The 56,750-nt window shown below is 38.2% G+C and carries 68 protein-coding genes and 3 pseudogenes (1 of these 71 running past the window's edge); 9 read left to right on the top strand and 62 right to left on the bottom strand.

Annotated elements, in window-relative coordinates; all coding sequences use genetic code 11:
* The 41 genes and pseudogenes from AC1Q59_RS20405 to AC1Q59_RS20205 form a co-directional block, all read right to left on the bottom strand.
* A protein-coding gene (locus AC1Q59_RS20405; protein ID WP_492367701.1) for a hypothetical protein crosses the window boundary here: on the bottom strand, positions 1-145 show its 5' portion. Its footprint begins 2 nt before the window's first position; only the first 145 of its 147 coding nucleotides appear in the window; the start codon lies at positions 143-145; only part of the stop codon is in view: it crosses the left edge, with 1 base visible at position 1.
* Positions 146-158: 13 nt separating this feature from the next.
* Positions 159-1,184 carry a major capsid protein gene (locus tag AC1Q59_RS20400; RefSeq protein ID WP_492367700.1) on the bottom strand — a complete coding sequence of 342 codons (1,026 nt, stop codon included), beginning with the start codon at positions 1,182-1,184 and terminating at the stop codon, positions 159-161.
* A 34-nt stretch (positions 1,185-1,218) separates the two neighbouring features.
* A complete protein-coding gene (locus tag AC1Q59_RS20395; RefSeq protein ID WP_492367699.1) occupies positions 1,219-1,527 on the bottom strand; it encodes a hypothetical protein in 309 nt (102 codons plus the stop codon).
* A 17-nt stretch (positions 1,528-1,544) separates the two neighbouring features.
* Positions 1,545-2,138: a phage scaffolding protein gene (locus AC1Q59_RS20390; RefSeq protein ID WP_492367698.1), complete on the bottom strand. Its 594-nt coding sequence runs from the start codon at positions 2,136-2,138 to the stop codon at positions 1,545-1,547.
* 103 nt (positions 2,139-2,241) lie between these two features.
* Positions 2,242-2,715 (bottom strand): hypothetical protein, encoded by a 474-nt coding sequence (locus AC1Q59_RS20385; protein ID WP_492367741.1) that lies wholly within the window; start codon positions 2,713-2,715, stop codon positions 2,242-2,244.
* A 9-nt stretch (positions 2,716-2,724) separates the two neighbouring features.
* Positions 2,725-2,946, bottom strand: a complete 222-nt coding sequence (locus tag AC1Q59_RS20380; RefSeq protein WP_492367697.1) for a hypothetical protein — start codon at positions 2,944-2,946, stop codon at positions 2,725-2,727.
* A gap of 12 nt (positions 2,947-2,958) precedes the next feature.
* Positions 2,959-3,966: a minor capsid protein gene (locus AC1Q59_RS20375; RefSeq protein ID WP_492367696.1), complete on the bottom strand. Its 1,008-nt coding sequence runs from the start codon at positions 3,964-3,966 to the stop codon at positions 2,959-2,961.
* Positions 3,966-5,414, bottom strand: a complete 1,449-nt coding sequence (locus tag AC1Q59_RS20370) for a phage portal protein (RefSeq protein ID WP_492367695.1) — start codon at positions 5,412-5,414, stop codon at positions 3,966-3,968. The genes AC1Q59_RS20375 and AC1Q59_RS20370 overlap by 1 nt, the downstream gene beginning before the upstream one ends.
* 4 nt (positions 5,415-5,418) lie before the next feature.
* Complete coding sequence (locus AC1Q59_RS20365; protein ID WP_492367694.1) at positions 5,419-6,747, bottom strand: PBSX family phage terminase large subunit; 1,329 nt, start codon at positions 6,745-6,747, stop codon at positions 5,419-5,421.
* Positions 6,716-7,570 carry a terminase small subunit gene (locus AC1Q59_RS20360; RefSeq protein ID WP_492367693.1) on the bottom strand — a complete coding sequence of 285 codons (855 nt, stop codon included), beginning with the start codon at positions 7,568-7,570 and terminating at the stop codon, positions 6,716-6,718. The genes AC1Q59_RS20365 and AC1Q59_RS20360 overlap by 32 nt, the downstream gene beginning before the upstream one ends.
* 72 nt (positions 7,571-7,642) lie before the next feature.
* Entirely contained in the window at positions 7,643-8,239 is a 597-nt protein-coding gene (locus AC1Q59_RS20355; RefSeq protein WP_492367692.1) for a BA5345 family protein, read from the bottom strand.
* A gap of 68 nt (positions 8,240-8,307) precedes the next feature.
* The gene (locus AC1Q59_RS20350) at positions 8,308-8,487 is read right to left on the bottom strand and encodes a hypothetical protein (protein WP_492367691.1); all 180 of its coding nucleotides are present in this window, start codon (positions 8,485-8,487) and stop codon (positions 8,308-8,310) included.
* A gap of 112 nt (positions 8,488-8,599) precedes the next feature.
* Positions 8,600-9,067, bottom strand: a complete 468-nt coding sequence (locus tag AC1Q59_RS20345) for a sigma-70 family RNA polymerase sigma factor (protein WP_492367690.1) — start codon at positions 9,065-9,067, stop codon at positions 8,600-8,602.
* A 96-nt stretch (positions 9,068-9,163) separates the two neighbouring features.
* Positions 9,164-9,673, bottom strand: coding sequence for a sporulation initiation factor Spo0A C-terminal domain-containing protein (locus AC1Q59_RS20340; protein ID WP_492367689.1), 510 nt, complete (start codon positions 9,671-9,673; stop codon positions 9,164-9,166).
* A 3-nt stretch (positions 9,674-9,676) separates the two neighbouring features.
* Positions 9,677-9,844 (bottom strand): XtrA/YqaO family protein, encoded by a 168-nt coding sequence (locus tag AC1Q59_RS20335; protein WP_492367688.1) that lies wholly within the window; start codon positions 9,842-9,844, stop codon positions 9,677-9,679.
* A 58-nt stretch (positions 9,845-9,902) separates the two neighbouring features.
* Entirely contained in the window at positions 9,903-10,079 is a 177-nt protein-coding gene (locus AC1Q59_RS20330) for a hypothetical protein (RefSeq protein WP_492367687.1), read from the bottom strand.
* 46 nt (positions 10,080-10,125) lie between these two features.
* Positions 10,126-10,275 carry a hypothetical protein gene (locus tag AC1Q59_RS20325; RefSeq protein ID WP_492367686.1) on the bottom strand — a complete coding sequence of 50 codons (150 nt, stop codon included), beginning with the start codon at positions 10,273-10,275 and terminating at the stop codon, positions 10,126-10,128.
* A gap of 242 nt (positions 10,276-10,517) precedes the next feature.
* Positions 10,518-10,715 (bottom strand): hypothetical protein, encoded by a 198-nt coding sequence (locus AC1Q59_RS20320; protein ID WP_492367685.1) that lies wholly within the window; start codon positions 10,713-10,715, stop codon positions 10,518-10,520.
* A 98-nt stretch (positions 10,716-10,813) separates the two neighbouring features.
* A complete protein-coding gene (locus AC1Q59_RS20315; protein WP_492367684.1) occupies positions 10,814-10,963 on the bottom strand; it encodes a hypothetical protein in 150 nt (49 codons plus the stop codon).
* A gap of 121 nt (positions 10,964-11,084) precedes the next feature.
* Positions 11,085-11,207, bottom strand: a complete 123-nt coding sequence (locus AC1Q59_RS20310; protein ID WP_492367683.1) for a hypothetical protein — start codon at positions 11,205-11,207, stop codon at positions 11,085-11,087.
* Positions 11,208-11,234: 27 nt separating this feature from the next.
* Positions 11,235-11,384: a hypothetical protein gene (locus AC1Q59_RS20305; protein ID WP_492367682.1), complete on the bottom strand. Its 150-nt coding sequence runs from the start codon at positions 11,382-11,384 to the stop codon at positions 11,235-11,237.
* Between the two features lie 170 nt (positions 11,385-11,554).
* A complete protein-coding gene (locus tag AC1Q59_RS20300) occupies positions 11,555-11,926 on the bottom strand; it encodes a DUF7448 domain-containing protein (RefSeq protein ID WP_492367681.1) in 372 nt (123 codons plus the stop codon).
* A gap of 50 nt (positions 11,927-11,976) precedes the next feature.
* Positions 11,977-12,150, bottom strand: a complete 174-nt coding sequence (locus tag AC1Q59_RS20295; protein WP_492367680.1) for a hypothetical protein — start codon at positions 12,148-12,150, stop codon at positions 11,977-11,979.
* Positions 12,151-12,156: 6 nt separating this feature from the next.
* Positions 12,157-12,525: pseudogene (locus AC1Q59_RS20290) on the bottom strand (DUF1064 domain-containing protein); the annotation flags it as partial.
* Positions 12,526-12,538: 13 nt separating this feature from the next.
* Positions 12,539-12,697, bottom strand: coding sequence for a DUF6011 domain-containing protein (locus AC1Q59_RS20285; RefSeq protein ID WP_492367679.1), 159 nt, complete (start codon positions 12,695-12,697; stop codon positions 12,539-12,541).
* Positions 12,697-13,146: a YopX family protein gene (locus AC1Q59_RS20280; RefSeq protein ID WP_492367678.1), complete on the bottom strand. Its 450-nt coding sequence runs from the start codon at positions 13,144-13,146 to the stop codon at positions 12,697-12,699. Before AC1Q59_RS20280 ends, AC1Q59_RS20285 begins: the two co-directional genes overlap by 1 nt.
* Positions 13,146-13,811 carry a dUTP diphosphatase gene (locus AC1Q59_RS20275; protein WP_492367677.1) on the bottom strand — a complete coding sequence of 222 codons (666 nt, stop codon included), beginning with the start codon at positions 13,809-13,811 and terminating at the stop codon, positions 13,146-13,148. The genes AC1Q59_RS20280 and AC1Q59_RS20275 overlap by 1 nt, the downstream gene beginning before the upstream one ends.
* 89 nt (positions 13,812-13,900) lie before the next feature.
* Positions 13,901-14,149, bottom strand: a complete 249-nt coding sequence (locus AC1Q59_RS20270) for a hypothetical protein (protein ID WP_492367676.1) — start codon at positions 14,147-14,149, stop codon at positions 13,901-13,903.
* Positions 14,149-14,367: a hypothetical protein gene (locus tag AC1Q59_RS20265; RefSeq protein WP_492367675.1), complete on the bottom strand. Its 219-nt coding sequence runs from the start codon at positions 14,365-14,367 to the stop codon at positions 14,149-14,151. The genes AC1Q59_RS20270 and AC1Q59_RS20265 overlap by 1 nt, the downstream gene beginning before the upstream one ends.
* Entirely contained in the window at positions 14,367-14,588 is a 222-nt protein-coding gene (locus AC1Q59_RS20260; RefSeq protein ID WP_492367674.1) for a hypothetical protein, read from the bottom strand. Before AC1Q59_RS20260 ends, AC1Q59_RS20265 begins: the two co-directional genes overlap by 1 nt.
* 187 nt (positions 14,589-14,775) lie before the next feature.
* The gene (locus AC1Q59_RS20255; RefSeq protein ID WP_492367673.1) at positions 14,776-15,585 is read right to left on the bottom strand and encodes an ATP-binding protein; all 810 of its coding nucleotides are present in this window, start codon (positions 15,583-15,585) and stop codon (positions 14,776-14,778) included.
* Positions 15,476-16,330 (bottom strand): annotated as a pseudogene (locus AC1Q59_RS20250) (hypothetical protein); the annotation flags it as partial. The pseudogene AC1Q59_RS20250 and the gene AC1Q59_RS20255, both read right to left, overlap by 110 nt.
* 190 nt (positions 16,331-16,520) lie before the next feature.
* Positions 16,521-17,405 (bottom strand): recombinase RecT, encoded by an 885-nt coding sequence (locus AC1Q59_RS20245; RefSeq protein WP_492367672.1) that lies wholly within the window; start codon positions 17,403-17,405, stop codon positions 16,521-16,523.
* Entirely contained in the window at positions 17,405-18,352 is a 948-nt protein-coding gene (locus tag AC1Q59_RS20240; RefSeq protein WP_492367671.1) for a YqaJ viral recombinase family nuclease, read from the bottom strand. The genes AC1Q59_RS20245 and AC1Q59_RS20240 overlap by 1 nt, the downstream gene beginning before the upstream one ends.
* 95 nt (positions 18,353-18,447) lie before the next feature.
* Positions 18,448-18,648 carry a hypothetical protein gene (locus AC1Q59_RS20235; RefSeq protein WP_492367670.1) on the bottom strand — a complete coding sequence of 67 codons (201 nt, stop codon included), beginning with the start codon at positions 18,646-18,648 and terminating at the stop codon, positions 18,448-18,450.
* A 289-nt stretch (positions 18,649-18,937) separates the two neighbouring features.
* Complete coding sequence (locus AC1Q59_RS20230; RefSeq protein WP_492367669.1) at positions 18,938-19,201, bottom strand: helix-turn-helix domain-containing protein; 264 nt, start codon at positions 19,199-19,201, stop codon at positions 18,938-18,940.
* Between the two features lie 100 nt (positions 19,202-19,301).
* Entirely contained in the window at positions 19,302-20,000 is a 699-nt protein-coding gene (locus tag AC1Q59_RS20225) for an ORF6N domain-containing protein (protein ID WP_492367668.1), read from the bottom strand.
* Entirely contained in the window at positions 20,000-20,188 is a 189-nt protein-coding gene (locus AC1Q59_RS20220; protein ID WP_492367667.1) for a helix-turn-helix domain-containing protein, read from the bottom strand. Before AC1Q59_RS20220 ends, AC1Q59_RS20225 begins: the two co-directional genes overlap by 1 nt.
* A 61-nt stretch (positions 20,189-20,249) precedes the next feature.
* Positions 20,250-20,417, bottom strand: coding sequence for a hypothetical protein (locus AC1Q59_RS20215; protein ID WP_492367666.1), 168 nt, complete (start codon positions 20,415-20,417; stop codon positions 20,250-20,252).
* A 12-nt stretch (positions 20,418-20,429) separates the two neighbouring features.
* Entirely contained in the window at positions 20,430-20,582 is a 153-nt protein-coding gene (locus tag AC1Q59_RS20210; RefSeq protein ID WP_492367665.1) for a hypothetical protein, read from the bottom strand.
* A 14-nt stretch (positions 20,583-20,596) separates the two neighbouring features.
* Positions 20,597-20,833 (bottom strand): helix-turn-helix transcriptional regulator, encoded by a 237-nt coding sequence (locus AC1Q59_RS20205; RefSeq protein ID WP_492367739.1) that lies wholly within the window; start codon positions 20,831-20,833, stop codon positions 20,597-20,599.
* A gap of 160 nt (positions 20,834-20,993) precedes the next feature.
* Between AC1Q59_RS20205 and AC1Q59_RS20200 the strand changes: the two genes are divergently transcribed.
* From AC1Q59_RS20200 to AC1Q59_RS20180, 5 genes are all read left to right on the top strand, one after another.
* A complete protein-coding gene (locus tag AC1Q59_RS20200; protein WP_492367664.1) occupies positions 20,994-21,401 on the top strand; it encodes a helix-turn-helix domain-containing protein in 408 nt (135 codons plus the stop codon).
* 98 nt (positions 21,402-21,499) lie between these two features.
* Positions 21,500-22,087 carry an ImmA/IrrE family metallo-endopeptidase gene (locus tag AC1Q59_RS20195; protein ID WP_492367663.1) on the top strand — a complete coding sequence of 196 codons (588 nt, stop codon included), beginning with the start codon at positions 21,500-21,502 and terminating at the stop codon, positions 22,085-22,087.
* A 34-nt stretch (positions 22,088-22,121) separates the two neighbouring features.
* Positions 22,122-22,640: a hypothetical protein gene (locus AC1Q59_RS20190; protein WP_492367662.1), complete on the top strand. Its 519-nt coding sequence runs from the start codon at positions 22,122-22,124 to the stop codon at positions 22,638-22,640.
* A gap of 14 nt (positions 22,641-22,654) precedes the next feature.
* On the top strand, positions 22,655-23,107 hold the full coding sequence (locus AC1Q59_RS20185) for a hypothetical protein (protein WP_492367661.1): 453 nt from the start codon (positions 22,655-22,657) through the stop codon (positions 23,105-23,107).
* Between the two features lie 73 nt (positions 23,108-23,180).
* Positions 23,181-24,371 carry a tyrosine-type recombinase/integrase gene (locus AC1Q59_RS20180; RefSeq protein ID WP_492367660.1) on the top strand — a complete coding sequence of 397 codons (1,191 nt, stop codon included), beginning with the start codon at positions 23,181-23,183 and terminating at the stop codon, positions 24,369-24,371.
* Positions 24,372-24,718: 347 nt separating this feature from the next.
* Here the strand turns inward: AC1Q59_RS20180 and AC1Q59_RS20175 are convergent, their stop codons facing one another.
* The 5 genes from AC1Q59_RS20175 to AC1Q59_RS20155 form a co-directional block, all read right to left on the bottom strand.
* Positions 24,719-25,501 (bottom strand): hypothetical protein, encoded by a 783-nt coding sequence (locus tag AC1Q59_RS20175; protein WP_492367659.1) that lies wholly within the window; start codon positions 25,499-25,501, stop codon positions 24,719-24,721.
* Positions 25,502-25,681: 180 nt separating this feature from the next.
* Positions 25,682-26,467, bottom strand: a complete 786-nt coding sequence (locus AC1Q59_RS20170; RefSeq protein ID WP_492367658.1) for a hypothetical protein — start codon at positions 26,465-26,467, stop codon at positions 25,682-25,684.
* Positions 26,468-26,562: 95 nt separating this feature from the next.
* Positions 26,563-26,799, bottom strand: coding sequence for a DUF3006 domain-containing protein (locus AC1Q59_RS20165; RefSeq protein ID WP_492367657.1), 237 nt, complete (start codon positions 26,797-26,799; stop codon positions 26,563-26,565).
* Positions 26,800-26,817: 18 nt separating this feature from the next.
* Positions 26,818-28,455 carry an MBL fold metallo-hydrolase gene (locus tag AC1Q59_RS20160; protein ID WP_492367656.1) on the bottom strand — a complete coding sequence of 546 codons (1,638 nt, stop codon included), beginning with the start codon at positions 28,453-28,455 and terminating at the stop codon, positions 26,818-26,820.
* A gap of 288 nt (positions 28,456-28,743) precedes the next feature.
* Positions 28,744-32,040, bottom strand: coding sequence for a trifunctional glycoside hydrolase family 18/polysaccharide deacetylase/glycosyltransferase family 2 protein (locus AC1Q59_RS20155; protein ID WP_492367655.1), 3,297 nt, complete (start codon positions 32,038-32,040; stop codon positions 28,744-28,746).
* Positions 32,041-32,576: 536 nt separating this feature from the next.
* On the opposite strand from AC1Q59_RS20155, the gene AC1Q59_RS20150 reads away from it, so the two are divergent.
* Positions 32,577-33,512, top strand: a complete 936-nt coding sequence (locus AC1Q59_RS20150; RefSeq protein ID WP_492367654.1) for an LCP family glycopolymer transferase — start codon at positions 32,577-32,579, stop codon at positions 33,510-33,512.
* 37 nt (positions 33,513-33,549) lie between these two features.
* Complete coding sequence (locus AC1Q59_RS20145) at positions 33,550-34,776, top strand: hypothetical protein (RefSeq protein ID WP_492367653.1); 1,227 nt, start codon at positions 33,550-33,552, stop codon at positions 34,774-34,776.
* 119 nt (positions 34,777-34,895) lie between these two features.
* Here the strand turns inward: AC1Q59_RS20145 and AC1Q59_RS20140 are convergent, their stop codons facing one another.
* The 16 genes and pseudogenes from AC1Q59_RS20140 to AC1Q59_RS20065 form a co-directional block, all read right to left on the bottom strand.
* Entirely contained in the window at positions 34,896-36,053 is a 1,158-nt protein-coding gene (locus tag AC1Q59_RS20140; protein ID WP_492367652.1) for a DegT/DnrJ/EryC1/StrS family aminotransferase, read from the bottom strand.
* Positions 36,054-36,059: 6 nt separating this feature from the next.
* Positions 36,060-36,698 carry an acetyltransferase gene (locus AC1Q59_RS20135; RefSeq protein ID WP_492367651.1) on the bottom strand — a complete coding sequence of 213 codons (639 nt, stop codon included), beginning with the start codon at positions 36,696-36,698 and terminating at the stop codon, positions 36,060-36,062.
* Entirely contained in the window at positions 36,695-37,303 is a 609-nt protein-coding gene (locus tag AC1Q59_RS20130) for a sugar transferase (RefSeq protein WP_492367650.1), read from the bottom strand. The genes AC1Q59_RS20135 and AC1Q59_RS20130 overlap by 4 nt, the downstream gene beginning before the upstream one ends.
* Positions 37,300-38,541: a glycosyltransferase family 4 protein gene (locus tag AC1Q59_RS20125; RefSeq protein WP_492367649.1), complete on the bottom strand. Its 1,242-nt coding sequence runs from the start codon at positions 38,539-38,541 to the stop codon at positions 37,300-37,302. Before AC1Q59_RS20125 ends, AC1Q59_RS20130 begins: the two co-directional genes overlap by 4 nt.
* Position 38,542: 1 nt before the next feature.
* The gene (locus AC1Q59_RS20120; RefSeq protein ID WP_492367648.1) at positions 38,543-39,676 is read right to left on the bottom strand and encodes a glycosyltransferase family 4 protein; all 1,134 of its coding nucleotides are present in this window, start codon (positions 39,674-39,676) and stop codon (positions 38,543-38,545) included.
* A gap of 44 nt (positions 39,677-39,720) precedes the next feature.
* Positions 39,721-40,938 carry an O-antigen ligase family protein gene (locus tag AC1Q59_RS20115; protein ID WP_492367647.1) on the bottom strand — a complete coding sequence of 406 codons (1,218 nt, stop codon included), beginning with the start codon at positions 40,936-40,938 and terminating at the stop codon, positions 39,721-39,723.
* Between the two features lie 22 nt (positions 40,939-40,960).
* Entirely contained in the window at positions 40,961-42,268 is a 1,308-nt protein-coding gene (locus AC1Q59_RS20110) for a lipopolysaccharide biosynthesis protein (protein ID WP_492367646.1), read from the bottom strand.
* 41 nt (positions 42,269-42,309) lie between these two features.
* Positions 42,310-43,641 carry a nucleotide sugar dehydrogenase gene (locus AC1Q59_RS20105; RefSeq protein WP_492367645.1) on the bottom strand — a complete coding sequence of 444 codons (1,332 nt, stop codon included), beginning with the start codon at positions 43,639-43,641 and terminating at the stop codon, positions 42,310-42,312.
* Positions 43,638-44,668, bottom strand: a pseudogene (locus AC1Q59_RS20100) (Gfo/Idh/MocA family protein). Before AC1Q59_RS20100 ends, AC1Q59_RS20105 begins: the two are co-directional and overlap by 4 nt.
* A 46-nt stretch (positions 44,669-44,714) precedes the next feature.
* Positions 44,715-46,535, bottom strand: a complete 1,821-nt coding sequence (locus AC1Q59_RS20095) for a polysaccharide biosynthesis protein (RefSeq protein WP_492367644.1) — start codon at positions 46,533-46,535, stop codon at positions 44,715-44,717.
* A gap of 277 nt (positions 46,536-46,812) precedes the next feature.
* Positions 46,813-47,577, bottom strand: a complete 765-nt coding sequence (locus AC1Q59_RS20090; RefSeq protein ID WP_492367643.1) for a tyrosine-protein phosphatase — start codon at positions 47,575-47,577, stop codon at positions 46,813-46,815.
* A gap of 39 nt (positions 47,578-47,616) precedes the next feature.
* Positions 47,617-48,306, bottom strand: a complete 690-nt coding sequence (locus tag AC1Q59_RS20085) for a CpsD/CapB family tyrosine-protein kinase (RefSeq protein ID WP_492367642.1) — start codon at positions 48,304-48,306, stop codon at positions 47,617-47,619.
* The gene (locus tag AC1Q59_RS20080) at positions 48,296-49,042 is read right to left on the bottom strand and encodes a YveK family protein (protein ID WP_492367641.1); all 747 of its coding nucleotides are present in this window, start codon (positions 49,040-49,042) and stop codon (positions 48,296-48,298) included. Before AC1Q59_RS20080 ends, AC1Q59_RS20085 begins: the two co-directional genes overlap by 11 nt.
* Positions 49,043-49,559: 517 nt before the next feature.
* Positions 49,560-51,392: a PAS domain S-box protein gene (locus AC1Q59_RS20075; RefSeq protein WP_492367640.1), complete on the bottom strand. Its 1,833-nt coding sequence runs from the start codon at positions 51,390-51,392 to the stop codon at positions 49,560-49,562.
* 333 nt (positions 51,393-51,725) lie between these two features.
* Positions 51,726-52,406, bottom strand: coding sequence for a response regulator (locus AC1Q59_RS20070; protein ID WP_492367639.1), 681 nt, complete (start codon positions 52,404-52,406; stop codon positions 51,726-51,728).
* Between the two features lie 3 nt (positions 52,407-52,409).
* Positions 52,410-53,999 (bottom strand): ATP-binding protein, encoded by a 1,590-nt coding sequence (locus tag AC1Q59_RS20065; protein ID WP_492367638.1) that lies wholly within the window; start codon positions 53,997-53,999, stop codon positions 52,410-52,412.
* A gap of 75 nt (positions 54,000-54,074) precedes the next feature.
* On the opposite strand from AC1Q59_RS20065, the gene AC1Q59_RS20060 reads away from it, so the two are divergent.
* Both AC1Q59_RS20060 and AC1Q59_RS20055 read left to right on the top strand, forming a co-directional pair.
* Positions 54,075-55,130: a DctP family TRAP transporter solute-binding subunit gene (locus AC1Q59_RS20060; protein WP_492367637.1), complete on the top strand. Its 1,056-nt coding sequence runs from the start codon at positions 54,075-54,077 to the stop codon at positions 55,128-55,130.
* A gap of 150 nt (positions 55,131-55,280) precedes the next feature.
* On the top strand, positions 55,281-56,591 hold the full coding sequence (locus AC1Q59_RS20055) for a dicarboxylate/amino acid:cation symporter (RefSeq protein ID WP_492367636.1): 1,311 nt from the start codon (positions 55,281-55,283) through the stop codon (positions 56,589-56,591).
* Positions 56,592-56,750 lie beyond the last annotated feature (159 nt).

Here is a 56,750-nt window from a genome sequence, read left to right as displayed (position 1 = left end):
ACTCTTCTTTATCTTGTTTTTTTGATTCTTTCACCTTGGAAACAAGCGACTCATCAAAATATTTCTCAGCCATATCGAAGGTTTCACCTTTTCGATATGTTTTCCCGTTATAACGTACTGGAATTTTATTAACTTTTACCTTCACTTATAAAACCTCCTTACGCAATTGGTTGAGCTTGGAATACCTCATCAGCTGCAGGGAATGAAGGAAGCGCAGTAGCAACTGCTTTAGTCCAAGTGCTAACAGGATCCACGTTTTCTTCATAAACCATGGCAAGAACATTGCCTACTTTTGTAATGTCGATGGAAGGGTCACGAGTTAGACGCACTTCTTCTGGAGTTGGTCCGAATAGAGTTTCACCAAGTGCTCCATCGCCGAACATAACGAAAGAATTTTCAGGGAAGTAACGATGGGTTGTATAAGCACCGTTTGCTTCTTGCTTTCGATACTTTTGATCGTATGTTGCGATAGGAGGAAGACCATTAGTTTGTAAGAAAGCATTTAGCTCTCCACGAGTTACCATTCTTCCTGAATTTGTACCAAACATAGCTGCTTTTACAGCAGGGTGTGCAAGCAATGCAGCCAACACTGTATTTGATGTTAGTGCACGGGTTGGTGCGATAGGTAGTGAATTTGCCCAACGCTGAATGTCTCCGATTGGATCTGAATTTGTTGTATCAGTCCATACATCTGTTCCAGCAAGCGCTTCTTTATTATCATCAGGCACCCCATAATCCACCGATGCAGAAAGACCGTTTTCAGCTAATGTAACAGTCCCCTTAGCAAGAACCTCCATGCGCATTGCCTCAATACGGGCGTTAACACCGGCTACAAGCACATCAATGTCATTATAAACATTTTGCATTAGGTAATTTTGCTCTACTTGATTACGTGGGTTTTCAAGAGCAACAATCTCTTTTTCAGTTAGCTGCATTTTACGCTTAATTAAAGCTAGTTCTAAAGCCATTTTGCTTGCTTCACGAGAACCAATTTCAGATTCAGTATCAAAAGCATGAACTGAAGCAATAACCGGTGTACGGCCGGCGCCTTTGATAAGGTCAAATTCAAGAGACTGCTTTTTAACCTCCGGGAACAATGAAGCCCCAAGTAATGCAGGATATTGACGATTTTGAAGATAGTTTAATACTTCTTTTTGATTAAATAGTTCTAATACACTTGGCATATTATGATTCTCCTTTACTCTTAAATTTTATTTTTTATCGGAATTTGATTTCTTTTAATGCTGTTTTTGCTTCTGCAGCTACTGCAACAGGCAAACGTGACTCAATAATATAACCCTCAACAATAACAGAGCCAGGCTGAGGACCATGAGTGACATCAACATCATTTAATAAGATTCCAGTAGCAGTAGCATCATTGGCAGGATAAACAGTTCCTGCTGGAACAATCTTACGCCCTTCCTCATTAGCTGCTACACCCGCGTCACTAACCTGATAAGTGAAAGCTTGAAATTTAGCACTGGCTAAAAAGTTAATTTGTGAAACATCTTTCCTAGATACATACATGAATCATTTCTCCTTTCTTAATCCCATAATGAAATTTTTGCCGGTTGGCTTTTTTCGTTAGCACTTTTCGCAAAGTTCGCCCCAACGCTCACTTCTCCACCAGCGCCCTTATCCCCATCAGGAGGTGTTGCTCCTTTAATTCCAGAGCCCTTTGATTCTGGAACAAATAAAAAGGACTTTGATTCCTGCAGCGTTTTAATCTGCTCATCAAGTCCTTTGGTGACGTTTCCGTCTTCACCTAATTCAATTTTTGTTTTGTCGATAAGACCTGATACTAGATCAGCGTCATGGACTTTACCAGCTAAAGCTAGTTTAAGAGCACTGGACATTTGAGTTTCCTTGATTTTTGTTTCAAGAGCCTCTTTCTCGTCCTTGTATTGCTTTTCAAGCGTTTCAAACTTTGTTTGCAAGTCAGCGTTTCCTTCGGCTTGCTTTTTCAATTCTTTCAGGTCCTTATCACGTTGTTCCATCTGTTTCTTTAAATCATCTAAGCTTGATGTAAGGTCGTTAACCTTATTTTTTTGACTTTCAACAGTTTTTCCGTGCTCTGCCATGATGGAATCAATTTTTTCCTTTTCAAGACCAAGACCTTCTAAAAACTCTCTTTTCATCTATTTTTACCTCCATTGGTTACGATTGTTTTACGTGGTTACGTCCACGGCCAGCTTTATAGTTAACGTCCATAAATGCTAAGATGACGAAAAGATTAATACCTTAATATAAACTTTTCTGAATTTGTTTCTCTATACTTTTTACAATGTTTCCGACATCACACTCTTCATTTTTAATGGTGACATTTATAACTGAAGTTCCACCAAAGTTATTTTCTATATTTGCCAATAATATTTCTTTAGTCTCATCATTAGAGAGTAATTTCTGAGCTTCATCCACTGTAAATCCATATTTCCTAGATACGGCGTAAACCAGACCACTCTCAACTACAGGCTCATATGTTGCTTCAAAAATATCCGGCTTACATGGATAAAACTCACCTTGGACTCCCTTGATAATATAATCCCCTGCCTCCACCTTCATGTCGCCTTCGAGTGTTTTAATAAAACAATTACTACCATCACAGTAAAAAGAATCACCTACAAAATTCTTTGCCTTTGAAATCGGTTGTGAATCAAATGTTTTTAAAGCCTCTATCACAACTCGCCTCTTTCTATACCTTTTAGGCATATCCATTCACCCTCTCTACTCTTCATTTGCCGAAAGCTGAATATCATTTATAATCGCCTGGGATAGACCTAGTTTTTCAAGGAAGCTGATTCCATCGGTAAAACCGCAAGCAAATTCACCATCTTTTAGCTTTACACCTATTACGAAACCTTCAATTTGCCCATTTCCGTATAAATCCATAATTCTAAGCAGCATATCAGACACTGAATTACTGTTTAAGAATAAAAGGTTACTCATGAAATCATCCTTTTATTGATATTGTTTTATCCACTCTTCATAAGTCATGGAATCCACAAGACCGTCCATTGACTGACGCTGTTCCCCATCCATATACTCTGATTCATCGAACCAGGGTATTGTAGTAGTCCGGCACCGCACATGGAAAGGTGGAGCTGTTTTACCTGGGTTATAATCTTTGGTTAAATATATTTTCCCATCCTTTTCGTGGCAAATATCAGATGTCCTCATATCTAACGTAGCCAGTACCTCATATTTCTCAAGATCAGCATCAACATAACTGTTTTGCGCTGCAAGGTTGTGAAAGAAATTCGATTCAGTTCTTACAAGGGCCACCGCACGAGAATAAGCAACATTGGTTTTCTCCATAATTGCCTTACTAGTGCGGTCAAGGGAATGGCCAGCGGCAAAGCTTCTTTCCAGCGCTTCTTTAATATCCGCAATGGTTTGCTTTTGGTGCCCCCATATTCGAGTAGAAAACTCTTTCCCACTCCAATTGTAAGAAAGGACCTCCTTCATCGTATTGTTGCCAAGATACTGGACAGTGCCAGCAGCACCAAATGCAGCCAAATCAAACATGGTGTGATAATAAGTATTTTTATAGATTTCCGAAAGACCTGTATAGGTGTACTCCTGTAAACCATATGCCCCGCCATACAGTTGCAACATGATCATTTCAATATGAGCGTTAAGGGCTTCTAATCGAGAAATCCGAACACGGTAGCTAATGGCATTCAGCAGAGGCTCATATTCTGGATTACCTGACAACGCCATTTCCCTAAACCTTTTTAAATCAACCTCTTTAAATTCCTTCAATTCCTTCGAGGTTAAGGTCTTTTTCGCTTCAGATAATGTAATTTTATTATCTTTGGCATAACGGCCATAAAAAGCATTTATTTGCTGAAACACATCCTGCTGGGCTTCCTTTAACCTGACTTCCATTCTAGCAAGATACTTTTCAGCAATAAGCGTAGCTTCAAGCTCTCTTTGAGTTGAGCGTTGCTCCCAGTACTTAGACATTATTCATCACCTGTACCGGTCTGCTGTTGTTTCTTGAATGTCTCTAAGTATTCATCTTGCTCATACTTTTCCGCTACCTTTTGCTCCTCGAGGCGATTCTCAACTTCTTCGTTGTACCAAGGGTGGTTTTCGCGAATAGTTTTGTCATCAAGAATGCCAACGGAGCTACTGCAATCCGCAATAACCTCTGATTCATTGATGATAATATCGCGGTTAAAGATGATGTTGACTGTTTCATTTCTGAAATCACCTTTTCCAGTCACGAGAAAATATTCATTTACAAACCAAAGAAGGTGCTCTAGGGAAGATTGGAACTCTGATTCGAGAATATTACAGTCCATATCTAAATCGGAATATCGATAGCGTAAGGCCACACCGGATGCATTTCCTAAGTTTTCATCTGTAGTATCAACGCCGCGGCCAAACTCATATATGGATTTACGATCCCGGCTGAGCTCCTTTTCGGTAGCATCCGTTTCAGGCGTTGCCTGAAGCTTATCTAAATCGCCTTCTTCATCCAACTTAACAGCTCTATAAAGATTCAAGTCATCTAAGAATTCCTTTAGATCAACGCCACCATAGTTTATTAACTTGTAAATAAACTGTGGTAAATCTGCAAGCAAATCAGCATTTGTTGAAGCCTGAGTATTGTAGTTATCAATTAAAGACTTAATTGTATCAATTAGCGGCTGCTCTTCTTCGTTGTACTTAAATGGAATCAATGGTATCCGAGTCCATAAGAAAGGCTCGTCATCAATCTTAAAATGATGTGTTGATTCAATGCCAGCTGGTACATCTGCTATAAGCTTCGCACCATCAAAAACAAAATAATTAATTCCGTTTGGATGGTGGTACTCAACTTTGGTTTGAACCTCTTTTTTGCGATTCATGTAAATGGTCTCATAGTAAACACGAATAAATGCTGCTAACTCTGTATGTTCACTATCTTTCCAAAACGGGAGTATTTGCTCCGATGGAAACTTTTTGAACGAAAGTTGCCCTTTCTCATCGAAATACACATACAAATACGCAATGCCTTTGTTAATGGACTCTTTCCCAGTATTCTTAAGCTTTTTTAAGAAGTTACGAGTAAAAACTTCTTCACCTAACAATTTACTGTATTGTTCTTTTTCTGTGGCTATAGTTGGCTCCTTAGTTAGTAAATAACCAATCTTTTGGTCTACTAACTTCTTAGCAAAGCCATGCTCCAATTTAATATTGGATTTCCAATCGGCATCCCGTTTTTTCTTTTCTCTAATATCGGTCTTGTTTAGGTAATAAGCTTCACCAGCAAGCATGCTTTTCCTAGTATCACTGGAAAGCCATTCTTTAATCTCCTGAACAAGAACCTCATTTTCAGAAATAACGCCATCAACCATATTTTTTATAATGTCATTTAATTGTTCATGATATGGTCGGCGGTACAGGTCCTCAATTAACAAATTCATCACCTCATTTCAGTACAGCTACACTTTGATTATTAAACAAAATAGTATTAACAAAATAACGGTCACCGTCCATTTGGTGGTCATTTTGCTTCACTGGCTTATCTTCGCCTCGATCAGCTGCCTTTTCATCCCAGATGTAAGAAGAAAACTCCCTGAATGTTTCTTTGCAACAATCGTTGTATTTAATTAATGTATTATTGAGAGCGTTGCTGACATTTCTTATCCCGTCTATTACTTCATTTTTCGCCTTAATAACTTTGAAGCGATTCTTTTTTAGCAAGGCAATAAACGATGCAGCTGACGGATCCACGATGACACCCTTAAAATCATTAACACCCTCAAGGAATTTCTGTAAATCTTCCAGGTATTCTTGATCTGTCTTTTGCTTACTTTTCTGGCGGCCGTCATAGTGATATTCCTTCACTTTGTACCAAATTCCATCACAAAAACCCCACAAGCCAAAGGTAGTAGGGTTTTGAGTACCATAGTCAATGCTGACATAGTGTTTTGTGTACCGTCTTTGTTCAGTAGTAACAACATGCTTGTCCTTATCGAACATGTCATAGATAATGCCCTCAGCAAGCACCCACAGACCTAAAATGAAGCGCTGATAGAAAATCCCCTTATACATTCGCTTATAGCGTTCTTTGGTCTTCTCAGTAAGCGAGAGGTTATCATCCATTGTGAAATGGATATGCAGCATGTTCTTTTCTTTCAACTGATCAAGGTATTCCACTTTGAACCAGTGATAAGGTCCAGCGGGGTTACAGTTAAACCAAAACTTTGCACCATCAATAGAACAACGGGCTGTTGCTTGGTTTACGAATGACTGAGGCATTAAGGCCACTTCATCAAAGAACATTCCAGCAAGTGTGATACCTTGAATTAAGTCCTGGGAGCCCTCATCTTTTCCACCGAAAATATAAAAGTAATTAGTTTTCCCTTTATAGGTGACGGTTAAAAAGTTATCTGCCCGATGGTCTTTTACCTTGTATCCTCTTGCCTTTAGCATTCTTTTTAAAGGTGTAATAACGTTCCTTCTAAAAGAGCCAATTGTTTTGCCGGCCATTCCAAGGTTAACCTCATTAAAGGTATCCATTCCCCACATTACATAGGAAAGAGACATGACAACAGTTTTCCCAGCTCGGACGGATCCATCACATATGATTCCATCTTTATCTTTCACTGGTGAACCTTTTCGCCACCAGGTCAATACTTGTTTTTGTTTAAAGGAAAATGGTCTGAATTTAAAAGGTGCTGGCTTCTTTTTCTTTGGTCCATTAGTTAAAAAGGAGAATCCCTTAACTATCTTCTTCGGTTGAGTCGCTAACATCAGCCCACACCTCCGAAGTAGTTGCATTTAAAGCATCTTCAAAACCATCATCTTCGAACTCCTCAGGATCCTCAGAGCCAAATACTTTGTGATGTTCAATTTTAAGTTTCTCTTCCTCCACTTGACGTTTGAATTTGTCAGGGAATAAGTCAAAGTATAAAGATAGCTTTTCAAGGGCCTTCATCTTGTCAGCAAGCTTGATTGACACACCGTCTTTACCTTTTTTGACCTCTGTTATTAGGCTGCCGTCAACCTCTTCATGGTTTTTGAGATTAACAAAGCTATAAACATATGTTACAGCATCGCCATTTTCATCGACTAACGGTTCACCATTATGATCTAGTTCTGACATCTCTTTTTGACCAAATTCAACATAGTCTGTTATGTCCGCAAAAGCGATATCAATGTACTTTTGAAGTACGTCTTTTCCTTCTAGAAAAAGCGTCTGTTGTTGTTCCGCTTTCAAGCGTTCAACTTCTTTTTTCACGGCAACATTTTGCAACAGTTTATGTCCATGTGCTTTGGCAGAAAGATAACTACATCCATATGCTTTCTGATAAGCCTTAGTAGCATTAAAATACTTGATATAATAAAGGCAGAAGTCCTTCTGTTTATCATTTAAATCATCGTTCTCAATCACCGGTTCAATGGTTGCAACCTTTTTTATTTTGGTTGCATCCTTTTTAGGTGAACCCCTTGACCATCCTTCACGGCTTTTACGGCTCTTTAAGGTCCCCAACTTTACTCCGTGTATTTCAGCTAATGCAGCTAAAGTAATTTTCGAGGATTCAAACTCTTTTCTAATTTCATCCCAATTAGGCATGTCACATCACCTGCCCACCTCCGGTAATTTTAGCTGTTTTGGACAAAAGAAAAAGCACTCCCGAAGGAACGCTTACAGTCTATCAGCTTCTTTTAGATATTCTTCGAAATATTTATCAATATTTTTACTAGAATACCATCTACTAATAGATATCAAAATAAATAGAAAAAATGTAACAAAAAAATAAACACAGGCCCACCATTCCCTGTATAGATGTTCGATAGTCATTACTCCCAAAATTACAATTGAAGCAATTAAAAGACTAATCATAACACCACCAAGTTCATGTTTCCTAGAAAGTAAATATCGATACCTTTCCTTTTTCATTTTAGCAACTTCTAAAGATTCCGGAGTTTCACTATTATAAAAAATTTTTTCTACTTTTAATTCTTGCCTAAAATAGTCGTACCATCCATCTTGCCTCTTTATTTTCATTGAAAACCTGAGCTTCCTTATAACCCAAAACAATGAATGGTGAATCTGGTTAAGCATATATCCTAAAGGAACGCCTATAACAGTTAAGTATGCTCCTATTGCTAAAAAGCTTATTGTATCTGCAATTTTTGCTATATTTGCTTGATAAATAACAAACAAAAACGGACCAAGAACCATCATCAAAATCCATCCAGGGATTCCCCATCTAATTAGATATTTCGTTTCAAAGTTCACCTCTAACTTCTACCCCCTCCTTCCTAACCCAATTCGACAAAAGGAGATATTTTCCTGCAACTTTTATCCTATTTTCTCCTAATCGCTCCTCGAACTCGCCTGTAAGTTGGCTGATTAGTGCCCATCAATTCAGCTAGATCACGTTCAGATAATTTTTCAATTGATTTATTTTTTGAGGATTTATCTTTATTCTTGAGGTTATTCTTTTGATGTATTTCTACAGAAGAAAGATGATCAATATTTTTCATATCATCACCTAATTTTCGGAAAATAAAAAAGACGCCACCGAAAGGTGACGCCAATGCACTACATAGCAGAACGGCCGAGAAGGGAATCTGCCGCGCCGTCCTGCCTCCCATTTTACCCTGCGATTTTTTCTCCTTGCAAAAGTTTGGAAAAAGTCGTATTTGAGCCGATTTGCGCCTTTATGTCAGAACGTAATTTATCAACTGAATCACGTGATATTTCTAAGTGGATTGCTATTTCCTGTCTTGTCATTCCACTAAGCATGCAATCATATACAATCTTAAGGATTTCTTTATCTAAATAATCACCGGCACTTTCGATAGCAAACACTCGCCTTTGATACTCTTCCAATCTAGCAATTTGCTTCTGTTCACGAATATCTAAATCTCTTAATTCTGCTATGCTTTTGCCGCTGGATCCTTTAGGTAATGTTGATTCAATTCCATATTGAGCCACTCCCCAGGAACGCATAGGTAAAGACTGACCATATATTATTTTCTGGAGGCGTTCAATTTCACGTTTCATCATGCGGTAATCTCGAATTAATTCTGATACATTTATTAGCTTGGCGGCTTCTTTCACATAAAACACTCCTTATAAATAAAATAAAAAGGACACCAAACAAGCTTTATCAGCTCATTCGGTGTCCCTGCAGTTCTTGCTCAGGACAATATTTAGTTAGGCGCTCATTTCTTCATTTTCTAATCGCAGTTTATCGGCTAACATGGCAATAAACTCTGAGTTTGTTGGTTTACTAAGTATTTTCTGCATCATATCCGACTGATTAGGTTTATACCATGCTACTTCCACGGCATGCCTAATTGCCCGTTCCACCCGATTAGGGGTATCGTTGAACCTTCTTGCAATCTCTGGATATACAACCTTAGTGATACCGGCATTTAAAACATTATCTGTATACTCCAATTTAATTGCCTCTCTCAAATATCTGTATCCTTTGTGATGAACAGCAACCCGATGTTCTATTAGCATTTTAGATATCTGTCGGTCCAAAACATTTGAAACATTAACCTGTTCATTATTAATTTCAGTGATATCCTGAGTCTGCAAATTATTATCAATAGACTCTTTCTCCTGCCCATTAACGATTTCTTTTAACTCAGCAACTTCTTTTGTTAAAGCTCTAATTTCTTCGCACAAAATGTTCAAAACAGCACTTGTTTTATTCATTATTTATACCTTCCTTTTCACAGTCGTTTCTAATCTATCGACCTTTCCAGCAAGGGTAATAATCACAGTTTCACCGTATTCCGGGAGGTCATGTTCAATTAGCTTTCCGTTTTTTACAATGTATAATTTTTGATTATCTGTTAAATTTATCTCAGCAACATTTTTGTTCACACTGACCACTCCCATGGTATTATTGAGTTAGGTTGGCCGGGAGTGATCCTGGCTTTTTTTATTCTGCTTTATTCGCCCAACGTGATTCTGCAGCTTTTTTACCTCGCCATTCATAATCAATAAAATCAGTTCTTTTTGTTCTAGCCTTTTTTGTCGGCTTTATAGGATGCTTTTTTATATACTCTTGTCTTTCTTCCTCAGTCATGTACCAGACTTTTACTTCCCCAATAGCCATAACGTTTTCGGTCCTCCTTTCTCAACTGGCATAGCCGAACTGTGAATCAATCTTTAATTTTGATTTTTGCTTCGGCGTTGTCGATATACATTAATACTGTCCGTAAATCGGTTTCTCCGTTTTCTCTCATTCCTTGTACATCTTCATATAACTGTGTCAATACGTGTAACACATAATCTTTGTCAATTTTGTTCATTCTGTTTTTCCCCTTTCGTTTTTACTTCGCAATATCGTTCTGCTGAAGAGCATGACCGAACTGTGAACTACTTTTGATTGTGCATTTTAAATAAATGAGCAAATGCCCTTACATCCTTTTCGGTTATTCCTAAAGTGTGTTCAACCCCATCTATCTTGAAAAGTAACACGATTTCGCCTTTTTTATTTACGTCTAATTCGTACATAAAATTATTGGTATGCAATATTTCTCAGCTCCCTTTTTTACTTCGCAATTTGGGTCTTTTTCACTGTAAAATGCTTTGAAAAAATAACAGGTTTGAACATCCTATCCTCATGTTTACTCTTTATTTGTCGAGCGTTTACAGCACCGTCATATCTATTTTCTAATTTGTAAAACAAAGACTCTGGTTCATTTTCGATTGTAAATTCTTCATAGATATTTAAGTTTTTAAACTCCATAAAACACCCTCCTTTTAGTTCGCATTTTCGTTCAAATGTATATTAACCCTTCAATTGGGAATTGTATTGATAACGAGCAAGGCCGATCCTCCCCATAATTAACTACACACAAGATTCAGGACCTTGCTCGGTTCAATAAGCCATTTAAGATTATCTACACCAATCAGCACAACCTCTGCATCACTTCTGTTTTCTACGAATTCTTTATATATATCAAGGTCTTTAATGGTTGTTTGAAGCTTTTCCATTCCCTCGCTCCTTTAATTCACACGGGTTAAATGTTCTTTGCCATACGTTATAAAACCAAAAACCAAACGAAATTTGAAAGGTTATCATGATAAGGAAAATCACCATTTTTTCACAATCTCCTCACTTCACATTTTTGGTCTTTAACTCGTTCATTCTTTGTTCTAAAGGCTTAATGCAAACATGTTCATGTTCCTTGCCGCTTTCAATTGCGTAACCGCACTTTGTACACTGATAAATTGCCATTTGTAAACCTCCTCGCCGTAATGTGAACTACTCGTAATCTTTACATGACTCATCCACAGCCATGTTTTCATCTTTTAATTTGCACCTTATAAAGTGAGGATTTCCCCATTTATCAATCATGTTAAATTCAGAGAATTTACAAGTTAAACAAACATTGTCGTTTTCGATTTCTTCCAAAACACTCACTCCTTACTTCACAATTTCTTTCAAGATTTATATTTACTTGTTTTTAATAAATAATTATTTTATAATCTCTTATGAAGAGGTAAGCGCTTGTGGATCAAACGGGAGTACCCCGACCACAATTTGGCAAACCTCTTTTTTGTTTTTTCTCAGAACTGTTCATTTTAATCTTCTTCATTTTCTGCTTTTACTAAATCAACAGATTCTGAATAATAACCGTTAGATTCTCCTAGCCATCGAATTGTTACATAGCCCTTGATTGTTGCGAATTTATAAAATGTCCAAGTTTGTGTTCCCCATTCTGATTCACCTTCTTGGGAGATTTCTTCTGCCATAGTAATTGGCGAATTAATCAAATCATCTAAATCACCGATAATTTCTTCAATCTCAACAGACTCGCAACAATTTTGTTCATGATACATTTTATAAACATCGCCATCAGCCGTATGGAAAAGCAATTCTTCCTTGTCTTTGTTTTCGATTTTGCTTAATATCATACCCATTAACACATCTACATTTAGGTGTTTTCCGAACATTTTATTTTTCCCACCCTACTTAGTAATTAGGAAACACTATACAAATTGTGTTACTTAAACTCATAACCACCAGCCAGTCTTTGAATTAATACTCCATGCCTTTTAGTTAGTCTGCTCTCCTGGCGAATATCAGACTTTTTTACACCTTCCTCATAAACAACAATCACTTGAAGTAGCTCTCGATCGATGCTAGCCGCTTTCGTTTCGACAACTCTTCTTGCCATTCACCCAACCTCCACGAATTGACCATTTTCATATTTTAAAAGGGTAATAGACCCCACGTATTTGAATTCAAACAGCTTACGCTTGATAGCAAATTCCTTAGTTATAGCTCCTTTGATATCAATAACCTCTGTACTGCCGTTAAGTTTGATAACTTCAAAGTCTGCCACATATTCAATCGCTCTGAAGGATTTATCATTCTTTTTAAACCCTTCCTGGAGCAGAAACCTTGGCTGCAGTTTGAAATCCTTAATCTGTTTATTGTGCTTAAGCCATTTCAATTGGTTGTAATAAATGGCTTCCGCTTTTGAATCAAATGTAATTCCATCCACAACAGTTTTTTCATTTCGATACTTTGAGTTTTTCTTATTTTTCATCCTTCGATATTCCTTAGCAGACATTCTTTGCATTTGTTTCTAACTCCATCTTTAATTGATCTTCATCAGCACTATCTTTAAGCTTTTCAAGCTTTCTTTCGCAAACAGGCCCAATTCCTTTAGCAATACTTTTTTGACTCTTTAATGGGCGATTACATACTGGACAGTTCATCAGTTTACCTCCAGTAAATCAGGATTTTCATAAACGTTTCCGATGACTTCTGCAAATTGCGAGTATATTTTCACACCGCTACGCTGACTGACAAACTCACCATCTTCATAAAACTTCTTACACTTATTTAAGACAAATCCCTCAGAAGGACGATAGTGTACCACCCCAATAAAGTAACCGGCTTCATCAATTTCCCTTTCTACAAAACCTAGAGAAGCTGGATCGAAAATGTCTCTTCCAATCTCGTAATCTCGCCGGATAATATCTCCTTCAAAAATCTCCTTGCGGTTTTTGTCTCTTAGGCCTGTATACTGCAGCAATATACAATCATCTAATTCCGATTGATTGTGTTTAGAATGACATACCTTTCCGTGTTCCCAATCAATTAACCAAGCTGAATCCATGAAATTTTCTTCTTTATTCCAAACCCGAAACTTTATCTCCCTCATCAGTAGCCACTCTCTTGCCTTTGGTGGTTCACCTTGTTTTTTTCGAAGTATGCTTGTTCAATCTGTTCCGGAGTGAAGCCGAACCCGTTGACACCAAGATTTAAAAATAAAATCCAAGCCATTCGGAAGAAATAAGCATTTGCTTGAAACTCAAGAATTTTTTTGTCCTCTGGGTATTTTTCAAAATAACATTTGTTCAAGAAGTAAAGCATCTCCAAATACCATCCTGTTAAATCATCATCGAAATACTCTTTATCTAATTGATCTTCGTGAATATATAGTTCTCCGTCCCATCCCTTTTGATTAGCGATTGAAAGGAAGAAATGAACACCATCTGCAAATTCTTCAAGTAGTGGATTGTGGAATTGAACACCGCACCCATCACACTCATCGCAAAAAATTCTCCCTCTCAACGGTGCTTGCATGTTCAACATGCCCTGCCCTCCACACTTTTCACATACATCATCTGGATTAGGAACAAAAGTCCTCGGTTCTTGATCATCACTCCAATGTTTGAACCATCTACCTTCCTGGGCAAACTCTGCTAGCTCCACCTGCAAGGCTAAAACGGTATTCGGGAATAGATCCCGTCTTTCTAACCCCTTTTCTTTGATTATCCGATCATCTAAGACCTTTTGAGCTTCTAACATTTTTTCAAGATTCATAACGCATCCTCCTATCCAATTCACCAAGAGCAGCTGCTCTGAATTTGGTATATCTGCTTATGTACAGTAGCTGCCCTAGGCTTGCTTTACTAAAGTCCAAGTAGCATTCCTCCTGCCCTTTGTACGATTCTTTCCTCTCTTGCAAGGTGGATCAAAGATAGGATAATTTCGTCCGGATCCCGATCGAAGTAATCAGCGATATACATAACGCTCAATCCTTCATTCCACATGCAAGCAATATCGAATAATTCCTCTTCATCCCAAATGAAATCTAAATCCTCACAAACAACAATTCTATTTTTCCGCGGGTTCCTTAAGATTTCCTGATTCCTACCCATTACTCAGGCTCCTGAAAGTACTCAATACCAAATACCTCTTTGATCTTTTGTGCTGTTTTCGGACCAATACCAGGAGATTCTGAAAGGAGCTTAAACTTCTCGGCAACAAAATCAACCGTTTTCTGTATCCCAATGTTTTCGCCATGTATTAAACCCATTTGGTATCCCTCTTGCTTTCCTTTTTCAAAGGATTTTTGGATAACCGGATTCTTTGCCATTAAAACCACCCATTATTTTCATTGTCAGTATTGATTTGGCGAAAAGAAGCTAAGGATAACTCCATCTTTAATTCGCTGTAATCAAGCTCGTAAACAGAAATACCCTGCTTCGATTCTGTGATGCCAAGTTCAAGCAATCTATCCAGAAAAGCTTTTTTCATAAGCTCTTCTTTAACTTTTATCTTTTTCAATTCCTTCACAGAATCTTTTAGGATTCCCAATCAACTCACCTCTTTTTGGAGCTTCAAACGATCAAGTTCTGCCTTCCTTGCTGTCACCATTTGATAAAAAGCTTTAACCTTATTTTCATGGTTTGGATTAGGCCCGCAATTAGGGCAGCTATGGAAACTTGTGTAAAAGCTACCCTCGATACGGACAATACGGATTCCGTTGCAAATATTACACATTCTAAGCACCTACCAATCTATGATTTAGTATTTTGCGGTCACCTTTGATGACCACTGTATAGTCCTTGCACATTTGATAAATTCTAGTTCCCAATGCCTCGTCAATATCACAAAGCTCGTCCACTGTAAGTTCCGACGAAATGAGAATAGGCTTATGGTTTAAGTAACGATAATTTATCACCGCATAAGTTTGCTCTACTTGCCATTCCGTTGCCCTCGGTGTTCCCTTTACAGGCTTGAATAAGTCATCAATGAAAAGCACATCAATGGTTTTCATTCGTTCAAGCTTTTCTTCCAGTTTGTCAAAGTCGTCTTTTAGATCATTGAATCCCTCGACATAAGGGAAATATAGAACTGGAATGTGAAACCGATTAATTAAATTGTTTGATACAGCCGTTAGCAAATGCGTTTTACCTGCTCCTGGCTGGCCAAGTAGGGCAATGCTGTTGGCTCTTTCGTGCCTTATGGATTCAAATTCCTTTAGGTATGTCATGGCACAATCCCTAATATCCTGAATGATTTGGGGTTTCCCATCGGTGATAAAGTTTTTAAATCCGAGGCTACGAAACTCTTCGGTTATCTCACTTGCCTTCATGAGCTTCTGAGCCTTTCGCCATTCAACACACTCACATCTAACCCAAACCTCAGCACCATTTCGCACCTCAATATACCCCGTCCGGTCCTGGCACTTCGGGCACTGGAACTTTTTTTCGTCCAATCCATCCAACTTGTCCACCTGTGATTGAGTCTGCCTTTGCTGGCTCCTTTTTTGTAGCTCGGCCAGTACCTCGGCGATTGATCTTGTCGCCATTTTCCGGCAACCTCCTCTTTGCTAGTTTCTTAGCTTCATCCCTTGCTTTGACAGCTTCGTAGTGATCAAGAATATATTTTTCACAGTAGCTAAAAGCCTTTATGCTGCCGTTAGGATTTCGCTTGTTATAATCCTCAAAGCACTGTTCCAGCAATTTGATTATTTGTACGGGCGGCACCGCACGGGCGATAATCTGGGCGATTGCTTCATAGTCCTTTGTGTTAGGGTAAACAGGTTTCCCTTCTTGCATGGTCCTCAAATCGATGTATTTTTCAGCTACCAAATCTACAGGGTCAATTTCCTTAGTAGAATTAGTAGTAGTATTGTTTATCTTTGTAATATCTTTATTAGAGTGGACACTTTTGTCCACATGACTGGACATATCTGTCCACTCTGGACTGGACACTTTTGTCTCATCTCTGACAGACTGGACATTTTTGTCCACTCTCTCTTTTGTGTATTTTTTCGAATTTTTGACCGTCAAGATGTATCCATAAGGTGCTCTTGTAACTTTGATATACTCGTATTTTTCTAAATCATCTAGCCATCGTTGGACTGTTCGTTCACTAACTCCGAAAGGCTCAGCTAATTCGCTTCTGGTCATCGGCTTATTCCCCAATACAATGCCCCAGGCTACTCCATCCCGTTCAACCTCTTTGGTAGTGGAACTTATGCACCAGAGAAAAAGCCATATTGCTGATCCAATTTTTTTGTAATGTTGCGGCTCTAACAAACCTGAATACATTGGAAAGGGGTAACTTTCGGGCACTGACTCACCTACTTCCTAATACATAAGGCCATACCGTTTTTTATCTTTTTAACGGTATAATCCGGATACTTCCGCATATAATCTAGTACAAGCTTTTTTAAATGTTCTTTGTCCTTAGCCTGCTTGAAGATCCAAGCAGGCAGGACTACATTTGTTTTAAACTCAATCATTCAAAATCAATCTCTACCTGATTTGCTGCAGGCTTTTCTCCATCTGGTTCTTCATGAACCTCGTCAAATTGAGCATCAATGATATTTGAATTATCGTTCTCATTAGCATCGTCCGTAATATCCTTAACTTCGCGTTCCTGGTCCGTTTGCTCATCCTCAGTGAATGCTTTTTGCATTTCGATAGAAAGGATTCCCCACTTGCTAAGCATGTTCCGAATAACGGTCTTCATGGCCATTGCATCGTAATCAGATTTCCAAACGTTATTAAGGTCTTTTTTGTTTTTCATCTTATTATGTTTAATCCGATGAGCTTCAATTTGATCACGAGTCCAATAGACTGTTTTTTCGAATCCGTTAACCAATTTGAAATACCCGCAGTAACCGATGACCTTATCACTGGTAGCAGTATCTAAATCAAGTTCAATTTCTTCTGTAAGACGGTTCCACTTAACAAGTTCCCCTTCTCTTACCTCAATTACATTAATCGCCTTATATTGACCAGTTCTTAAAGCCAGCTGAATATACCCCTTGTAACCTAGTTGAAACTGTGCCGCCTTATATCCCTTTTTGCTATCGTAGAAAGGAACAATCCAGGCATACCCAAGGTTTTTATCAACTGGAAGGTCCAAGCTTGCCGCTACCATCGCACTTGATACAATCGACATCGGTTCAGCTGCTTGTATATTAGGATCTCCATTGTATAAATTTAGGATTGAAGCCATGAACTGAGGTGCTTTTTTATCAAGCACCTGTTCAAATTTTTTCTGCATTGTAGGGGTATTTAATAACCCTTTAAGACCTAGTGATTGTGCTGAAACTTGCTTTGTTGCCGATTCCTGTTTATTAGCTATTTGATTTTTTAATGCAGCGTTCGTTGCCATTAATTTTTAATCTCCTTTACAGCAAATTTTCTAAATGAAGTTTCTTTCAAGACTTCCTTGTAAATGTCCGGGAACTTTTCTTTTAAAGATTTTGTATCTACTCTTTGCTGTATTTGATTTTTCCAAGTGACTAGAAAACTATCAGTTAATCCGGTCTCAGCATCTTTCAATTCAGCTTTAATTTTGTTTTCAATTTCGGACTTTGCTGTTTTTAAGAGTTTTTCATCTTCTTTCACCTTTTCGTACTTAAAAAGAAGGTCTTTATACTCCCCAGGTAAAACAATTTCCTTATCTTTTTCAGCCCGGTCATATTTTTCTTTCAAATATTGTTCAGCTGCACTGGATCCATCTAATTCAGGAGAATGTCCTTGTTGCACGTTATATTTCCAGAAGTGTATTTCTGCATCAAATATCATTTTTATTAGTTCTTCATCACGTTCAATTTCTTTCCAGACAAAGCGGTTGCCGCCAATTAAAACTGCTATATAACCTTTTTCTTTTCCTGTAACTCCTAAATAATGCTGCACTTGTACTAAATAGGTTGCTGGGATCTCTTCCCCTTCCCATTCCTTAGCAAGATAGGCACTAGCTGTTTTGCATTCAAGAACCGCTGATTCGCCAACTACTAAGCGATCAACATTCGCTTTAATGAAATGATGTTCAGGATGACTGTACATAAAGTTGGTTCTGCGGACCTTCTTACCTGTCCGCTTTTCAAACTCCTTAGCCACAACATTTTCCATTTCATTTCCCCAGTAGATTGCTTCATTATCAATTTCCTGAGGTTGAACTTGTCCGGTTTTTTCAAGCCATAATTCAAACGCTGTACGGTATTTATTCAACCCAAGAATAACTCCTGCATCGCTCCCGCCAATCCCCTTAGCACGTTCCTGGAGCCATTCAAAACGGCTCATATCAATAGTGGAAATTGCATTGTTAATCGCCATACTTATCCTCCTTTACCGTAAAAAAAAGTTATGCTACAATGTCGGTAATTAAATATTTTTAAAACTATTTAACTCCTGGTGCTACAGGAGTTTTTTTATCCAGCAACTTTACACATTGAAGCGTTGGCAATGTACTGCTGACAACAATCTGAATCTTGATGAACCCAAACTCCATCAAAATCATAAATGTCGTCACCTTCAAAGATATCTTCATGACATCCCTCACATTCACCAACAATCTTTGGTTCTTTTTGATCATTCCAGAGACTATCAATGACCATTGGGTTTTCGACCAATGTTGAAACCTCCTTCCAATTTATTTATCAAAGTCCAAGGTGCATCATTTGCACCGTACCGACTAAGAAGATTGGGGGATGTGGTAGAGGTGTGCCTTCCTAGTCAGTACGGCAAAAACGATTGCCGCCCTATCGTATAAGTGATAGAATGATGTTAGATTATATTGTTGATTCTGGGCAGTGAGCTTTGCGAGAGCTTACTGCTTTTTCTTTTTCGCATTAAAATCTCCATAAACAACACCTACAGCAAAAGTAAAAAGTGGCATTAGCATCATCGCGGCTATGTACCCTAGATCCATGTGATCAATCCTCCAATTAGTTTTGTAAGTGTTTGGACAACTGTTGTAACATCAACCCCGCATACCAAGGCGATTAGAGCTTCGTGTGCTTGAGTAGCCTGAAACCACCTAATCATGTCAGCTGCCTTTAATTCCAATCTGTCATTTTCTAAGCGAGATACAGCACTTCTTGAAAGGTATATCTTTTCAGCCAATTCCTCTTGACTCATTCCAGCATCTATCCTTGTTCTGCGGAGTATTTGACCTAACTGCATCGGTCTCACCTCCTTAGATGTGCAGTTTTTGCACAATTGCAGACATTGCACAGAAGTTTGGTTATAAAACTATTAAAATTTAATATAAGAAGGAACTAGATTAAGAGACTTTACGTGGTATCCAATTTTCGATATAGCGTAAGGCTGTTTGTAGTTCCCTCTGCTTTACATCCTTGTAGCTGGCGACACCGAACCGGTCTTTGATTTCACGATACAGTTCACGGAATAGCTTGGCGGCTTCCTGTTTATCATTTGTGAATTCATAGACCCGGTGTGCTACTCCTTTTTGGATCATGCGTTGCTGTCCAGAATCAAGTGTGATTTGTTCTTCAACCTTATGATCAATCTGTGTAACAAGTTTTCTAAGTTCATGCTGCTCTTCCTTAATTGCCTGAGTATCTTCCACAAGATCAGCAGTAGTCCGTAAAACGGTAACAAGAGCCTGGTCTTTCGACATTGGAACTACGTTTTCTTTGATGTTGTAGTAATCATCTACCAGCATTTCATAGGCATCCCATGCTTGATCTGTATTTAATGATTTGGCATGTAGCCAAGCGCCCTTTTCGGTCCAAAGATAAATTTTGTTCAGGTTTTGCGGAAGGTCAATTTGACCTGTCGCTCTCAGGCGTCTTAATTCATCACCTTCTACTAAGAAGAAATGTTTATTTTCTTGATAACGCTCTTTATTACGATTGAAATTTCTATTAATTCGTTCTGGGTCAGTTCCGTATGCATCAGCTAATAGTGCTGTAGTTAGTACTCGCTGCCCGTTTGATTGAATTGGTTTAAGTTGATTCATTAAATAGCCTCCAAACTTTTTTGTTCTTGATCCCGCATCCAGGCATCTATGGTTTCCCGAGAGAAAAATATTCGGCGCCTTACACGTAAATGAGGGATTTGTTTTTGTTTAACCATGGCGTAAATGGTGTCAACGTGAACACCGATATATTCAGCAATTTCTTGAGGTGTTAAAGTTTTACGCTGCATTATTTCCACCTCCTATCATGCAAACGGAGTATAACCACATGTTTTTTATTTTCAAGGGGCTTTATAAACTTTTTTGAAATAAATTTTGATCAGTGTTTTCTAATAGCTCAACAATTTCCATTAACTTTGCAATTACATCATCATTTGAATAATCATCAGAAATCATCATGGCCGACTCTAAAACCTTAAGTTTTAATTCTGTCCAGATTACCTTGTGAATGATGTCCATGCTGTCAACTCCTTATGGAATTTGAATAACTTGCTGCTGGCAAAGATGATTAAGTTCAAATTCTAGGATTTTCATCACCTCCGGCACCTCAGCGAAGGTTACATTGTGGGATGCCAGAGATTTAAGTAAATCGTTAATGAGTTTTTCTTTTTGTTTTGCGTTCATGTTAAGGCCACCTTTTATATAACTTTGATACGTTTTGTATCAATAGATACCTGAAAAAGATCAGGGAAAAGCTTTCTATCCTGCACACCATAAAGTTTTTCAAATTTCAGCATCGTCTCACGTCCAGGATTACGAAGACCCTTTTCAATTTTCCTTACATATACTTCTGATATATCAAGTATTTCAGCGACTTGTTTTTGCGTTAACTTCCGTTTTAATCTTTCATCTACAAGTCTCTTTCGCAAATTAATCACCTCTTTTTGATACGTTTTGTATCACTTGTTGATTCGATTATAAATGATACGTTTTGTATCGTCAACTATTTTTGATACATTTTTTATCATTTGTTTATTTCGATACATTTTGTATCTATAATTAAGTTATAAATTAGGGTTAGAGAGGGAATTCCAAATGATTGGAGATCGATTAAAAAAATTGCGAGGTAAAAGATCGCAAGAAGAAATAGCCGAAAATGTAGGTATTTCAAGAGCCAGATTATCTCATTACGAAACGGGCAGAAGTGACCCAGATTCAGATACATTAAAACGACTTGCAGATTTTTATGGTGTATCCACCGATTATTTAATCACTGGTAGAGATAAAGAAAACATTTCTGTGGCCGGGCATGAAATAAAGTTAACACCTGAAGAGTTAAAGGTATTCGAAGAATTAAAAAAACACCCAACCCTTTTCCATGATCTTGCCTCGGATCCAGAGAAGAAAGTAAAGGAACTAATTAAGCTTTATAAAATGAAAAAAATGTTCCTTGAAGATGATGAAGAGGAATACGGTGAAGGCTTTGGGGATATTGAGGATTAACACGATCAGTGCTGGTCGTGTATATTTTTAAACTACTGCTGGTAAATATGTACTAATCTGCAAAATTTTATTTAGTTCTTACATCAGGGGATGTTTAAATGGAATTACAAAAAAGCATTGAAAACACCGATTATTGGGAACAAAGAGCAAATAAGGTCATATCCCATTTTAATTGGCAGCATCCAGACGAAATTGATCTTTATAATATTTGCTGGAGATACGGTATCAAAATAAAACCTCTTGACTCTAACTTTATTGATTCTGGAATTAACTATGAATCTATTAAACACTTAAAAGCATTTTCAGTTCCAAAGTCAAAAGCACGAAGAGGAACAATTTATTTAAATCCCGACCTAGAAGCAATTGAAAAGAAGCTTATTCTTGCTGAGGAGTTTTGTCACTGTTATTCTCACTTTTCCTCTCAGTTAAATATGGACAAGCTTATTATCAATAAATTAGAGAATCAGGCAAAAAGAATGGCTGCCTATCTTTTAATGCCAGCAATGTTTTTGAAAAAAATTTATACTGCAGCTATAAGCGAACCAGTTTTAATATCAGATATTGCTGATTATTTTGTGGTTACTGAAGAGTTTGCTCAGTACCGTCTAAAGCTTATATTTCAGCACCAGGTCGATGGGTTTATTACTCTTAAGAATAGATTAGGAAGTATAGAGTGGTTTAGCTAAAGAGATTAATATTTGACTGGGGTGATAGTTTGACATGAAAAAATCAATAAAAATCTTAATGATTTTACTTATTCTTGCATTAGCTGGCTGTGGAGAATCGGCAAATAGTGAACAAGTTGAATCCATTTTAGACGTTGAACAGTTTTCTTTAGTAAATAAAGCTTCTGTAAAGGAAAAATTAGGAGAGCCCACCTCATTTGAAGATATAAATTATCAAACTCCTTCAACGGGAGTAAATAACCTTTTAACGTATTTTTATTACGATTGGAATGGTTATAATTCAGAGTTTGTATTTGATGACAAAGATCGTCTTATCAGAATAACTATTTATCCTAGTGACAACAAGCAATCGAAGTTTATAAAGACGAATTTTGAGGACCATTTGAAACAGTTGGGTATAACAGCTAGTGAAAATTTATCAAAGGTTTCTGACACAGGCAGTGCTTGGCGCTATCAAAGAGTTTCAGATAAAGTTGATGAGGTTTGGACAATTTACGGAGATAGTTCGATCGATATAATAAAAGTTTCATTTGATGTTAGACCATTTTTATAAGGGGATAAATAAAAATGAAAACAAATTTCGTTGATGGAATAAATTTAATTGGCAAAGATAATAAGCGTGCTGAAACTATATTATTAAATTGTGAGAATCAATACCAAGATAACCCAATAGATTTACATTTTACTTATAACGGCTTAATCAAACTTTATTATAAGGAACGAGAAAACCACAGTGACGCACTTGATAAATGTATTAATGTTTGTTTAAAGGACATTGCATTATTCCCAGCATTTAAAAAGGCATACAATAAAGAAAATAAAGATTTAGGGGTTAGCCCATTTATCCCAAGAATTCCATCATTCCAACAATTAGCCGTTATTTATGAAAAACAAGGTAAATTAAAACAAGCAATTCAGGTATGTGAAAAGGCAATTAAATATGGTTTATATGATGGAACTAAAGGTGGATTTGAGGGAAGGCTGGAAAAGCTTCAAAATAAATTACAGAAATTAAAATAATTCATTCAGTGCCCTTTTGGGCTTTTCTTTTCAATCTAAAACAGAACATATATTCTTATCTGGAGGGAGAATAATGGCAAATATCCGTAAAAGAGGGGAAAACTCCTTTGTTCTTACTGTTGAAACAGGCTATGATGCAAGAGGTAAAAGGAAACGCCGTTATAAAACAATAAGAGTAGAGGACAAGGCACTCCTTAAAACAAAAAAGAAGCTAAATGATTTTTTAGAAAATGAATATCACAAGTTTAAAACCGAAGTTGAAGCCGGCGAATATATTTCGCCTGAGAAATTAACTGTTGAGACCTTTATAATAGATTGGAAGCAAAAATATGCCGTAAAGGAATTGGCTGAGACAACATTAACTAACTATTTTTCTCATATAAAAAATCATATTTTGCCTATCATTGGTCATATGAAATTGGACCAAATAAAACCCATGCACTTAATAAATTTATTAGACGGCATGAGACGAGTAGACGAAAGTAAAGAGGCTTTGTCTGAACGAACTAAACAAGATACCTATTTAGCATTAAGGAACATATTTGAGCGGGCTGTTGAATGGAAAATCATAAAGGAGAATCCCGTAAAGTCTGTAAAGAAGCCAAGAGCTTTAGAAAATCGGGAAGTTAACGTTTATGATGAGGCCGAAGTTGAAGCTTTGTTTTTAGCAGCTGAGAATGAGCCTTTACACTGGAGAATGTTTTTAACCTTAGCACTGGCAGCTGGATTAAGAAGAAGTGAGAATTTAGGGCTAGAATGGTCAAATGTAGACTTTGAAAAGGGAACCATTGATATTAAACAGGTTATTGTAAAGGGGAGAAATGGTCCAGTAATTAAGCAGCCAAAATCCAAGAATTCAAAACGTATTATTTCTTTGCCTTCCTCGGTCGTTAAGGAACTGGAGGCATTTGAATTACACTGGAAAAAGGAAAAGTTAAAAATGGGAGACGCTTGGATTGAGGAAAATCATAAGTGGGTATTTTGCAATGAAGATGGAACTCATTACTATCCAGATACACCAACTACATGGTGGAAGCGATTTACAGAAAGATCAGGAGTAAGATATATAACCCTTCATGATCTGCGGCATACATCTGCAACATTACTAATCAACCAGGGCGTACATGCCAAAATTATATCTGAAAGATTAGGTCACTCGGATATCAGGATAACTATGAACACATATGGCCACGTTCTCCGAAAAGCTGATCAAGAAGCCGCAAATAAATTAGACAGCATTTTTTCTAAAAAGCAATCTGTATAGACTACATGTCGCCAATTTGTCGCCGAACACCGGCGACAAGCATCCTGAATCATCCTGTTCAAACAGGTAACAATCAGACTGAGCCCTTGATACAACAAGGTTTGTCCTGGAACGTCCGTTTGGTTCCTGTTAGGTCTGTTGTTCTGGCAGCGTAGAGGTCAGGGGTTCGAGCCCCCTATGCTCCATACTAAAGAAACCTTGATATATCAAGGTTTCTTTTTTATTTTAAAATTAACGGAAATCGATTATCGCCTTATCTGCAAAAACATCAAAGTATATCCTCTGTATAAATAACACAAAGCTAAGAGTAAAGTCTATCTTAGCCTCTTGAAATCAACCATTTATCCTTATTTACGGCCAACTTGAAGATAAACTGTTCCAGTGGTAGCATCGAATCCTGCTTTTACTGTTCTTCCATTAGCTGTGAATTGTTCTGGAATCTCGTTATTATTAAAGTAATTCCATACACGATTCGCATCTTCTTCAAAGTACAGTTTAAATAATTCCTTTGAGACAATTGGAATTCGGTAAGAGTTTGGTAAACTGTTACTTTCCCAAAATAGCCAAGTTAAATCTACTTCAGTAGATGAAGATGGACTTTGACCAATTACATTCATTGCTTCTGGATATTCAGGGATACTGTAACTCATACCGCTATTTTTAAAACCAAGTTCATTTTGCAGCGTTTTTAAATTTTCAGCATGATTTGAGCTCCACTTTGATTTTAAGACTGGTGCAACCCATCCATCAGGATAGACTTTTCCAACTGATTCGGCTTGTGACTGCTCTGCTAAAAGTGCTAACTTGGCTTTTGAAGGAGTTTCATATTTAACAGCACTTGATTTTTTCACAAAAAGACCTCCACCAAGACCGTAATAGCCCCCGTCCTGTCCTTTATAGCTGTAAACACGATATTCATCGCCCTTTTTTAGTGTTCTGTCAGCCCTTTCAAAAGTTTTGTCTTTAGATTGAAATATTGGTGTAGCGCTTAAAACGGTTATTTTGCCGATTTGACCTGCTTTTAATTCAGTCTTTCCCCACATCACTTTTTGAGTTGCAGCTGAAGCTGACCCTGTTGTTAAAAGTAATCCAATGATCATAAATACTGTAATTAACAATCTTCTCTTCATGTATTTTACCCCCGATATCTTATTATGTACTGTACATATATCGGAAGATTTCATTATATTTTTACAATATGCTATTACACATTTTGTCCTATTCTGCAACAAGATCAAAGTATATCCTCTGTATAAATAACAGAAAGCTAAGAGAAAATTCTCTTAGCCTTTTGCATAGTATGAAGTTTATTATTTTCTTCCTAATTCCAAGAGTAATCCCCCAGAGTTAGGGTCATAAAGTACAGTTACATTTCTTCCATTAGCAGTGAAACGGTCTGGAATATTTCCACTGTCAAGGTAATTCCAAACTCTCGTTGCATCTTCACCAAAATATAGTTTGAATAATTCTTTTGCTACAATTGGAATCCGGTATGATTCAGGTATAGCACTATCAGTCCACATATAAAATAATAATTCTACTTCATCTGACGAAGAGGGGCTTTGGCCAATAACTTGAACTGCTTCGGAACGGCCGGTAACACCAAAAGTATTACCACCATTTTCAAATCCAAGTTCATTTTGAAGAGTTTTGAGATTTGTTGTATGATTTGAGCTCCACTTAGATTTTAAGACTGGTGCAACCCAACCATCCGGATATGTACTTCCTTCTTTTTGAGAGAGTTCCTGTATTTTTAATAAAGCCAGTTTTGCTTTGGAAGGAGTTTCATATTTGACAGCATTGGATCTTTTAACAAATAATCCTCCACCTAAACCGTAATAGCCGCCCTCTTGGCCTTTATAGCTATAAACCCGGTATTCATCACCCTTTTTCAAGGATCTTGACCCTTGCTTAAATACACCTTCTTTCATTTGGTAAGTGGGAGTGGAACTTATTACTGTGATCTTACCAATTTGCCCGATTTTTAATTCTGTCTTCCCCCACATCACTTTCGTTGGTGCTGCTTCTGCTATTGTTAATGTTGATAGGAACAAAATTGGCACCATTAATACAGGCAACAAGAAATGTTTTTTCATGATGTACATCCCCAATCTATTTTCATATATTTTTATATCGGCCAAATTTCCCATCACTTAAAGATTAAAAGCAAAAAGCACCTCCGAAGAGATGCTTATTTTTTATTCTTCAATTTATTCATTAAAGCATTTACCTTATTTCTCATTTTTTCCGTTTCTTCACTAAGCAGAGATATTGAATATTCATCATCAATTTTTGTTACAGATAAAATATCTCCTTCTCTAAATTCTGCAATCTCTTCTTTAGGAATAAGTAGCTGTTCTTCCTCGTTTGGATATTTCAAAAGAACTCCCAATGATTCTTCAAACCGGTCAAGAGTATATTTGGTCATTCAATACAACTCCTTTAGTTAACGTTCACATGCCCAACCGTCATTATCGCGATCGTGCTTAGTTGAATAAGCAGGGTGGCCAGTTTGTACACCATTCGGGTAGTATACACGCATGGATGTACAGTTACTGAATGATGTAGGTGCTCCCGGTAAAATATAGGTTCCTGAACTCGGATTTTTTGACGGTTCAGGAGTAACTGCAGGTTTTTCTGGAACAGGAGGAGTAGGCGTAATTGTCACACCATTCCACGGTTTAGTATTAAAAGAGTAGCTCAATCCATTTGTGCTCATAGTAATATTACCAGAAAACACAGTGGAGTATAGTAATGATCCTGCATTCTTTAGACGGCTCACAACTTCTGAATGAGGATGACCATATGAATTTTCAAAACCATATGATAAGACAGTTGCAGCAGGCTTAACTGCATTTATAAATGCTTGAGAACTGCTTGTATTTGAACCATGATGTCCTGCTTTTAATACAGTGGATTTAACTGTATATTTTCCCATGATTTCTTGTTCTGTGGCAGTGTCTGCATCGCCCATTAATAACACACTAATATTTCCGTAAGTTAATCGTAATACTATGGATGCTTCATTGTTATCGTCTCCAGCTTCAGCAGCGTTCAAAACAGTAATCCCGAGGTTTGAATCTAGGTTAATCGTGCTGCCTGCCTTAGGAATCACATAATTGATATTTTTGGCATCAACCAATGACAATAAATCGTAGTAAGTCTGAGTCGTGTGTGATTGTCCGGGATCTACAAAATTACTTACCTGGAAAGTATTAAGGACTGAAATTAATCCGCCGATATGATCAGCATCTGGATGTGTAGCAACTACATAATCGAGCTTGGTTACTCCTTTATTTTTCAGGAAGCTAACTACTTCATCTCCAGCTGATTTTGCCCCGCCATCAACAAGCATATTTTTACCGTTTGAAGTTTGGATTAGAATAGAATCCCCTTGTCCTACATCGATAAAATGAACCTGTAACGGCTTGTTATTTACAATATCCAATAGTGCTAATTTACTCTTTGAAGGTGTTTCGTATTTGATAGACGACCCTTTTTTTACAAAAAGTCCTCCTCCAATCCCATACATTCCTCCATTTGCACTCTTATAGGAATAGACACGGAACTCTTCGCCTTTTTTCAGTGTTTTTACCACTTTCATATTTACATCGTAAACTGGCGTATTGCCAAGAACGGTGATTTTTCCTATTTGGCCCTTCTTTAATTCTGTTTTCCCCCACATGATTTTGGTGGATCCAGGAGTAACAGTATTTTGTGGAGCCGATGATTGTTGTTCGAGCAGTGCTAATTTTGCTTTTGAAGGCGTTTCGTATTTTACTTTGGAGCTCTTTTGGACATATTGTCCACCCCCAACGCCATATAATCCGCCATGTGCACTTTTATAGCTGTATACACGAAATTCGTCGCCAGCTTTTAATGTACGAACAGTCTTTAGAGAACCATTTGCTTCTAAAGTGACCAAATTTGTATTTGATAAGACCGTCACCTTTCCGATCTGGCCGACCTTTAATTCTGTTTTTCCCCACATTACACGGGATGCAGCGTGTGCATCAGATGATTGAAATCCTGAGAAAGAAAAAAACAACACAGCTGTCAGTAATATCATAAGTAGTTTTCTCATTGCTTTTCCTCCAAGAAAATTTTCTTTTAGAAACCAAAATTAATCATACTACTTGAATCGGAGATATCGCGCAGGAAGATTAATCCTATTTCTAACAACCCTTTAGAAGCCTCATATATTGTCGGTACAATTTATTCTTTCTGGTCATTTTAGTAGGTTCGATTGTCTGTTTGTTTAAAAAAACAAGACTGCCGATAATCCAATAAAAACTAGATTTGTCAACAGCCTTGTTTTGTTTTAGGAGCTTCCTATGTATTCGGTTTAAAAGTGCTCTGACTTCTAAAGTTATTAAGCACCCAATTCTTTCTTTGTACGCATATTCCCCGCCCGTTTTAATTTTCCCCAGCCCACCCGATTTCCTTTTAAAGCGGCAAACAGGGATTTCCACGTGACCCATAGCAATAGATAGCGATAAATCACTCTTTGCAGAATTAACGTAAGGAGCGGCTTCACACTTAACTTCTCCATCCTAAATGCAATGAAACACACAAGGAAATCAACCAAATAGTAGCTGATAAAAATCAATAACGACTTTTTTACATCCCCTGATAGGAAGCCTAAAATAAACAATATATCTAAAAATGGTGCAAAGAACGGCACAATGAATTGAAAGAGCAGTATATTAGGGAGGGCGATAAATCCAAGTGATTTATGTTTTATTCCTCCAAACGCTTTCTTATGCTTCCAAAAACATTGCAAAGTGCCAAAATTCCATCTGAACCGCTGTTTAAGGAAATCTCTAATCGTCTCTGGTGCCTCGGTATAGGCGAATGCCTGTTCATCAATAATGACTTTATAACCTTTGCGGAGAATTTTTAACGTCATATCGGTATCTTCCGCTAAGGTGTCATCGGTAAAATAGCCAAGCTCTTGGACTGCCTGTTTACGCCATGCACCAAATGCTCCGGGAACGACTGTCACACAATTAAGAGCAGCAAATGCCCTTTTCTCCAAGTTAAATCCAGTCACATATTCAATATGCTGCCAGGTGGTTAATAGTTTTTTTCTGTTGCCAACTTTCACATTTCCAGATACCGCTGCAATATTTTCATCCTCAAAGTGTCGAATCAATAGCGAAATTGATTTAGGAGTAACAATGGTATCTGCATCAATAGCAACAATGATATCCCCCTTGGCTTTTCTGATTCCCAGATTAATAGCTGAAGCCTTTCCGCCATTTTCCTTATGGAATAGTAAAACCTGTTTATTGGCGGCAAAACCACGGGATACAACAGAGGAAGTCTGATCCTGTGAACCATCATCAACAACGATGACCTCCAGGTTGGGGTAATCACTTTTTAGGATTGACTCAATCGTCCGGCCTATAACCTTTTCTTCATTATAAGCCGCAATAACAACACTGATAAACGGACTCGCTTGACCCTGAGGAGAGGTTGCCTGTTTTTTATGTTTAATAGCTAAGCAAACAAGAATAAAAAGACGCAATAGCAAAATAAAAATGGCCCCATAAAGCAATATAGAAACAGTATCATGAACGTTAGCTATATTGAACAGTATTACTTTGGCGCTTAGCATAATCGGATATTCCACCTCTGGGACAGGAGGAATGACACTGCTTTCACTTTTTTTCATTAGATCGCTTACCGTCACGAATCTATATCCTTGACTTTGCAGCTTCTCAATCATGTCAGGCAATGCTTCCACAGTGGCATGTCTATCTCCTCCGCCATCATGAAGCAATATAATATCGCCACTAGATGCCTGCTTCATTACATTCTCAACGATTCGCCTGCTGTCACGAAGCTTCCAGTCCTTTGAATCGATATCATAATTGACAGTAATGTAGCCCATTTCTGTGACATCCGTCATCCTTTGAAAATGTGAAGGACTATACTTCGCCTCTTCATCCCCATAAGGCGATCGATAGAACGGCGTGGTACGCCCAGTAATTCCTTGAATGATCCGTTGAGTACTATTCAGTTCAAACTTCAGCTGTTCATTAGACATTTCATTTGTTTTCGGATGAGAAAATGTATGGCCGCCGAGCTCGTGGCCATCCTTGTAAATTTGCTTAACGAGATCTTGATTAAGCATCGCGTTTTTCCCAATAACAAAGAACGTTGCCTTAACATCATATTGTTTCAGGATTTCAAGAATGCGCTTCGTGTATTTAGGGTCTGGCCCATCATCAAAGGTTAGGACAATCTCCTTTTCCTCTGGTTTGCTTAAACGTTCAAACTCGGATGAAACAGGATTAGCCACATAGGTTTCATTCGCAATATAGCCAACATCATCAAACTGAAGGCTGCGTTTTCCAGCTTTTCTGCTCTTTTGGGATCGAAATATATTTCCCTTGCCTGTACTGTAAATATGGTCTCCATTCTTAACTGTAAGCAATTCTTCGGTTTTATTTCCTTTAAGAATATCCCAGACAGATGGATCTTCTGATCCCAGCCTCCAGAGGGCAATTCCCTGTGCCCCAGCCTCCGAAGACATTTTTAATTGGTTGAAGAAAGTTGCACTGTCCAAAAACCAGATTTCATGCAATTTGTCCTTATCCATATATTTAAGATAAGGAGTCTGGCTTAAATCATCCCATTGAATGTTCAGATTTGCTTTTTCCGCTATTCTCATCACATCATCAAAGGAAACAACTTCACCCTCCTGCTGGTTTTCCCAGTCCCAATCATACCCATAGTTCCCCAGTCCAACGATGAGTTTTTCCTTGGATACTTTTTCGAGATTTTTGTTAAACCAGGAGGAGGAGGCAATAGGACCTGGATTAATCACATTTTCATCATATGACATCAAGATAATCTGATCTGTGTACTTTTCCAGTTCTTTGTAATCAAACGCCTCATTTGCAGGGGGCACATCAATCGAAACAGAGAGACCATCAGCGTGAAATACCTGATAAAGCTCCTTCATAAATTGAGTCAGCAAATCCCGATCATCCTTGTTGAGATTCTCAAAGTCTATATTAATCCCATCAAAGCCATGCCTTTTTATTTGTTCATGCAAGCTTTTAATTAACTTCGCTTGTTCCGAAGGGGAGTGAAGCAGTTTTCGGATCGTCTCCTGATTCCACTTGCCATTCTGTATGTTATGAATTAACGGTATTACCTTGACATCATTCTTCTTGGCGAGATCTGCAATTTCTGGCTGTATATCACTTACCAGCTCAAGATTCTCATCTAAATGAAACCATTGGGGGATGAGAATATCTATCGCATCAATATTAGCCCTTAACGAGTGTTCACTGTTTACATCCCAATTCACATAAAAAGCGTAAACATCTCCTTTATAGGCCAATGGCTGCTTTAGATACGCTTCGTTCCTAGAGGATTCAAAAGAAGCAGCAGAAACTGAATCTATTACGTTCGATGGGCGAATATGAGAAAACTCATCTGCTATTTCTATTTCTACATCAGGCAAGATTGGATTAAAGTACAAGCCTAATCCAGAAAAGAAAATGACAAGACAAGATACAACAGCAATGAGAGTGAAGGAACATACAAGAATATTCCACCTAATACCTGATTTTGTTTTAAAAATAAAACTTTTATTGGCTTTTTCAAGGGGAGAATTCGATTTAGTATCCTTGATTCTTTTACGGAAAATCATGCTTCAACCTACCTCGTACATTATTATCCTTGTAATCAATTCTTTGACAAGGTTTTACCAATTTTTAATCCTCATATTTCCAAATATCCCATTTAAGAGTAACAGGTGGCATTTAAAGACGGAATGAGCTTATATATTCAACTTTCTCTTGCCGCAGTGCTGTTTATTGGCACCTATCGGAATAATTACCTAAAGATTATTAACATTTCATTTACCTGTACAATATTCCTAGTGCCTTCTTAACAAATCTATACATCTAACCCTTTAAATGGAATATCCCCATCAAATAACATGGGGCAATTGAGGTATAAATTTTTCTTTATTTCAATAGAAAATCTTTGCTTAATATTCATTTAACAAATTATTAGCATGGGTGAAACATTGTAATGAAAAACAGAGGTAGTCCTTCCCGGGCAAAAAGACTAATTATTCTGTCTGTATTGCGTTTTGCAATTTTTTATAGTCATTTCGTTGAATACCTGTTTATTTGCTCTGATGATAAAATGATACAAGATTAGCGAAAAGGAAGTGTAAGTATGAAGCCAGAACACACATCCCCCGCCGGTAAAAAAAAAGGGACAGCTTTTAAAATTACAATCGGAGTCATTTGCTTTTTAATATTAGGTGCAGGGACTTATGCTTTTACCGTGTATAAATCCGTATCCTATACTCTAAATAAAACACATGAACCAATACACCGTTCGGAATCAAAGCAGCGAACTATTAATTTTGCGAAGGAAGACCCCATTTCGATTTTATTATTAGGTGTTGACAAGCGCGATGGCGACCGCGGACGTCCGGATTCGATGATGCTGCTGACCGTAAATCCTCGCACAGATTCAATTAAAATCGTCAGCATTCCTCGTGACTCTTATACAGAAATAGCCGAAAAAGATAAGAAAGATAAGATTAACCATGCCTATACATATGGCGGAGTAGATATGTCAATAAAAACGGTTGAGGGTTTCCTGCAGATACCTGTTGATTATTATGCAGAAATAAATATGGATGGTTTCCTAGATTTAGTGGAATCTGTTGGCGGAGTAACAGTGAATAACACATTCCCCTTTACCTATGGCGGGATTGACTTTCCTGCAGGCCAATTGAAATTGGATGGCAAGGAGGCCCTCCTATATTCCAGGATGCGGGCTGATGACCCTAATGGCGACTTTGGCCGACAAGAGCGTCAGCGAAAAATCATTCAAGCATTTGTGAAAGAAGCTTTGCAAACAAAAACACTTGTGAACTATCGAAAAATTTTGGACGCAGTTGGCAATAACGTAAAAACCAATCTAACATTTAGCGAAATAAAAGAATTTCAAGCAGATTATTCGCAAGCTAGCTATAACATAGAGCAGCTTCAAATAAAAGGAAACGGAAAGATGATAGATGGGGTCTATTACTACATGGTGCCAGAGTTTGAAAGGAACAAATTGTCGAATATTCTTAAAAAGCATTTAAATATTGAATAGTGATCAATTAAACATTGAATAACTCGGAGATAAAAATTTGGAGATAAAAAAGGGTCTATTGATTGTATCTGCAAGTATCATTATGTTGTTCGGTTTTTTTGAAATGAAAGTCTCTGATGGGTTAAACACAGACGAAATCATTACACAGAACTTATTTGATGAATGGTATGAAAAAACATGGTCAAAAAGTCATTTTCCAAAACAGGGAATAGAATATAGCGGTGCCAATTATGCCTGGGGATGGAGTTATGCGGCTAATTCTTTAATCAATATGTACAAGGCAACGGGGGAAACGAAATATTTAGATTACTTTATCCCCCAGGCCAATTATATTTTGAACCATACCGACAAAGACCTGGGAATAACCAGTTTCAGCAATACAAGTTTATCATTACCTGCCTGGTCAGACAGGGGGCACTATACCTCGAGAAAGTTTAATTATACTTATCCAGTCCATACGGGAATGATTACTTTGCCCATCTTACGATTTGTGGATGTGGTTAGATCTGACAACTTAAGTAAGTACAACAAGATGGCAGATCACTTTTTAACCGCCAGCGGACAAGCCCTTTCCGTTCATAACCAGCCAAACATGTGGATAGACATATCAAAAACAGAAGGGTTTTTCAGAGGACACCCTTATGGGGCAAGCATAATTTCCGAGGCAAATAAGATTGGGGTACCTAATCGTATTTTGATCTATCTAGCAGCATGCGGGCTGTATGATAAGCTTACTGGAAAAGGTATTTACACTAAACAGATTGAAAAGAGTCTCCGCTTTTTTAAAAATACATTGCTCCGATATGATAACGATTTTGACGCTTATTATTGGAAATATTGGATTGAAGGAACTTCCCAATATCCGGGGGAAGATATTAGTCACGCCGCTTTGACGGTCTATGGACTATTTGTCCTTCATGAAGAAGCCGGCTTTGCCATTTTAAAAGATAGTGATTTTATTAGAATTAAAAACATTATTTATAAGATGGTAAACAAGGATACACCGCCAAAAATCAGAAAGAATATTCATAACTTGGATAATGAAGAAAAGCTTTACTACAATTCGGAAGAAAATCCTTACTATTATCAAATATTAAGATGGAGCTTTTTAGGTATTTATGATGAAAAAATTTTTGACAGACTCGATGGGGTATACAGAGAGTTATACCTTCGTGAGAAGCCTTCCAGCTCAGGTTTGTTTAGTATTGCTTCCTATTTGTCAACAAAAAAAGAATTAAAGAATAAGGATGGACAAAAGCGCTAGCCGATTTAGCTGGAGACAGTCAGCAACGATGATTACTTGCAGATGAAAACGACAAAAAGGCATGCCCGCTCCCCAGTACCAATGGCAATAGGGAGCGGGCATGCTTTAGTTTTCCACCGTTAATTTAACATTGACTTTATTGCTCTAATTACCCTATCCTGCTCTTCTAACGTCATATTGGATCCTGAAGGCAGACATAGTCCGTTTGTATATAAATCGGATGAAATACATTTCCCCGGTTCATGGGAATAATATTTGACCCCTTCAAACACCGGCTGCAAATGCAGAGGCTTCCAAACTGGCCGTGCTTCAATTTCTTCCTCAGCCAGTTTATTAATGATATCCATAGGAGTTATTCCTAGCATATTTTGATCGATTGTCAGCGCTGTCAGCCAGCGGTTCGACCTAGTTCCTGGCAATTCCGGCATAAATTCAAGTCCGTCTATTCCACTTAATGCTTCTGCATACTGGTTAAATATTGCCCTCCTAGCATTGACCCGATCGTCCAGGACTTCTAACTGGGCACGGCCAACCCCTGCTAGGATGTTGCTCATACGGTAATTAAATCCGACTTGGCTATGCTGATAATGCAGAGCGGGATCGCGCGCCTGTGTGGCTAAAAATCTTGACCTTCTCAACGCCTCCTCATCATTTGAAACTAGCATTCCGCCGCCAGATGTTGTGATGATCTTATTTCCGTTAAAAGAATAGATGCCAAACTTCCCAAACGTTCCACTTTTTTTTCCTTTATAGACAGAACCCAATGACTCAGCAGCATCCTCAATAATCGGTACTTCATAATGATTACATATGGATACAATCTCATCCATTTTTGCGCTCTGTCCATAAAGATTGACGACAATTACTGCTTTTGGCAGTCTGCCTATTATTGCTGCTTCTTTCAATGCCGTTTCCAGAGCCTGCGGAGACATATTCCACGTGTCAGGTTCCGAGTCAATAAAGACGGGTTCAGCTCCTTGGTAAAGTATTGGATTGGCGCTTGCTACAAAGGTTAAAGTTGAGCAAAACACTTGGTCGCCCTTTCCCGCCTTTAACAGCTCAAGCGCCAGATGGATGGCCGCGGTACCGGAACTTACAGCCGCTGCCCCCCTCATACCAACATAGGCAGCGAGTTCTTCTTCAAACGCATTCACGTTCGGGCCTAATGGGGCAATCCAATTTGTCTCAAAAGCATCATTAATGTATAATCGCTCACGTCCACTCATATGGGGAGAGGAAAGAAATATTCTTTTTTGTTTAATCGCTTTTTGCGCCATTAAGAGTCACACCCTAACTTTTTTAATTGTTCTTGCTGGTGTACCCGCTACTGTCACGAGATCATTTACATGCCGAATGACTGTTGCCCCAGCACCAACTGTACTCCAACTGCCAATTTGAATTCCCGGAATCACCGAAGCGCCTGCACCAATCTGTGTACCCTCCCCAATCACAACCCCGCCAGTTAAAACAGCTTTGGGAGAGACATGGACATAGTCACCGAGAATCGTGTCATGTTCAATCACAGCTCCTGTGTTTAAAATCCCATGATTCCCAACAACAGCGGAGGCATTAACTACACAATAAGGCATAATCACCGTACCATTTCCGATCTTTGCTGAGGGACTGATCACAGCCGTTGGATGTGCAAGAACCGCATAACGTTCCAAAGGCAGCGAGAGCTCTACAGTGATTTTTTTACGAATCTGATTTTGACCAATAGCAACCAGAAAACTCATATTCTTATCTTCTATTGCAAGCTCCTTTGCTAAGGAGACAGGCCCATAAATAATTCCATTCTTCTCTTCTCGGCAAGTTAATTTGTCATCCAGCCAGGCAGCTATTTGATATTCATTCGATGAAAAAACGATTTCTTTAATCACTTTGCTGTGCCCGCCCTGGCCAATTAAACATAAATTTCTCATAGATTCATCTCCCGCTTGGAGGACTTGCCGAATTTTTCCACCGTGGCAGAGCCCTGTTGACTAACTCCTTCAGATCTGACCACTTTAATAAACGTCATAAAAAGGATTTTCATATCTAGCCAAAAGGATTGATGGTCTACATACCAGACATCTAATGCAAACTTTTCCTCCCACGAAATGGCATTCCGCCCATTCACTTGAGCCCAGCCGGTAATGCCTGGACGGACATCATGACGCCTCGCCTGTTCCTCGGTATAGAGTTCTAAGTATTCCATTAATAACGGACGGGGGCCGACTAAACTTAAATCCCCTTTTAATACATTTACCAGCTGCGGCAGCTCATCCAAACTCCATTTCCGCAGCAGCTGGCCGAATGGCGTCAGACGCAGATGGTCTGGAAACAATTCTCCGCAGGAATCACGATGATCTGTCATCGTACGAAATTTATAAACGTAAAAAGGCTTGCTATGCAAGCCCGGACGCTGCTGTTTAAAAATGACTGGGGAACCTAGCTTGAAGCGAACCAAAATGGCAACGAATCCAATAATAGGGCAAAACAAAATCAATCCAATGAGAGCGCATGTAACATCAAATAATCGTTTCATGAGCTCATTCCCTTTAAATCACGGAGCATAACTTTCTCCAATTCCTCGGATAGAATATTCCAGTTGTGCTCCTTTTCTACATAAATACGGGCATTCTTTCCTAATAAACGAAGCTCATCCTTTGAAGTACTTCCCAATACTTTTGCTAAATTGGCTGAAAAGTTGCTTTTTATCACAAATCCACCACCTGCTTTTTCGACCGGAGTCCCTTCCAAATTGCAAAGGACTGCAACCGGCAAGGAAGCCGCCATATAGTCGTAAAGCTTGTTGGGGCTGATTCCCCATTTAAAGACAGGAGAATCCTTCAAGGGCAATAGGCCAATATCACACTGTGTGAGCAAAGACGGAATATACTCTTTAGGCAACGGGTTTATAAAATCAACATTTTCAATCGATTCTGCTTGTTTTCTATCTATTAATCTTTTCTTTTCTGGTCCATTGCCAACAAAGAGAAACTGGACAGGTACCTTTGACTTTTTCAACAGGTTGGCCGCATCCAAAATCGCATCAAGGTTATTCGCATTTCCATGACTCCCGGCGTAAACCGCAAGAATCCGGTCGTGGTTCTTTGCCAATATATTCTTAATTTCACCTGGTAATTCTTTTTTGTTTTCCATTCGTTTAAAATCAATGCCATTTGGTAAATACAGAACCTTCTGCTGGTCAATGCCTTGGTTTGTGACATAGCCGACAGCTTTATCAAATAAGACGATAATCCTCTTTGATTTTCTGTACAGAAACTTTTCCAGTGAAGCCAAAATACCAATAACCGGATTTCTCTTAGTTATTTTTCCTAAGTCAATTAACGTTTGCGGCCATAGATCCCGTTCCTCAAAATAGAAAATAGATCGCTTCTTTTTCGCGATTCTATAGCCAACATAGGCAGCAAGCGGATGGACCAGAGAGCCGATAACGATATCCGGCTTCTGGTCCATTTCTTTGGCAATGTTATAGGCGCGTTTGCTGTAAGAAAGCATATTGAAAACTCGATGAACATCATTACGTTCGTATGGAGTCGTTTTAATCCAAATAAACTGAATTCCATCATATTTTTTCTTGATATACAGGTTACTGCTATTTTCCAAGTGCTCCTCTTTTAATGTTTGGTAATTAAAGGATGAAGCGAAAATGGTTACCGAGTGCCCTTTTGCGATAAGCTGCTTCGCCAAATCATAATGTCTGGTCCCGCCGCTTGATCCTGGTCCAAGTGCATAATGATTGAAAATCCAGATATTCACATTAAAACCTCATTTCTGAATGATTAGTCATTGTTCTTTTGTCAAATAACCCTCTATATGCTTCAATCAGATTTTGACTTTCGGTTTCCCAGTTATATTCTGTTTCTGCTGCTCTGCGGCCATTTCTTCCCATCCTCTTTGCTTCTTCCTGATTTTCATAAAGGAATTGAATCGCATGGGCAATTTCGTCCACGTCACTCGGATTTACACAAATACCACAATGATGCTTTTCAACAATTTCGCGCCACAACGGAAAATTCGAACAAATAACCGGTATGCCTGCTGACATATATTCGAACATTTTTACAGGCAGAGAATATTTAAAGGCATCATTTTCTTCCAGCACCACTAGACCTGCCAAAGAATGATTCAGCAGATCACGCACTTCATTTTTATCTAAAAACCCTAAGTATCTAACCTGACCAGCCTCATTATGCCCGAACATTTCTTTATCCTTTTGGCTGAAAAATCTCCCGGCCAAATATAATCTGCACCCGGTAGATTGAATCGCTTCATGCATGGCCGGTAATCCTCTATCTGCAGATAAGCCGCCAATATAGCATACATACGGCTCCTCTGACAGTTTCGTATTTAAAGGATTCAACTCCCAATCCATTCGCGGATAATTTTTAATCGTAAGATTTCTATTATTATAGTTTTTAAATTTATGACTGATATGCGGGGTTGCACAGATAACCAGATCAAATAGTCTTGATGCATTTTTTTCTCCAACATGAATGAAGATGGAAACTAGCTTTTTGATAGAATTAGGTATATATGGCTTTCGATAAATCTGCAAAGGTAAATCTTCATGCACATCATAGATGACCTTTTTTCCTTTAAGCTTTAGCAGAATGCCAATGGGGATTAACTCAGGATCATGGAAATGATAGATATCCGCGTCAATCTTTTTTGCCTTTTTATACACTGCACCTACAGTCCTCGTCATTCTACTAAAACGATTCCCTTGTGTTTTTGAGATTCCATGTATAAATACACCATTCACCTGTTCAGTTGGAGCATTGGGTGCAACCAGGTGAACTTCATTACCCGCTGCCGCAAGAGATTGACACTCTTTCACAAATATTCGTACATCATTATAAGAATGAACTGAAGTGATGTGACATACTTTCATATATTTCCCCTTTGTGTAACCAATAGTATTAAAAACTAGCTTTGTTATTCTTTCTGAAGCCTCCCCTGATTTCTACAAAACGGAGCAATAGAAGCAACTGCTAAAAAGGTAAACAACATCCTATTATCATTGATATCTCCCGATACAAGAGCATTTAGGAGGGTAAATAAGATGCCGACCAATACGGTAAACTGGATATTCATGTTTTTACTTTCTGTACCGCCATAATTGATTGTTATTCTATAAATGGAGGTAAGCAGCAAAGCAAGGAACAGTAAAAAGCCGATCAGGCCTAACTCAGATAAAAGTTCCAGAAAAATGTTATGGGGGTAATCCCTCTTATCTATAGAAGAAAACGATAGCGGAAAACTGCCGATACCATCTCCTAAAACCACGTTATGGTTAAACATTTCCATTGCCGTATAATATCTTTCTATTCTCGCATTAGCAGAGCTCCCGCCATTTTGCTCCGTAAATAAAACTTCTAATCTGCTAATGGTCGTTTTAAAGCCACCCGATTCCAAAATAAACGAACCCACACTAAAAATTAAAAATGCTAAAAGGAATACATATTTAGTGTTTTTAGAATAAAATATCGTTCCCTTTTTATAGCGGACGGAACTAAAAGTCATAAGCAGAAAAATGACAAAAAAGGCAATGAGCGGCATTCTAGCCCCAGTTGCCATCAGCGCAAACACATTAATAAACAAACTGATCAATGAAAGAAGTTTATTTTCTCCGTAAAAGTAATTAATGATTAGTAAAGTTGCACCCAACCCGCTTAACCTGGCAGCACCTAGATAATTATCTCCAGAAAGTGCGATAAAACCAGTTGGGGAACTGTTTGTCATAAATAAATAGATCGTCATGAGAGATCCAGCTGTAGAGACCAATACCATAGATAATAAAAACCTTTTTACAGATTCCTTATTATTTATCAATAAGAGGCCGCCGAGAAAAGCCCAGCCAGTAATGAACATAAATCTTAACGTCTTGTCGATTGAATAGACTAAGCTATTGGTCCAAAACATGCTTCCCAATAATACACCGACCAAGCAAGAAAATAACACGAGAGGAACAAAGGCACTTTTGCTTACTTTTGGTGATTGGATAAATCTCTTTATAAATACCAAGAAAGATAACGCGAGAAAGAATATTGTTAAATCAATAGGTAACTGTAGCCCAGCTTTAAAATAACCACTTACCAGAAACAATACAAAAAACATTTCGCCGCAAAGCAAAACTTTTATTCTTTTTATCAAATACATCATCCTCAAAATTTCATTAATGATTCCCTAGAGTTTCGTATTGATCTTCTGGATATTTACGTTTGAGTTCCCTATAAATCAAAATGTATAAAATGATATAACAAAAGCCCATTACACCGCCGTACATTCCTAATGCAGCATAAAAGGCAACTTTAAAAAGACTTATACTTAAAAATAAAAGAATGATTAATAAAAACCTGAAAACGTCCCACAGAAGCTGGTAAGTTTGTTTGTTAAGAATATTTAATGTCTGGGATAAGGGGCTGACTACGAATTGTATTAGAAACATAAAGGATAAGATCTGGATAATCTCTCCTGCACCAGACCAATTCTCACCAAAGATAAAGCCAATAACTGCTTCTCCTAAAAAAAATAAAAGAGAAATAGGGATTGCCCCTAAAATAAATAGCTTCTTACTAGTTCCAAGGAACAGTTTCAATATCTTTTCTTTCTCTTTTTTTTGAAATAAGGCCGCCGCTTCACTATAATATACTTGGGCTATGGCTGTGCTGATCAGCAATAGCGGCGAAATGATTAATCTTTGTGACAATGCAAAAAGTCCAACTGAAGCAGACCCATAGATTCCTCCCAGTATAATCGGAACTAATTGCAGGGAGCTGCTATTAATAAAAGAAGCAATGCTGGTTACAAGCGGATATTTTTTATACTCAATTGCTGCTTTTCTGATATTTTCTAGGGTAATATTTCCCTTGTTTTTCTTTATGAACTCATGCATGGACTTATAAATATTTGTTGCTCCAAAACTTCTGCCTAAAATATCACCGATTAATAAACTAAAAGAATTGGATTTAAGCATCCCAAAACCAATCTGAGAAAAAGACATGACAGCACTTTTGCTCATTCTTGAAAACGCCAAAGGTTTATACAATTTGAACCTAATAGCAAAGTAGCTGGAAATATTGTATAAACCGTCCCCGAACAAGGCCAAGGGGATTAACCAATAGAAAAACTTAAAGTCAAAGGCTGTTTTAGGCAGATTAGACAGCAAAAACACTATCAAGAAATAAATCGCGTTTGTACATAGCAACATTAGCAGACATAAAACCAATATATTCGCAACTTTGGTTTCGTTAGCTTCTAATGGGATGGTCATTTCATATTTTAATGATGAAAAAACATTAAAAATAGCAATTAAAGAGATAAAAATAGCTAATTGACCAAAAGAATCCGGACTATAAATCCTTGTAATAATGGGAGAGGTGACAATTAGCAATAATTGTGCACCTATATTCCCGCCTACAAGGGTTGCAATGCTTTTCCAAAATGAATTTACTGAAAATAACTTTCCTAACCGAGTATTCAAATCTTTTCTCCGCCTATAATTTTTTAAGAGAATGGTGCATTTTAAAGACTGAAGACCGTCCCTTTTACATCCTTAACAAACGTATTTCGTGTATCAAAGACTAGCTTAGCTTTTTCAACAATCAACTCATAATCAAAAGCACTATGATTTGTTGTAATCAACACTAGATCAGCATCAGAGAGATCCACGTCAGCTAAGTCAAAAGATTTTACTCTCTCTCCATTCAGCCTAAACTCCTTAACAAGCGGATCGACAGCTGTCCATTCTGCACCCGCAGATGTTAGCTTATCAAGGATCGGCAATACCGGTGATTCTCGGTAGTCATCGATATCTTTTTTATAAGCAACACCAAGGACAAGAATTTTCGAATGCTTAAGGGCTTTACCTTGATTATTTAAAATTTCGGCGCAGCGCCCAACAACAAAATCGGGCATGCTGTCATTGATTTCTCCAGCGGTTTCAATTAGCCTTGTGTGATAATTGTATTCTCGGGCTTTCCATGTGAGATACCATGGATCAATTGGAATACAATGCCCGCCAAGACCTGGTCCTGGATAAAATGGCATAAACCCATATGGCTTTGTTGCTGCTGCATCAATAACCTCCCAGACATCGATACCCATTTTATTACAAAGAATAGCCATTTCGTTTGCTAGGGCAATATTGATATGACGAAATGTGTTTTCAAGTATTTTCTCCATCTCGGCTACGGCAGGACTTGATACTTCATGTACTTCACCTTCTAAAACAGATCGGTACATTGCTGCTGCCACTTTGGTGCAAATCGGTGTAATGCCGCCGACTACTTTAGGCGTATTTTTTGTTTTAAAGAGCTTATTTCCTGGATCTACCCTCTCTGGTGAATATGCAAGGAAAAAGTCTTCTCCGCAAACAAGACCAGACCCTTCCAAAATCGGTCTGATCAATTCTTCTGTTGTCCCAGGATAGGTGGTACTTTCCAGGACGACCAATGTACCCTTCTTTATATGTTCGGCAATTGCTTTTGTCGAACTTTCTACATACTCCATATTCGGCTGCTTATAAATATCCAGCGGCGTTGGTACACAAATGGCAACGGCATCGACTTTATTGATAAATTGATAATCAGATGTTGCCACTAGCTTCCCCGCTGAAATTAAAGCTTGAAGATCAGCAGAAATGACATCTTCTATGTAATTTTGCCCTTTATTCACTGCTTCCACTTTTTTCTCTTGGACATCAAATCCAATCACTTCGTACCCGGCCTTGGCTTTTTCAACCGCAAGCGGCAAGCCGACATAACCAAGTCCGATTACTCCTATTGTAGCTGTTTTCTTCTTCAGCTTTTCAATCAGCTCTTCAGCCAGCCTATTTTCTTTTAGTTCGGTAATCATGCCAACACTCCCCTTTTCCATTCAATTGGTGAATTGTTTTTAGCAGATTCATAAAAAGCAAGGACCAATTCCAGCACTGTTTTACCATCCTCACCCGTTACTATCGGTTCCCTGTCTTCTTTCACAGCTTGAATGAAATCGGTTATAATACACTGATGACCGGGAATTCCCATGGATCGGATTTCACCTTTTCGATAATCGCTTCCGTTTCGGCTTCACCAAGCCCTTCAATATCTATGTGCTCAAAGTAAACGGCATTGCTTCCGCCTATTTTAACGGTGCCCTTTTCACCAAAAATCGTAATCGACTCTTCATAATTGCGAGGATAAACTGTTGTTGACGCTTCTACCGTTCCAAGTGCCCCTGATTCAAAACAAATAACCCCTACCGAAACATCTTCTGCTTCAATCTTTCTAAATCTTGTTGCCTCCATGCTAAAAATTTGCTTTGGCTGACCCATGAACAACAAAAATAAATCCAGATTATGAATCGCCTGATTCATTAATACGCCGCCGTCATATTGCTTCGTTCCCCGCCATAAAGATTGGTCGTAGTATTCCTGACTTCGATTCCAATTAACTTTGGCACTGGCATGGCTGATTTTCCCCAGCATTTCTGCATCCATAATTTTTTGTAATTCCATCACCACCGGACGGAAACGGTTAGGGTGGACAACTGTCATCTTCACATTATTTTCTTTAACAGCCAGAAGGATACGGTCTGTCTCTTCCAATGTCATTGCAATCGGCTTTTCAAGGATAATATGTTTCTTTGCCGCTGCAGCCTGAACTGCAATCGGTTCGTGTAAACCACTCGGTGTACAGATACAAACAGCATCAATCTCACCTGCTTTAAGCATTGTATCAATATCTGTAAATGCCTTTACTCCGTATTGTTCTACATAGGGTTCCATCGCTGACTCAACTTTGTCGCATACAGCGATCAATTTTGCCTCTGGAATTTGGCTGATTGCTTCTGCGTGTTTTTTCGCTATAAAACCACAGCCTATGATTGCAAAGTTCATTATTGAATTCCTCCATAACACTCACTCTCTTGATGGTCGGAAAGCGTATTTACTTCCCAGCAACAGACAGCTGTTTTCCTTTGTTGTTAACCAATTTTAGTACATAGTCCTTTAGTTCATGCTCATTAAACACATTCAAGTTTTGAATAAGGTTTGAGACCATTTCATAATTGCTAAGTGAAGACTTGCCAACAAGAATCTTCGGATAAACGGGTACATCATCAACTTCATTTTCATTTAATAGCTCTTCAAACATTTTTTCACCTGGACGGATACCGGAAAATTTAATTTCGATTTCCTCCAGAGTGAATCCTGATAGTTTAATCAAGTTTTTTGCAAGGTCAACGATTTTAACCGGCTCTCCCATATCAAGGACGAAAACTTCACCGCCTTTTGCGAGTGATCCAGCCTGAATAACAAGCCGAGATGCTTCAGGAATAGTCATAAAGTAGCGTGTCATGTCGGGATGAGTCACAGTAACAGGACCGCCATGTTTAATTTGTTTTTTAAACAGAGGAATGACACTGCCCCTGCTTGCAAGAACATTTCCGAAACGAACAGCCACGAACTTTGTTTTGCTCTGCTCGTTGAGCTGCTGGATAATCATTTCTGCTATCCTTTTTGTCGCCCCCATCACATTTGTTGGATTTACAGCTTTATCAGAAGAAATTAGCACAAATGTACTAACACCATACTTATCTGCTGCTTCAGCTACATTTTTCGTGCCAAACACATTATTTTTTACCGCTTCTTGCGGATTATATTCCATCAAAGGGACATGCTTATGAGCCGCAGCATGATAGATAACATCTGGTGTATGTCTTTCCACAACTTTCATTATCCGTTCCCGATCCTGAATATCACCAATGATTGGTACAATTTCTATCGAGTCTTCATATTTGTTACGAAGCTCCATGTCTATTTCATAAATGCTATTTTCCCCATGGCCAAGTAATACAATTTTCCGCGGTGAAAACTTACAAATTTGCCTGCAAACCTCAGAGCCGATAGAACCGCCAGCACCGGTTACTAACACAGTCTTGCAGGTGAGATATTTAGAAATACCTTCTATATCGAGCTGAACAGGCTCTCTTCCAAGCAAATCCTCGACCCCAACCTCGCGAAATTGATTGACGGATACTTTACCAAGCATGACATCTTCAATGTTTGGCATAATTTGTGTTTTTACCTTTGTCTTACTGCATTCGGCATAAATTCTGTTCATCACACGTTTTTTTAATGAGGGGATTGCAATGACGATAATATCAATCTTGTATTTTTCAACAGTCCTAACAATATCCTTCGTTGTCCCCACAACTGGAATACCCAGGATATGCAGTTTAAATTTCCCTGGATCATCGTCAATAAAAGCAACAGGATCTAAATGCAAATCCGGATTATTTTGTAATTGTCTTGCAACCAATGTTCCTGCCTGCCCCGCTCCAATTAAAAGGACTTTCTTCGTATCCCGCTTCGGTTTCAAGCAGTTATCACGATAAAGACGCCAGGAAAAGCGGGCACCTCCAATAAACAAAACCATAGCCATCCATGCAGTGAGTAAACTTCTTCCGTTAAAGCTCAGCCCTATTATCAGCTGTAGCCCCCCTGCAGACATAACAGCAAGTGTAACAGTTTGTAAAATGCTTCTTAACTCTATTACACTGGCATACTCCCATGACTTGTGGTAAAGGTGGAAGATTGAGGCAAAGATGTGATAGCAGCCAAGTAAGATGCATGTTTTTAGTACAATCTCTTCGTAAGAAATCTTTTCAATTAATGGATGAAACTGAATAATGCTAAAGATAACCGAAGTTAAGACTAGAAGAGAATCTAAGCTTGCCAAGAGAAATAACCGTTTTCGATAGCTCATCAATATCCTCCTCTTTACTAGGTTTTTCATCTGCAAACATGGAGTTGATAAACCTTCGAAAAGTGAATAAATTTTAATTTCGTTTCGTGGGCATCCAACCCGCCCTCACACCATACCACCGACAACATGTGTCTAAGGCTGCAAAAAAGTGGCATCCCACAGCATGATCGAGTGCCTCCATTGATAACGGATAGGAGGCATCTCCGTTTTAAAACATATTTAACACATAGATTTAGTAAGGATTAAATTCAATAAAAGCTTAAATAATGAACCCAAACTAAAAGATTCCAAGTACCTTCCTCTTTTTTATTGGCTGGGGCTCTTCCTTAAAAACGTTCATTCCTTTAATTAGTAATTCTGCGTTTTCTTTAAAAAGATAAACGATATCCTCCCCATATCGGGAATGGATCACATCAAACGCATCCGCCATATGAAAAGTACGATGAAACGTATTATGGGCATCCGATGCAATAAAGTGAACCAAATTAGCTTCCACTAACCGGTGAGAAAATTTCTTAATATTTTTCCCGAATACACCACAAATACTTGAAGCTGTCAGCTGAGCTAAAGCTCCCCTTTTAATTAATTGATAAAGAATTTCCGGCTGTTCCATGATTCCCCTGTTCCTTTCTGGGTGAACGATAATCGGAATCATTCCTCTATTTTGCATTTCAAACAAAACTTGGTGGGTATATCTTGGTACATGCCCAGCAGGAAGCTCAATAAAGATATATTGTGTCTGATTTAATGTCAGAATGTTTCCTAGCTGAACATTTTCAAGTATGTCACCGTGTAGGGCAGTTTCCTGACCTGGAAGGATGATAAGCTCAATTTTATTTTCATTAAGTGTTTCGTTTAGCTCACCTACCTTTTGAAGAACCACCTCCCTTGGGTTTTCATAGCAGGAATTTTTATGGTGGGGCGTAGCAATTATCGTATGGATCCCTTCCTTTACGGTCTCTCGTGCCATATCCAAACTATCCTCGATAGTCTTTGCCCCATCATCAAGCCCTGGAAGAATATGACTATGAATATCAATCATGAGACGTCATCTCCTTCCATATGTATTATTGGTTTGGCATCAAGTTCCATAGTAGTAATAATGATCAGTCTTCTTGGACTTTTTATGGTTAAGGATCGCTCCTAAAAGTTTCCCCTTTGCAGACAAAAGAAGCTCTTTTGTCTTTTGCACATGTTCAATCTCGGTTTTCCCACTAAATAAGACTAAAAGAACTCCATCACAAATATTAGCAAGTATTTGTGCATCAGTTACCGCAAGTGTAGGTGGAGTATCGAAAATAATAATATCAAATTCCTCTTTCACCTCTTCAAGGAGCTCTTTCATTCTATTTGATCCTAAAAGCTCAGCGGGATTCGGAGGAATGGGCCCGCTTGTTAAGACGGATAAATGGTCGATCTCCGTGGAAGTCATTGCTTCTTTTAATGATTTCACCTTCGTCAGTACACTTGTTAGCCCATGATTATTAGTGGCGTTAAATGTATAGTGAACAGTTGGTTTTCGTAAATCTGCATCTACAAGCAGCACGCGTTTTTCCTGTTGAGCAAATACGACAGCCATATTTGCTGCAGTAGTCGATTTTCCCTCACCTGAACCGGCAGATGTCACCATAATCGATTTAATTTCTTGATCTACGGATGAAAATTGAATATTAGTTCTTATCGTTCGGTACTGTTCAGATATAGGTGACCGCGGGTCAACAGCTGTGACAAGTTTCCTGCTATTTGAATTCTTTTTCTTTTTAAGAGCCAACTGTTTCACCTCTTGTTTCTAGATTATTTACTTTTCGCTTTGATTTCTTTTGCATCTTGGAATCTTCAATAATTGAAACCACACCCAAAATAGGCACTTCTAGTATTTTCTCGATGTCTTTTTCACTCTTGATCGTGTTATCAAAATACTCAAGCAAAAACGCAAGACCTATCCCAAGCATTAAACCTAAAACCAGCGCAATCACCATATTTAACATTGGCTGGGGTTTTATTGGTGCTGCTCCTTCCGCAACATCAGCCTTTGCAAGAATACTAACATTATCGACATTCATAATATCTGAGATTTTCTGTTGAAACACAGTTGCTGTAGTATTTGCAATTTTCGCTGCCGTTTCGGGATCATCATTATGGACAGAAATATTTACAACCTGTGAATCTTTTTCGCTCCCTACGAAGATTTTTTCATTCAGCTGACTGACCGATATGTTTAAATCCAATTCTTTGATTACTTCGTCTAGGATAACCGGACTTTTTATAATGACATTATAGGTATTGATCAGCTGAAGATTAGTTTGAACATCGGCGGTACTGTAATTCACCTGCTCAGCTTTTGCCTGATTTACGAGAATTTGGGTAGACGCCTGAAAAATTGGTGTTAAAAAGTAATAGCTGACAAAACCGCTAACCGCTACAGCTGCTATCATGATTAAGAGTATTAATTTTATTCGCTTCTTTATGGTTGCAAATACCTCTTTTAAACTAATCGTCTCTTCCATAATGCCTCCATTTTTTTGTTATTCTTGTTACAAAACTTACAGGGCAACTTGCAAAAAAACTTGGTAAATACATCCCTCTTTAATCTAAACGCAATCATATTAGATTAAAAGTGAATATGGGATTATTTCCTGTAATTGGGTATTTAATGGAAAACCAAAACTTAAGAGTTTAGTAACGGTCTTTATTAAGCTTACGTAAATCGTTCAAATTATCCCCAGCAAAAGGACCTGTCAGCGATTATATACTGTTTTATTAGTGAATTATCGACTACCAAATTGGAATAAAAAGGTAAATAAAAACAACGTTTAGTCTCCTTACAAATACCAGAAAAAATAAAGGCTGTTTTACTTTTTTAAAGATAACCAATTTTGTAATAAAAATGTTATGATACTTAGGTATAAAAACACTTACTAAATTTACCTCTAACGAACCATTTTTTGTAAATTTATTTATTACCCAAAAATAAAACATCCGAAAACCCTTAATCAAAGGCTTTCGGATGTTATAGGATTTTAATCATACTGGAAATATCATTTCTATTGTCGTTCCGTTGCAATCGCTATGCAAATGGAATTCTCCGTTATGGTTTTCAATGATCTGCTTTGAAATCATTAGTCCAAGCCCAGTTCCATTTTCCTTGGTTGTAAAAAACGGTTCTCCAATCCTTTTTAAAATATGCAGCGGGATCCCTGCACCTGTATCTTTAAATGTGATCTTGATTTTTCCTGTTACATAATCGCTCACTTGAACGGTGATTGTCCCGCCCTTAGACATTGCCTCAATACTATTTTTAAACAGGTTTATAAATACTTGCTTTATTTGGTTTTCATCACAGATAATTTCTGTTAAGTGACCGCGATATTCTGTCAGGATTTCAATGTTATTCATGATTGCCTGGGTATCCAACAGTGTTTTTACCTGTCCGATTAACCCTTCTAAATTAACCTTTTTCACCTTCATCTCCTGCGGCTTTGCTAAGGTTAAAAGCTCAGAAAGAATCAGCTCAATCCGATTGATTTCAGAACCGATAATATCAAAATACGGTTTATTTTCATTCGAGTTTTCATCCATTAATTGAAGGAAGCCTTTTATTGCGGTCAACGGATTGCGCACTTCATGGGCAATGCCAGCCGCCAGCTGACCTGCCACAGATAGTTTTTCAGAGCGCAATAAGAGCTCCTGCGTTTGCTTTTTTTCAGCGATATCCCGAATGATGAGGTGTGATGCCTGGACATTATCATGAATGGTTGGCATCCCTTTAACTTCCGCATCGAATGCTTCCCCATCCACTCTAAGAAACTTTTTTTCCATAAAGGGAACAGTTTGTCCAGCATTTAATTGCTTTATTCGGTTTTGAAACTTATTAATATAGTCAGGATGCAGCAGGTCAAAGATTTCTCTTCCGATTAATTCATCTTTATTCGATGCTCCAAAAAGCTCCATTCCTGTATCATTGATATAAATGATCTCAGCATCCTTGATAATGACAACTGCATCTGGCGAATGTTCTACTAGGTTTCTATAGCGCTCTTCTTGTCTGATAATCTCTTCTTCGGATAATTTCCTCTGTGTGATATCTCTTACAATACTGACAATCTCTTTTACCTTTTTTGTTTCCTTATCAAAAATTGGTTTGCTGAGTGCTTCAATCCAGACAAAACCACCGTCTTTTTTATGCAATCTGTATGTATCCAGACCTATCTCTTTACCGCCGGCTGCAGTTTTAATATGGCTGCGGGCTTTACCCAGGTCATCTTGATGGATAAGGTCTAAAGTATAGGATCCCACTAATTCTTCTTGAGTAAAGCCAACAATATTCCTGCATGTCTGCGAAACATAAAGAATTTTCCCATCAGAACCTGTCAAAACAACAATGTCCAAGCTATTGTCAATTAAGACATTATACATCTGAGAAAGCTTTCTGTGCTCTTCACTTTTACGTTTAATTTCGGTAATATCCTTTGCAATACAATAGACACCGATTATTTCATCATTTACGCTGATAGGTACATTTGTAAGATTGACATCAATATATCTTCCATTCCTATGCTTTAATTGGCAGTCATAGTTTCGGATTTCCCCTTGAAGTGCCTTATGAAAGAGATGATTGGCCTTATCATAAAATTCAGCCTGTATTAAATGCTGATAAGACAGTTTGGTTATTTCATCCCGGGGATACCCCGTCATTTCCTCACAAGCGGGATTGGTGCTGACAAAGTAACCATGCAAATCCAATGTCAAAATAGCATCTGGATTGCTGTTAAAAAGAGTTTTGTAACTTTTATAATGTTCTCTTAAATAGTCCTCTAAAACTTTTCTCTTCTCCATAAAAAGTGCTGAACTGTCCATCTCTCTATATCAGTTCCTTTCAACATCTATATTAAAAAAAGCCGAAATAGAATCCCCTTCTATTTCGGCTTACAGTTAGCCCTATTGTCAAGTTCGTATCTACCTTTTATTTATAAGGGTAAGTATGAGAACAATGGTCCTTTTATCAAGCTTTAAGTCCCAATTAATATATATATATTACTTCACAGTTTCATTTTAGGATTGGTTCCAAATTTAGTCAATCCTTTATAAGATAAAGGCGCAACTTTCATTCATTCAAAATCATTTTATTTCTTTTTACAGAAATTTTCAACATTTTCCAAAGTTTATTATACCTTTTTGTAAAATAAAACGTTACACAATCACATACCGATTAATAGGCCTGCCTATTCCTCCATATTCGATGTGGATTTTGACTGACCCTGTCTGTTCCATGTATTCGAGGTATCTTCTGGCGGTGACCCGGGCAATTCCAATTCCTTCAGCAACTTGTTCGGCTGATATAGCTTCTTTTTGTTCTTTTAAGAAGGCAGCCACCTTTTCAAGGGTATGTGCGTTCAGCCCTTTCGGAAGCTGCTTTTTCTCTTCTATGCTACCCTGAAAAATAATGGCATCCAATTCCTGCTGGGATATTGTTTCTTTATCCTGAAGCTTAAGATAATAGTCTCGATAATTGGCCAGCGCCTTTTTGATCCGGTCGGCTTTAAATGGCTTCATTATATAGTCGATGGCGCCAAGCTGCCGAATTCTCCGGACCGTTTCAATGTCACTGGCAGCAGTTATAGCTATAACATCTGTAGAATGGCCTTCTGCACGTATTTGCGCAATCGTTTCCAGCCCATTTTTGTTTGGCATGTAGATATCCACCAATGCCAAGTCAGGCTTTTCTTTATGTATCATTTTCATTCCTTCACTTCCATTTGAAGCAACACCGGCAACTTCAAACCCTTCGACTTGTTCAACAAACTGCCTATTAATTTCCAGAACCATGGGATCATCTTCAATTAGCAGTACCCGAATGACTGGATCCTTCATTTTTCAAGCCTCCCCTTCGTTTTTGAAAACAATCGTAAAGGTGGTACCCTTGCCAGGAACAGATTCAACCTCAATATGACCATTAGCCTTTTCAACCGTTTCCTTGATTAAGTAAAGCCCAATTCCCCGATTAATATTTCCTTTAGTCGAAAATCCCTCGGTAAAAATATGCGATTGAATTTCTTCAGGAATCCCTTTCCCATTATCCTCAACAAGAATGGACAAATAGGCGTCATGCTGATCAATGCCTAGATATACTTCCTTCTCATCCCGCTCCAGATCTTTAAAAGCATCAAAAGCATTTTCTAGAAGATTCCCTAAAATAATGACGAAATCATGCTCGTCCAGCGGATATGGATAGGAAGATAATCTGCTGTTCCTGTCAATGTGAAGAGCAATTCCTAATTCCCTTGCCCGGCTGACCTTGCTTAATAGCAATCCAGACAGGCTTTCACTTTTTATATTTTTAGATAAAAATTGCATGAGCTCCTCATGCTCTTCCGTGGTTTCAAATAAATACTCAAGTGCCCGATCTTTACGGCCAAGCTGCAGCAGACCGGCAATGGTGTGAAGCTTGTTCATGTGTTCATGGTTCTGCACTCTTAAAGCACTCACAAATGCCTTCACGCCTGTAAGCTCCTCAGCCAGCTTTTTCACTTCCGTCCGGTCCTGGAAAATGGCAACCGCACCGACAATTTCCCCATTTTCTCTAACCGGAATTCGATTGCTCATAATATGCTGATTGCGAACAGTCAGTTCTTTATTATAAACGGGCCTTTTAAGATAAAGGATTTCAGGAAGCCTAGTATCCGGAATAACCGATTCAATTTTCTTCCCAATAACCTCTCCTTTAACACCCATGATCTCTCTTGCTTTCACATTGAAAATCGTAATTCGTTCATCCCTGTCAATCGCAATAATCCCTTCATGCATCGCATTGAAGGTTTCCGTTTGTTCCAGGACCACCTTTGCAATTTCATGCGGCTCAAGATTAAACATTTCCTTTTTAATCCGCGATGCGAGCAGCCAAGCACCCCATCCGCCAAAGAACAGGGAAAAAGCTCCTGCCAAAAAAATCTCCGCCCGGATATTCCAAATCATTTCAAAAATTGATGGAAGGAGATAGCCAGTGAGCACTACACCCACCTGATGGTGTTCCTGGTTAATAATAGGGACAAAAGCACGAATAACCGTTCCTGCCTCTCCTTTGGCTTTCGTGGTATAGGTCAATTCTGCAAAAGCCGGCGCTTCATCACTTCCTGCAGATTTTTTTCCAATCAATTGGGGGACAGGGTGGGATAGCCTGATATGATTCATATCCATCACCACAATATAATCAGCATGATGGATCACTCGAATCGTTTCCATGCGATCATTAATTTTCCCCTGTTCCTCTTTTCCGCTCGTTAAAGCGGAGTGAATGTCGGGCAGCTCTGCCACGGTTTGAGCAGTCAAAAGCGCCCGCTGCTTTAAGTCCTCTTCTTTTGCATCTATAATATTACTGATAATAACAATCCCAGCTAATAAAAGAGAGAATCCCACAATAAAAAAGATTAACGCCATAATTTTAGTTTGAATGGAAAGTCGATTCACAATGGGGTATTCCTTTCTCCTAGTTGATAATTCTAGTTTACCATGGAAAATATCATTGGAAAGTTGTGTGTAATAATGAAGTATTTAATTGGGACAAGCATTCTTTTTATAACGATAACCTTGTATATCCTTTTTAATCCCTTTGATCAAAAAAATCAGCTAAGCTATGATGATGAACAAGAAGGGATCACTCAGCAAATTGTTATTCAATTTAGCCACGTGGTTGCGGAAAATACACCTAAAGGGCTGGCTGCACAAAAGTTCGCCCAATTAATTTCTGAAAAAACAAATGGATTAGTAAAAGTTGAAATTTTTCCGAACGGCACGCTTTTTACAGACGAGGAGGAACTAGATGCACTTAGGGATAACAAGGTGCAGATGATTGCTCCCTCAGTTTCGAAAATGACCAAGCTTGCCCCAGAATGGGGATATTACGATCTGCCATTTTTATTTCATGACTATGATGAAATTAAAACCGCTCTGTCCAGTGATATTGGCAAAAAGCTTTTAAGCCTTCACGAAAGAGAAGGGATTCATGGACTTGCTCTTTGGAGCAATGGTTTTAAGCAAATGACCAGTAACATCAGGCCTTTGCACACACCTAAAGACTTTTCGGGCCAGCGTTTTCGGATTATGCCTAGTTTTATACTTGAGGAACAATTTAATCAGCTTAAAGCAGTGCCAGTGGTTGTTCCTTTTGACCAAATTTATACGTCACTTAAGGAAGATCAATTTGACGGACAGGAAAACACCATATCCAACATTTACTCAAGAAGATTATATGGCCTGCAGAACTATATGACCATCAGTGACCATGGGTTTTTAGGCTATGCAGTATTAATGAATAAGGAGTTTTGGGACAGACTTCCAAAGAATGTGCAGACAAGCTTTCAGGAAGCTATGGAAGAAACCACAGAATGGATGGTTGCCGAGTCTGAAAAAATGAACAAAGCTCAGCTAGAAAAAATTAAAGAGGAATCAAGCATCAATGTCTATGAACTTTCTGCAGAAGAAAGAGCGCAATGGCTAAAAGTGCTTCAGCCTGTCTATCAAACCTTTCTTCATTCTATTAAGAAAGATTTTATGAAGGAATATATGAAAAAGAAAATAGAAGAAATCGAGACGCTGTAAAGGGCGTCTTTTTTCACGACCAAAAAGACCAAAAAGACCATTAAAACCATAAATATTAATCTTTAAAATTATCAGTTAATATAAGATTAAAGATTGTTATATAAAAGGTTAATTTGAAAACGTTATCAATAAAGGGGTGTAGTATAACAGATGAAGCTGAAATTTAATTTTAAGAATCTCACCGTCCAAGTTATTATTGGTATCATCCTCGGTATTGCAATTGGCTTTTTGTTCCCTGAATTTGGAGCAAAATTAAAAGTGTTAGCGGATATTTTTATTAAATTAATTAAAATGGTGATTGCACCAATTATTTTCTTTACCGTTGTTATCGGAATTGGAAGTATGGGCGACTTAAAAAAGGTTGGCCGTATCGGCGGAAAGGCCTTACTCTACTTTGAAATTGTCACAACCTTTGCTTTAGCTATCGGACTAATTGTTGTGTCTATTATTAAACCAGGTCATGGATTTAATACATCTGCAGCAAACGGAGCCGATGTTTCCCAGTATACTAAGGCTGCTTCAGAGTCAAGCCATGGGTTTATGGATTTCATCCTTGGCATTGTTCCAGAAAATGCTCTTGCTGCATTAGCAGGCGGAGAATTACTGCCAATTTTATTCTTTGCCGTTTTATTCGGGATTGCTGCTGCATCACTGGGGGAAAAGGCTGCACCTGTAATCACATTGTTCCAAAAGCTTGCTGATATTTTCTTCAATATTGTTAATATGATTATGAAAATCTCGCCGATCGCTGCATTTGGAGCTATGGCCTATACAATTGGAAACTTTGGTATTGGATCTCTTATTTCACTTGGAAAATTGATGGGCTCTGTATATATTACAATGTTCCTATTCATTATCTTTATCCTTGGTACAATTGCTAAATTCTATGGATTTAATATTATTAAATTTATCAAATATATTAAAGAAGAAATTCTGCTTGTACTAGGAACTTCTTCTTCTGAATCAGCACTTCCATCCATGATGGACAAGCTTGAAAAGTACGGCTGTTCTAAATCAGTCGTTGGACTAGTTGTTCCAACAGGCTACTCCTTTAATCTCGATGGAACATCCATCTATCTATCAATGGCCACCGTGTTTATCGCACAGGCATATGATGTTCATTTAACTATTTGGCAGCTCCTTACTCTATTAGGTGTATTAATGCTTACTTCTAAAGGTGCTGCGGGAGTCACTGGATCAGGCTTTATCACATTAGCTGCAACATTAGCTGCCTTCCCAATGATTCCGGTTGAGGGAATTGCCTTAATCCTAGGTGTAGACCGCTTCATGTCAGAAGCACGTGCGATCACAAACCTAATCGGAAATGGTGTTGCAACAGTAATTGTTTCAAAAACAGAAAAAGAATTCAATCCGTATCCAAAGCTTCAAAAAGAAGAACCAGCTGCTTCAGCTTCAAGCGGTTTATCTTCTGTGGATGCGATGGTTGATTACAAAGACTAACTTGTCTTTCAAAAAAAGGGGCTGTCCAGAAAGTAAGTTTCGATTAACTTTCTGGATCCCCCTTTTTTTATTTCTGGCTCACTGAAATTTGGCCGTTGATTTCCTCTCCAGGCGCTTCGCTTTCCGGGGGGCATTTTGCGAGCCTCCTCGTCGCTTGCG

Source organism: Cytobacillus sp. MT66, assembly GCF_058792595.1.
The sequence above is the reverse complement of the archived record's forward strand: the minus strand, read 5'-3'. Positions and strand labels throughout refer to the sequence as shown.

Bases quoted from the DNA above. Each gene is read 5' to 3' on its own strand.
- AC1Q59_RS20360 (WP_492367693.1), bottom strand. From the start codon at position 7,570: ATGCCTAATTGGGATGAAATTAGAAAAGAGTTTGAATCCTCGAAAATT.
- AC1Q59_RS20245 (WP_492367672.1), bottom strand. From the start codon at position 17,405: ATGGCAACGAACGCTGCATTAAAAAATCAAATAGCTAATAAACAGGAA.
- AC1Q59_RS20140 (WP_492367652.1), bottom strand. From the start codon at position 36,053: ATGGCGCAAAAAGCGATTAAACAAAAAAGAATATTTCTTTCCTCTCCC.
- AC1Q59_RS20160 (WP_492367656.1), bottom strand. From the start codon at position 28,455: ATGAGAAAACTACTTATGATATTACTGACAGCTGTGTTGTTTTTTTCT.
- AC1Q59_RS20215 (WP_492367666.1), bottom strand. From the start codon at position 20,417: ATGGACATCATTCACAAGGTAATCTGGACAGAATTAAAACTTAAGGTT.
- AC1Q59_RS20060 (WP_492367637.1), top strand. From the start codon at position 54,075: ATGAAGTATTTAATTGGGACAAGCATTCTTTTTATAACGATAACCTTG.
- AC1Q59_RS20055 (WP_492367636.1), top strand. From the start codon at position 55,281: ATGAAGCTGAAATTTAATTTTAAGAATCTCACCGTCCAAGTTATTATT.
- AC1Q59_RS20285 (WP_492367679.1), bottom strand. From the start codon at position 12,697: ATGAACTGTCCAGTATGTAATCGCCCATTAAAGAGTCAAAAAAGTATT.
- AC1Q59_RS20135 (WP_492367651.1), bottom strand. From the start codon at position 36,698: ATGAGAAATTTATGTTTAATTGGCCAGGGCGGGCACAGCAAAGTGATT.
- AC1Q59_RS20315 (WP_492367684.1), bottom strand. From the start codon at position 10,963: ATGGAAAAGCTTCAAACAACCATTAAAGACCTTGATATATATAAAGAA.
- AC1Q59_RS20210 (WP_492367665.1), bottom strand. From the start codon at position 20,582: ATGAACGCAAAACAAAAAGAAAAACTCATTAACGATTTACTTAAATCT.
- AC1Q59_RS20230 (WP_492367669.1), bottom strand. From the start codon at position 19,201: ATGCAGTTAGGTCAAATACTCCGCAGAACAAGGATAGATGCTGGAATG.
- AC1Q59_RS20365 (WP_492367694.1), bottom strand. From the start codon at position 6,747: ATGTTAGCGACTCAACCGAAGAAGATAGTTAAGGGATTCTCCTTTTTA.
- AC1Q59_RS20185 (WP_492367661.1), top strand. From the start codon at position 22,655: ATGAAAACAAATTTCGTTGATGGAATAAATTTAATTGGCAAAGATAAT.
- AC1Q59_RS20155 (WP_492367655.1), bottom strand. From the start codon at position 32,040: ATGATTTTCCGTAAAAGAATCAAGGATACTAAATCGAATTCTCCCCTT.
- AC1Q59_RS20180 (WP_492367660.1), top strand. From the start codon at position 23,181: ATGGCAAATATCCGTAAAAGAGGGGAAAACTCCTTTGTTCTTACTGTT.
- AC1Q59_RS20170 (WP_492367658.1), bottom strand. From the start codon at position 26,467: ATGAAAAAACATTTCTTGTTGCCTGTATTAATGGTGCCAATTTTGTTC.
- AC1Q59_RS20310 (WP_492367683.1), bottom strand. From the start codon at position 11,207: ATGGCAATTTATCAGTGTACAAAGTGCGGTTACGCAATTGAAAGCGGC.
- AC1Q59_RS20350 (WP_492367691.1), bottom strand. From the start codon at position 8,487: ATGAAAAATATTGATCATCTTTCTTCTGTAGAAATACATCAAAAGAAT.
- AC1Q59_RS20175 (WP_492367659.1), bottom strand. From the start codon at position 25,501: ATGAAGAGAAGATTGTTAATTACAGTATTTATGATCATTGGATTACTT.
- AC1Q59_RS20265 (WP_492367675.1), bottom strand. From the start codon at position 14,367: ATGGCAAAGAATCCGGTTATCCAAAAATCCTTTGAAAAAGGAAAGCAA.
- AC1Q59_RS20190 (WP_492367662.1), top strand. From the start codon at position 22,122: ATGAAAAAATCAATAAAAATCTTAATGATTTTACTTATTCTTGCATTA.
- AC1Q59_RS20255 (WP_492367673.1), bottom strand. From the start codon at position 15,585: ATGGCGACAAGATCAATCGCCGAGGTACTGGCCGAGCTACAAAAAAGG.
- AC1Q59_RS20320 (WP_492367685.1), bottom strand. From the start codon at position 10,715: ATGGAGTTTAAAAACTTAAATATCTATGAAGAATTTACAATCGAAAAT.
- AC1Q59_RS20240 (WP_492367671.1), bottom strand. From the start codon at position 18,352: ATGGCGATTAACAATGCAATTTCCACTATTGATATGAGCCGTTTTGAA.
- AC1Q59_RS20090 (WP_492367643.1), bottom strand. From the start codon at position 47,577: ATGATTGATATTCATAGTCATATTCTTCCAGGGCTTGATGATGGGGCA.
- AC1Q59_RS20130 (WP_492367650.1), bottom strand. From the start codon at position 37,303: ATGAAACGATTATTTGATGTTACATGCGCTCTCATTGGATTGATTTTG.
- AC1Q59_RS20395 (WP_492367699.1), bottom strand. From the start codon at position 1,527: ATGTATGTATCTAGGAAAGATGTTTCACAAATTAACTTTTTAGCCAGT.
- AC1Q59_RS20080 (WP_492367641.1), bottom strand. From the start codon at position 49,042: ATGGAAGAGACGATTAGTTTAAAAGAGGTATTTGCAACCATAAAGAAG.
- AC1Q59_RS20275 (WP_492367677.1), bottom strand. From the start codon at position 13,811: ATGAATCTTGAAAAAATGTTAGAAGCTCAAAAGGTCTTAGATGATCGG.
- AC1Q59_RS20070 (WP_492367639.1), bottom strand. From the start codon at position 52,406: ATGAAGGATCCAGTCATTCGGGTACTGCTAATTGAAGATGATCCCATG.
- AC1Q59_RS20380 (WP_492367697.1), bottom strand. From the start codon at position 2,946: ATGAGTAACCTTTTATTCTTAAACAGTAATTCAGTGTCTGATATGCTG.
- AC1Q59_RS20150 (WP_492367654.1), top strand. From the start codon at position 32,577: ATGAAGCCAGAACACACATCCCCCGCCGGTAAAAAAAAAGGGACAGCT.
- AC1Q59_RS20105 (WP_492367645.1), bottom strand. From the start codon at position 43,641: ATGATTACCGAACTAAAAGAAAATAGGCTGGCTGAAGAGCTGATTGAA.
- AC1Q59_RS20280 (WP_492367678.1), bottom strand. From the start codon at position 13,146: ATGAGGGAGATAAAGTTTCGGGTTTGGAATAAAGAAGAAAATTTCATG.
- AC1Q59_RS20195 (WP_492367663.1), top strand. From the start codon at position 21,500: ATGGAATTACAAAAAAGCATTGAAAACACCGATTATTGGGAACAAAGA.
- AC1Q59_RS20375 (WP_492367696.1), bottom strand. From the start codon at position 3,966: ATGTCTAAGTACTGGGAGCAACGCTCAACTCAAAGAGAGCTTGAAGCT.
- AC1Q59_RS20340 (WP_492367689.1), bottom strand. From the start codon at position 9,673: ATGAATAAAACAAGTGCTGTTTTGAACATTTTGTGCGAAGAAATTAGA.
- AC1Q59_RS20295 (WP_492367680.1), bottom strand. From the start codon at position 12,150: ATGGCAAGAAGAGTTGTCGAAACGAAAGCGGCTAGCATCGATCGAGAG.
- AC1Q59_RS20300 (WP_492367681.1), bottom strand. From the start codon at position 11,926: ATGTTCGGAAAACACCTAAATGTAGATGTGTTAATGGGTATGATATTA.
- AC1Q59_RS20325 (WP_492367686.1), bottom strand. From the start codon at position 10,275: ATGAACAAAATTGACAAAGATTATGTGTTACACGTATTGACACAGTTA.
- AC1Q59_RS20330 (WP_492367687.1), bottom strand. From the start codon at position 10,079: ATGGCTATTGGGGAAGTAAAAGTCTGGTACATGACTGAGGAAGAAAGA.
- AC1Q59_RS20200 (WP_492367664.1), top strand. From the start codon at position 20,994: ATGATTGGAGATCGATTAAAAAAATTGCGAGGTAAAAGATCGCAAGAA.
- AC1Q59_RS20390 (WP_492367698.1), bottom strand. From the start codon at position 2,138: ATGAAAAGAGAGTTTTTAGAAGGTCTTGGTCTTGAAAAGGAAAAAATT.
- AC1Q59_RS20270 (WP_492367676.1), bottom strand. From the start codon at position 14,149: ATGGGTAGGAATCAGGAAATCTTAAGGAACCCGCGGAAAAATAGAATT.
- AC1Q59_RS20220 (WP_492367667.1), bottom strand. From the start codon at position 20,188: ATGCAGCGTAAAACTTTAACACCTCAAGAAATTGCTGAATATATCGGT.
- AC1Q59_RS20120 (WP_492367648.1), bottom strand. From the start codon at position 39,676: ATGAAAGTATGTCACATCACTTCAGTTCATTCTTATAATGATGTACGA.
- AC1Q59_RS20400 (WP_492367700.1), bottom strand. From the start codon at position 1,184: ATGCCAAGTGTATTAGAACTATTTAATCAAAAAGAAGTATTAAACTAT.
- AC1Q59_RS20165 (WP_492367657.1), bottom strand. From the start codon at position 26,799: ATGACCAAATATACTCTTGACCGGTTTGAAGAATCATTGGGAGTTCTT.
- AC1Q59_RS20095 (WP_492367644.1), bottom strand. From the start codon at position 46,535: ATGAGCTATCGAAAACGGTTATTTCTCTTGGCAAGCTTAGATTCTCTT.
- AC1Q59_RS20075 (WP_492367640.1), bottom strand. From the start codon at position 51,392: ATGGACAGTTCAGCACTTTTTATGGAGAAGAGAAAAGTTTTAGAGGAC.
- AC1Q59_RS20385 (WP_492367741.1), bottom strand. From the start codon at position 2,715: ATGGATATGCCTAAAAGGTATAGAAAGAGGCGAGTTGTGATAGAGGCT.
- AC1Q59_RS20225 (WP_492367668.1), bottom strand. From the start codon at position 20,000: ATGAATCAACTTAAACCAATTCAATCAAACGGGCAGCGAGTACTAACT.
- AC1Q59_RS20370 (WP_492367695.1), bottom strand. From the start codon at position 5,414: ATGAATTTGTTAATTGAGGACCTGTACCGCCGACCATATCATGAACAA.